The organism is Roseateles sp. (genome assembly GCF_036404855.1).
In the GTDB taxonomy this organism is placed as follows: domain Bacteria; phylum Pseudomonadota; class Gammaproteobacteria; order Burkholderiales; family Burkholderiaceae_C; genus Pelomonas.
Genome location: NZ_DASWYS010000354.1, coordinates 1 through 47,559 on the forward strand (window position 1 = coordinate 1; position 47,559 = coordinate 47,559).

The 47,559-nt window shown below is 67.0% G+C and carries 44 protein-coding genes; 13 read left to right on the forward strand and 31 right to left on the reverse strand.

Going from position 1 to position 47,559, the window contains the following annotated elements; genetic code table 11:
• Positions 1–593: glycoside hydrolase family 19 protein (locus tag VGF12_RS23535; protein ID WP_331178476.1), on the forward strand; the 593-nt coding region annotated here is incomplete at its 5' end.
• A 222-nt stretch (positions 594–815) separates the two neighbouring features.
• Here VGF12_RS23535 and VGF12_RS26245 read toward each other — a convergent pair.
• Positions 816–1,130 carry a helix-turn-helix domain-containing protein gene (locus VGF12_RS26245; RefSeq protein WP_414710191.1) on the reverse strand — a complete coding sequence of 105 codons (315 nt, stop codon included), beginning with the start codon at positions 1,128–1,130 and terminating at the stop codon, positions 816–818.
• An 88-nt stretch (positions 1,131–1,218) separates the two neighbouring features.
• Here VGF12_RS26245 and VGF12_RS23540 point away from each other — a divergent pair, with 88 nt between their 5' ends.
• Genes VGF12_RS23540 through VGF12_RS23550 form a run of 3 tightly spaced genes read left to right on the forward strand, consistent with a single transcriptional unit; the run spans position 1,219 to position 2,544 of the window.
• Positions 1,219–1,824: a hypothetical protein gene (locus VGF12_RS23540; protein ID WP_331178477.1), complete on the forward strand. Its 606-nt coding sequence runs from the start codon at positions 1,219–1,221 to the stop codon at positions 1,822–1,824.
• Positions 1,825–1,830: 6 nt separating this feature from the next.
• A complete protein-coding gene (locus tag VGF12_RS23545; RefSeq protein WP_331178478.1) occupies positions 1,831–2,325 on the forward strand; it encodes an RNA polymerase sigma factor in 495 nt (164 codons plus the stop codon).
• 51 nt (positions 2,326–2,376) lie between these two features.
• Positions 2,377–2,544: a hypothetical protein gene (locus VGF12_RS23550; protein ID WP_331178479.1), complete on the forward strand. Its 168-nt coding sequence runs from the start codon at positions 2,377–2,379 to the stop codon at positions 2,542–2,544.
• A gap of 51 nt (positions 2,545–2,595) precedes the next feature.
• On the opposite strand, the gene VGF12_RS23555 is transcribed toward VGF12_RS23550, so the two are convergent.
• The 11 genes from VGF12_RS23555 to VGF12_RS23605 form a co-directional block, all read right to left on the reverse strand.
• Positions 2,596–2,802, reverse strand: a complete 207-nt coding sequence (locus VGF12_RS23555) for a hypothetical protein (RefSeq protein WP_331178480.1) — start codon at positions 2,800–2,802, stop codon at positions 2,596–2,598.
• Positions 2,803–2,925: 123 nt separating this feature from the next.
• Complete coding sequence (locus VGF12_RS23560; RefSeq protein ID WP_331178516.1) at positions 2,926–3,753, reverse strand: plasmid replication/partition related protein; 828 nt, start codon at positions 3,751–3,753, stop codon at positions 2,926–2,928.
• A gap of 39 nt (positions 3,754–3,792) precedes the next feature.
• Positions 3,793–6,087 (reverse strand): DEAD/DEAH box helicase, encoded by a 2,295-nt coding sequence (locus VGF12_RS23565; RefSeq protein ID WP_331178481.1) that lies wholly within the window; start codon positions 6,085–6,087, stop codon positions 3,793–3,795.
• A gap of 42 nt (positions 6,088–6,129) precedes the next feature.
• Positions 6,130–6,768 carry an RpiB/LacA/LacB family sugar-phosphate isomerase gene (locus VGF12_RS23570; RefSeq protein WP_331178482.1) on the reverse strand — a complete coding sequence of 213 codons (639 nt, stop codon included), beginning with the start codon at positions 6,766–6,768 and terminating at the stop codon, positions 6,130–6,132.
• Positions 6,769–7,025: 257 nt separating this feature from the next.
• Positions 7,026–7,475, reverse strand: coding sequence for a PaaI family thioesterase (locus VGF12_RS23575; protein WP_331178483.1), 450 nt, complete (start codon positions 7,473–7,475; stop codon positions 7,026–7,028).
• A 15-nt stretch (positions 7,476–7,490) separates the two neighbouring features.
• On the reverse strand, positions 7,491–8,282 hold the full coding sequence (locus VGF12_RS23580; RefSeq protein WP_331178484.1) for an SDR family oxidoreductase: 792 nt from the start codon (positions 8,280–8,282) through the stop codon (positions 7,491–7,493).
• A 16-nt stretch (positions 8,283–8,298) separates the two neighbouring features.
• Positions 8,299–10,095, reverse strand: coding sequence for an acyl-CoA dehydrogenase (locus VGF12_RS23585; protein ID WP_331178485.1), 1,797 nt, complete (start codon positions 10,093–10,095; stop codon positions 8,299–8,301).
• Positions 10,096–10,136: 41 nt separating this feature from the next.
• Positions 10,137–10,556, reverse strand: a complete 420-nt coding sequence (locus VGF12_RS23590) for a PaaI family thioesterase (protein ID WP_331178486.1) — start codon at positions 10,554–10,556, stop codon at positions 10,137–10,139.
• Entirely contained in the window at positions 10,553–11,728 is a 1,176-nt protein-coding gene (locus VGF12_RS23595) for an acetyl-CoA C-acyltransferase (RefSeq protein ID WP_331178487.1), read from the reverse strand. Before VGF12_RS23595 ends, VGF12_RS23590 begins: the two co-directional genes overlap by 4 nt.
• Positions 11,729–11,759: 31 nt before the next feature.
• Positions 11,760–13,853 carry a 3-hydroxyacyl-CoA dehydrogenase NAD-binding domain-containing protein gene (locus tag VGF12_RS23600; RefSeq protein ID WP_331178488.1) on the reverse strand — a complete coding sequence of 698 codons (2,094 nt, stop codon included), beginning with the start codon at positions 13,851–13,853 and terminating at the stop codon, positions 11,760–11,762.
• A 118-nt stretch (positions 13,854–13,971) separates the two neighbouring features.
• The gene (locus VGF12_RS23605) at positions 13,972–14,346 is read right to left on the reverse strand and encodes a hypothetical protein (protein WP_331178489.1); all 375 of its coding nucleotides are present in this window, start codon (positions 14,344–14,346) and stop codon (positions 13,972–13,974) included.
• 175 nt (positions 14,347–14,521) lie between these two features.
• Between VGF12_RS23605 and VGF12_RS23610 the strand changes: the two genes are divergently transcribed.
• The 3 genes from VGF12_RS23610 (at position 14,522) to egtD (ending at position 17,128) form a co-directional block, all read left to right on the forward strand.
• Complete coding sequence (locus VGF12_RS23610; RefSeq protein WP_331178490.1) at positions 14,522–14,905, forward strand: VanZ family protein; 384 nt, start codon at positions 14,522–14,524, stop codon at positions 14,903–14,905.
• Between the two features lie 109 nt (positions 14,906–15,014).
• Positions 15,015–16,157, forward strand: a complete 1,143-nt coding sequence (gene egtB, locus VGF12_RS23615) for an ergothioneine biosynthesis protein EgtB (protein WP_331178491.1) — start codon at positions 15,015–15,017, stop codon at positions 16,155–16,157.
• Positions 16,154–17,128: an L-histidine N(alpha)-methyltransferase gene (gene egtD / locus VGF12_RS23620; protein WP_331178492.1), complete on the forward strand. Its 975-nt coding sequence runs from the start codon at positions 16,154–16,156 to the stop codon at positions 17,126–17,128. The genes egtB and egtD overlap by 4 nt, the downstream gene beginning before the upstream one ends.
• Before the next feature lie 33 nt (positions 17,129–17,161).
• Here egtD and VGF12_RS23625 read toward each other — a convergent pair whose 3' ends face one another.
• The 11 genes from VGF12_RS23625 to VGF12_RS23675 all read right to left on the reverse strand — a co-directional run bounded on the left by VGF12_RS23625 (position 17,162) and on the right by VGF12_RS23675 (position 29,010).
• Positions 17,162–17,737 (reverse strand): Rossmann fold nucleotide-binding protein, encoded by a 576-nt coding sequence (locus tag VGF12_RS23625; RefSeq protein ID WP_331178493.1) that lies wholly within the window; start codon positions 17,735–17,737, stop codon positions 17,162–17,164.
• 251 nt (positions 17,738–17,988) lie between these two features.
• The gene (gene urtE, locus VGF12_RS23630) at positions 17,989–18,681 is read right to left on the reverse strand and encodes an urea ABC transporter ATP-binding subunit UrtE (protein ID WP_331178517.1); all 693 of its coding nucleotides are present in this window, start codon (positions 18,679–18,681) and stop codon (positions 17,989–17,991) included.
• A gap of 1 nt (position 18,682) precedes the next feature.
• Complete coding sequence (urtD, locus tag VGF12_RS23635; protein WP_331178494.1) at positions 18,683–19,516, reverse strand: urea ABC transporter ATP-binding protein UrtD; 834 nt, start codon at positions 19,514–19,516, stop codon at positions 18,683–18,685.
• Positions 19,513–20,559 carry an urea ABC transporter permease subunit UrtC gene (gene urtC / locus VGF12_RS23640; RefSeq protein WP_331178495.1) on the reverse strand — a complete coding sequence of 349 codons (1,047 nt, stop codon included), beginning with the start codon at positions 20,557–20,559 and terminating at the stop codon, positions 19,513–19,515. Before urtC ends, urtD begins: the two co-directional genes overlap by 4 nt.
• Positions 20,556–22,097, reverse strand: a complete 1,542-nt coding sequence (gene urtB, locus VGF12_RS23645; RefSeq protein ID WP_331178496.1) for an urea ABC transporter permease subunit UrtB — start codon at positions 22,095–22,097, stop codon at positions 20,556–20,558. Before urtB ends, urtC begins: the two co-directional genes overlap by 4 nt.
• A gap of 130 nt (positions 22,098–22,227) precedes the next feature.
• The gene (urtA, locus tag VGF12_RS23650) at positions 22,228–23,478 is read right to left on the reverse strand and encodes an urea ABC transporter substrate-binding protein (protein WP_331178497.1); all 1,251 of its coding nucleotides are present in this window, start codon (positions 23,476–23,478) and stop codon (positions 22,228–22,230) included.
• Positions 23,479–23,745: 267 nt separating this feature from the next.
• Positions 23,746–24,990, reverse strand: coding sequence for a fumarylacetoacetase (gene fahA / locus VGF12_RS23655; protein WP_331178498.1), 1,245 nt, complete (start codon positions 24,988–24,990; stop codon positions 23,746–23,748).
• Entirely contained in the window at positions 24,987–26,270 is a 1,284-nt protein-coding gene (hmgA, locus tag VGF12_RS23660; protein ID WP_331178499.1) for a homogentisate 1,2-dioxygenase, read from the reverse strand. Before hmgA ends, fahA begins: the two co-directional genes overlap by 4 nt.
• A complete protein-coding gene (locus VGF12_RS23665; protein ID WP_331178500.1) occupies positions 26,263–26,463 on the reverse strand; it encodes a DUF2783 domain-containing protein in 201 nt (66 codons plus the stop codon). The genes hmgA and VGF12_RS23665 overlap by 8 nt, the downstream gene beginning before the upstream one ends.
• The gene (locus VGF12_RS23670; RefSeq protein WP_331178501.1) at positions 26,460–28,037 is read right to left on the reverse strand and encodes an FAD-dependent oxidoreductase; all 1,578 of its coding nucleotides are present in this window, start codon (positions 28,035–28,037) and stop codon (positions 26,460–26,462) included. The genes VGF12_RS23665 and VGF12_RS23670 overlap by 4 nt, the downstream gene beginning before the upstream one ends.
• A gap of 4 nt (positions 28,038–28,041) precedes the next feature.
• Entirely contained in the window at positions 28,042–29,010 is a 969-nt protein-coding gene (locus VGF12_RS23675) for an MBL fold metallo-hydrolase (protein WP_331178502.1), read from the reverse strand.
• 69 nt (positions 29,011–29,079) lie between these two features.
• On the opposite strand from VGF12_RS23675, the gene VGF12_RS23680 reads away from it, so the two are divergent.
• Positions 29,080–29,805 carry an IclR family transcriptional regulator gene (locus VGF12_RS23680; RefSeq protein ID WP_331178503.1) on the forward strand — a complete coding sequence of 242 codons (726 nt, stop codon included), beginning with the start codon at positions 29,080–29,082 and terminating at the stop codon, positions 29,803–29,805.
• A gap of 58 nt (positions 29,806–29,863) precedes the next feature.
• Here the strand turns inward: VGF12_RS23680 and VGF12_RS23685 are convergent, their stop codons facing one another.
• The 4 genes from VGF12_RS23685 to VGF12_RS23700 all read right to left on the reverse strand — a co-directional run bounded on the left by VGF12_RS23685 (position 29,864) and on the right by VGF12_RS23700 (position 36,759).
• The gene (locus VGF12_RS23685) at positions 29,864–31,204 is read right to left on the reverse strand and encodes an aspartyl/asparaginyl beta-hydroxylase domain-containing protein (RefSeq protein WP_331178504.1); all 1,341 of its coding nucleotides are present in this window, start codon (positions 31,202–31,204) and stop codon (positions 29,864–29,866) included.
• Entirely contained in the window at positions 31,201–31,941 is a 741-nt protein-coding gene (locus tag VGF12_RS23690; RefSeq protein ID WP_331178505.1) for a hypothetical protein, read from the reverse strand. The genes VGF12_RS23685 and VGF12_RS23690 overlap by 4 nt, the downstream gene beginning before the upstream one ends.
• 101 nt (positions 31,942–32,042) lie before the next feature.
• Positions 32,043–34,082 carry an alpha/beta hydrolase family protein gene (locus VGF12_RS23695; protein WP_331178506.1) on the reverse strand — a complete coding sequence of 680 codons (2,040 nt, stop codon included), beginning with the start codon at positions 34,080–34,082 and terminating at the stop codon, positions 32,043–32,045.
• Between the two features lie 124 nt (positions 34,083–34,206).
• Positions 34,207–36,759 carry a TonB-dependent receptor gene (locus VGF12_RS23700; protein ID WP_331178507.1) on the reverse strand — a complete coding sequence of 851 codons (2,553 nt, stop codon included), beginning with the start codon at positions 36,757–36,759 and terminating at the stop codon, positions 34,207–34,209.
• A 326-nt stretch (positions 36,760–37,085) separates the two neighbouring features.
• Here VGF12_RS23700 and VGF12_RS23705 point away from each other — a divergent pair, with 326 nt between their 5' ends.
• A complete protein-coding gene (locus tag VGF12_RS23705) occupies positions 37,086–38,159 on the forward strand; it encodes a class I SAM-dependent methyltransferase (RefSeq protein WP_331178508.1) in 1,074 nt (357 codons plus the stop codon).
• Here VGF12_RS23705 and VGF12_RS23710 read toward each other — a convergent pair.
• Entirely contained in the window at positions 38,156–39,097 is a 942-nt protein-coding gene (locus tag VGF12_RS23710; protein ID WP_414710192.1) for a DMT family transporter, read from the reverse strand. The genes VGF12_RS23705 and VGF12_RS23710 overlap by 4 nt on opposite strands.
• 74 nt (positions 39,098–39,171) lie before the next feature.
• Here VGF12_RS23710 and VGF12_RS23715 point away from each other — a divergent pair, with 74 nt between their 5' ends.
• A complete protein-coding gene (locus VGF12_RS23715; protein WP_331178509.1) occupies positions 39,172–40,029 on the forward strand; it encodes a LysR family transcriptional regulator in 858 nt (285 codons plus the stop codon).
• Here VGF12_RS23715 and VGF12_RS23720 read toward each other — a convergent pair.
• From VGF12_RS23720 to VGF12_RS23730, 3 genes are all read right to left on the reverse strand, one after another.
• Positions 40,013–41,224 carry a glycoside hydrolase family 27 protein gene (locus VGF12_RS23720; RefSeq protein WP_331178510.1) on the reverse strand — a complete coding sequence of 404 codons (1,212 nt, stop codon included), beginning with the start codon at positions 41,222–41,224 and terminating at the stop codon, positions 40,013–40,015. The genes VGF12_RS23715 and VGF12_RS23720 overlap by 17 nt on opposite strands.
• Positions 41,225–41,244: 20 nt before the next feature.
• A complete protein-coding gene (locus tag VGF12_RS23725; protein ID WP_331178511.1) occupies positions 41,245–42,663 on the reverse strand; it encodes an MFS transporter in 1,419 nt (472 codons plus the stop codon).
• A gap of 150 nt (positions 42,664–42,813) precedes the next feature.
• Complete coding sequence (locus VGF12_RS23730; protein WP_331178512.1) at positions 42,814–43,857, reverse strand: LacI family DNA-binding transcriptional regulator; 1,044 nt, start codon at positions 43,855–43,857, stop codon at positions 42,814–42,816.
• Positions 43,858–44,014: 157 nt separating this feature from the next.
• On the opposite strand from VGF12_RS23730, the gene VGF12_RS23735 reads away from it, so the two are divergent.
• The 3 genes from VGF12_RS23735 to VGF12_RS23745 all read left to right on the forward strand — a co-directional run.
• Complete coding sequence (locus tag VGF12_RS23735) at positions 44,015–44,941, forward strand: PfkB family carbohydrate kinase (protein WP_331178513.1); 927 nt, start codon at positions 44,015–44,017, stop codon at positions 44,939–44,941.
• Between the two features lie 9 nt (positions 44,942–44,950).
• Positions 44,951–46,336 carry a GH1 family beta-glucosidase gene (locus VGF12_RS23740; RefSeq protein ID WP_331178514.1) on the forward strand — a complete coding sequence of 462 codons (1,386 nt, stop codon included), beginning with the start codon at positions 44,951–44,953 and terminating at the stop codon, positions 46,334–46,336.
• Between the two features lie 66 nt (positions 46,337–46,402).
• On the forward strand, positions 46,403–47,559 hold a 1,157-nt coding region (locus tag VGF12_RS23745; RefSeq protein ID WP_331178515.1), incomplete at its 3' end, for a tryptophan halogenase family protein.

The following is a 47,559-nucleotide window of genomic DNA, read 5'->3' on the forward strand; positions in this document are numbered from 1 at the left end:
AGTCCGACGGGCTGGTGACGCCCGGCGACGCCACGATGGCGCGGCTGCTGGCCGGCCTGCCGCCCGGCCCGACGAAGGAGAAGCTAGGCATCGTGATGCCACGCGCGATGCCAAAGCGCATCGACCTGTACTACGAGCCGATGGTCAAGGGCATGACACGCTACGGCATCGACAGCCCCCTGCAGATCGCCCATTTCATCGCCCAGCTCGCACACGAGTCGGGCTCGCTTCTGTATGCCGAGGAGCTGGCCGACGGCAGTGCCTACAACGGCCGCACCGACCTGGGCAACAGCGAACCGGGCGACGGCCCCCGCTTCAAGGGCCGAGGCCTGATCCAGCTGACCGGCCGCAACAACTACCGCGACTACAGCAAGTTCACAGGCGTCGACTACGTGAGCGATCCCACCCGGCTGGCGCTGGACGCGTTCGCCTGCGTCGACGTTGCCTGCTGGTTCTGGCAGTCGCGCAAGATCGGCCCATTGGCCGAGGCCGACGACGCCCGCGCGGTCACGAAGCGGATCAACGGCGGCTACAACGGGCTCGACGACCGCTTGGAACACCTCGCGCGCGCGAAGGCGCTGCTGGGGATATGAGAGGCCACGCCATCAACGCTGCTCGCCCCTGTGCCTGACCTCGACGTCCAGCACTCAAGAAGGGCGACGCGCTTGCATGCAAACGCGTCCGCAAAGCCCGTCTCTGGCCAAATGAGGCTTGAAGGCGGGTTCATGCAGTAGCGCCCATATTCCCGGCCAATACACCCGCTCGCACTACAGCATCTAGCGGACGACTACCGCCTGAACCGCCAGTGGTGTGGGTTATTCCGTCCCCTGCCGGCTCTGCCTGAGACTCGATTCGATCGCCCCTACCAGCGTGGCGGCAGGAACACTCAGCGCACCAGCACATTTCAGAAGCACTGAGAGCGACGGCTGTCTTTCTCCTCGTTCCAGCTTGCCGTAATAGGAGCGATCAATTCCAGCAGCCAGCGCGAAGGCATCCTGGGCCACACCCCGATCAAGTCGCCAAGACCTGAGGACTGCTCCGCACGCGCTCGCAACTACAGGATCAAAAGAGTCCGCACGGGCTGCGAGACGCGCCCTCGGAGCGTTGGCATTGGATTCGATTGGGGTCACCTGTAAAGCTTCCCAAGCGCTCGATTAGGTGGCCACGGCATATATGCCGTATAGTTCAGCTCGGCAGTTTCAGCTCTTGGAGTGATCTATGCCTCATCGCTTCTGGGACGCCGGCCTTTGGCTGACACGCCCGCTGTGCATTCGCTACTCGGTGGTGCACTTCGGAACGCAGCTCCTTGCATTGCCAGGGGATCAAGCGCCCGCCATGCAGACATGGCGCTGGGCACTCGGGTTCCACGCCGAGGGCGCGTTCGAATTCTGCGGCGCCTGGCACGACGACGGCAACGACACGCCACGGCGCATTGCCGCAGACCTGCTCAACCGCGGCCTCGTCCGCGTTCGGTCCATCTCGGCGGACGAAGCGTTGGCGAACAGCTTGGCGGGCTTTCGACCGGTGGCCTGTCGACCCACGCTGGCCGCCCTCGAGACGTGCGACGCGTTGGGCCGCAGCTCGCGACGCGCCGTCCGGTGGACCAGCAAAGCCACCCAGGCCGCCAGTGAGCACCTTGCCTCCCTCGTCAAGCGCCGCGGTCGGCTTGCCCACGCAGAGGATGCCATCGACCTGATGTCGCTGAGCCTGCAGCGCGTGCAGCGCGACCTCTTCGAGGAATGGTGGAACAGGAGACGTCCCGCCCCCTTCGGCAGGCAAGCCGCTGCTGCGGCTGGCACCCTCTCCCTGTCACGGGCCGCGTGAGACGCCATGGACGCGCGCCTGTTCAAGAACTGGCAGGACATCTTCTCGCAGGTGCAGGGCGCGCTGCGACGGCGCGGGCGCAGTACGCAAGATGCGGATGACCTCGTCCAGGAGGCCTGGGTTCGCCTCGTGCGCTACGAAGACGAGGGGGGCGCTGTCGACAAGCCCGAGGCGTTCATGATGCGCGTGGCGATGAACCTGTCCGTCGACGCGCACCGCTCACGCGTGGCCCATGGCGAGGAAGTCTTGATCGAGGACGTGGTGCTCATCGACACGGCCCCTTCGGTCGAGGAGACCGTGCTGGGCAGGGAGCGGCTGGCCCGGCTGAGCGTCGGCCTCAGCCGCTTGACCGAGAAGACGCGCACGATCTTCTTGAGCCATCGGATCGACGGGCTGACCTATGGCGAAATCGCCCAACGCCACGGAATCAGCGTTGCGACCGTTCACCAGCACGTCGCCAAAGCCACACTGCAGCTGACGTCCTGGATGGAGAGGTGGTAGCCATGTCTGAGCAAGCTTGGAACGTGAGCCGTCCAGATCACGCTTGAGGCCATGTCAGTGCGACTGCACAAGGGCTGGCCAGCGAGGCTGGCGACGGTGACGCGCGGCTTCTTCCTGCTGCGCCGGCCCGAGCGATTGCAGAAGACGGCTCATGGAGAGGACATCGGCATCGCCCCGGCGCAGCAGCACCCTGCCAAGGCGACGCTGCACGCCGCCTGATTGCCAAGTACTGAGCGGGTCGCAAGGCAGAACGAAAGGCCTGCGGCCCGCTCAATCGACCACGATTTCGCCGGTTGCTTCCCGGTGGCGGCCATGAAACACCTGATGGCCCGGACCACGCAGATGCGCGTCCTCCAGCGCCTGCTCGGCGCGCGCATGAATGCTCACGAAGTCGCCGGGCAGCTTCTCCTTCACCCGCAACACCAGCCAGCCTTCCTGCCATCCGGGAGGCACGGGATCCACTCGAAGCGCTTGCATGTTCACTCCTTGGAACGGCGCAGCCATCCCATGAACTGACCCTAAAGCAAAACGACCGCCCCCGTTGTCAGACGACGGCGCGTCGTAGGGCGCCGCCATCGGATACGACTGCGAGCCTGGCGACTACCCTTGGGAGCGGAGGGCCGCCAGTTCCTGGCGCAGCGCCGAGTTCTCGGCCTCCAGCACCGCGACGCGCTGGCGCAAGAACTCCAGAGTGGGCTCCGCGAGCGCCGTGCCGGTCTGTTGCACCACGTCTGCCGCATCGTCGGCCACGGGCGGTTTGCGCTTGGACTCGCGCACACGCTTGGCCGCCTGCTTCAGCTCTTCGGCCCCCGCAGCCGCGGCTGCAGCCTGCTCCTCGGCGGGCAGCGTGGCGACGGCCGCGGCCGCATTGAGGGAGATCGCCCCCGCCTTCACGGCAGCCACCAGTTCGGGTGCGCCACGCTTCTGGATCTTCTCGATCTGCACCACCTGGCTGCTGCTCAACCTGGCGGCCCGGGCCAGCGCCTCGCGTGTCTCCAGCGCGTTGTCGGCGGCGACTGGAGCCGCCGTCGCGACGCCGTCCTGCGGCACCATGGGTTCGGCGGGCGTTGGATCGGGCTCAGGCGCCGCGGCGCTGCGCGCACGCCGCTCAGCCACGATCTCGCGCTTGCGCAGCGCAAGCACCCCGCGCTGGAAGTCCGAGATGCTGCGGCGGCCCAAGTGCTGGTCAATCATCCACAGGTGCACATCCTCCATGGACTTGAAGCGTGGGTTTTGGACCGTCTTGAAGGGCAGGCCGTGCTTGCGGCAGATGCCGTATCGGTTGTGCCCGTCCACCAGCACGTCACCCCACAGAACCAGCGCGTCGCGGCACCCCTCCGCCAGCAGGCTGCGCTCCAGCGCCTCGTGCTCCTCCGGGGTCAAGGGATCGATGTAGGCCTTGAGTTCTTCGTTGACGACGATGTCCATGGCGACCGGGGCAAGCATGCAGGCAAAAGGGGGCGGATTCTAAAGATCGCCGGGCGGGTCGCCCTCCTCCAGCGGCGCGAGCAGCAGGTTCAGCTCGTGCGCACCGAACTTGCTCAAGGCGCCGCCGTCATCGCGGCCGAGCAGACCGTCGGCCAGCGCCTTCTTGCGCGATTGCAGCTCCAGCATGCGTTCCTCGATGCTGCCCTGGGCCACAAGCTGGTAGACGAAGACCGGCTGGTCCTGCCCGATGCGATGGGCTCGCGCGCTGGCCTGGTCCTGCACGGCAGGGTTCCACCACGGGTCCACATGGATGACGGTATCGGCGGCGGTCAGGTTCAGGCCCACGCCGCCGGCCTTGAGGCTGGCGAGCAGGATCGGCTCCTCGCGGGACTGGAAGCGGCGCACGATCTCGCCACGCTGGCCGGCCGGGGTCTGCCCCGTCAGGCGCAGGTGTGGCAGCGACAGCGCATTGAGTTCCACCGAGATCAGGTCCAGCATCTCCGTGAACTGCGAGAACACCAGCAGTCGCCGCCCCTGGGCCACGAAGTCGGGGAGGTGCTCGCGCAGCCATGCCAGCTTGGCGCGCTCGGTATGCGGCGCCATCTCAACCCCCTTCACCAAGCGTGGGTCGCAGCAGACCTGGCGCAGCTTGAGCATGGCGTCCAGCACGCTGATGAGGCTGGTAGGCGTGAACCCGTCACGGGCCAGGATGCGGCGCACCATGTGGTCGGCTGCGACGCGCACGCTCTCGTAGAGCTGCTTCTGCTGACCCACCAGCGTGACGCGCTTGACCAGCTCGGTCAGCGGCGGCAGCTCGGTGGCGACCTCCGTCTTCATGCGACGCAGGATGAAGGGCCGCACGCGCGCGGCCAGCAGCCGCGCGCGTGGGCCGTCGCGGTTGATTTCGATGGGCTTTCGCCAGTGGCGCGCGAAGCTGCGCGAGTCACCCAGGAAGCCGGGCATCAGCAGGTCGAACAGCGACCACAGTTCGCCGAGATGGTTCTCCAGCGGCGTGCCGGTCAGTGCGAGGCGATGACGCGCCTGCAGCCGCCGCAGCGCACGGGCCGCGCGGGCTTGCGCGTTCTTCACCGCCTGGGCCTCGTCAAGGATGAGCAGATGCCAGGGTTGGGCCGACAGCGCGCGAACGTCGCGCCAGACGAGGTTGTAGGTGCTCAGCACGACGTCGGCGTCGGCGAGTGCAACGGCGGCGCGGTCGGCACCGTGCCAGGTCTGCAGCTTCAAGCCCGGCGCGATGCGGGCGGCTTCCTGCTGCCAGTTGAAGAGCAGCGAGGTCGGCACGATGACCAGGGCCGGCCGGTCCAGCCGGCCGGCCTGCTTCTCGGTCCATACATGCGCCAGTGCCTGCGCCGTCTTGCCCAGGCCCATGTCGTCCGCCAGGATGCCGGCGAGGTTGTGCTCGCGCAGGTACTGCAGCCAGGACAGGCCGTGCAGCTGGTAGGGGCGCAGCGCCAGGCCGAGGCCCGGCGGCTGCGGCAGCGCGCAGGGGGTGCCGGCTTCCAGCAGGCGCCGCCCCAGGGCCTTCAAGCCCTCGTCGCCGTGGATCTGCCAACGGCCGCGGGACTCTTCTTCGATGCAGCGGATCCGGTCAGCGTCCCACTCGCCCAGCTTGAGCGGCTTGCCCTTCTCCAGCTCCATCGGCTTCAGCAAATCCAGCAGGGCCAGCATGATGGCCTTGAGCGGGGCGGCCTCGGCGTGATAGCGCCGGCCGCCGGGCGCGCGCAGCGAGACGATGGCGTCATCCTCGATGGCGCCGATGGCGACGGCATCCAGCCAGCGCTTGTCGCGGCGCAGCAGGTTGGCGATCAGCGGCGCCAGGTCGACCCGCTGGCCGTCCACCTGCATGCCGAGGCTGACCAGCCAGGCGCCGGTGCGACGCTCCAGACCCAGGCCTTCGACGCGGCGACTCGGCTTGGGTGCATCATCTTGTGGTTCTTCCGTGAGACCGAGCTGCCAGCCGTTGACGAACTGGCTGTGGTGGGCAAAGCCCGGCTCTGTCGTGATCTGCCAGCCCTGGGCCTGCAGTTCGGGCACCTTTTCGGCCAGGAAGTCGCCGAAGAATTCCTCCTGGACCAGGGTCCAGAGGGAAGCCCCGCCCAACGACGGCGCGGCGCCCCGCCATTGCAGTAGCGCGGGGTCCAGGGCGATGAGGCCCAGCTTCAGCAGCAGCTGCTCGGCATCGGCATCCCGCCGCGCCAGCATGGCCACCGTCACCTGCTCGCCACGCGGGCCCAACGCGCCACGCGGGCGCAGACCCAGCAGACCGTCGCCGCGCGTCAGCGTGTGCAGCGTGAGGTGAGGCGGTGGAACAGACATCACGACAGTCTCGCAGGCCGCGAGACTGTCGCGAGGGTCACGTCAGGCCAGGACGCTCTTGATGTGCGAAGCGATGGCGTCGTCCTGGCAGTTCGTGAAGAACAGCTCCTGGAACTTCTCGCCGGACACGGTGGCCTTCAGCAGGTCCTGATCGACGCTCTTCAGCACCGTCAGCATGTCCTTGCACGAGGCAGCCTTCAGGTCCTTCAGGATGCCGCGGTTCTTGGCCATGATGGCGGCGCGCTCCTTGGGATAGCCTGCGCCGCGCTCGTTCTCCAGCAGCTTGCGGTAGCAGTCCTGCAGGTTCAGCTCGGCGGCCCAGCCGAAGCCCTTGGCGTACGGCATGGACATGGCGTTGCCGTCGTTGATCTGGCCGAACAGGAAAGCGTCGGTCGGGTCGATGACCAGGCCGCAGAACACGCCGGGCATGCTGTTGCAGGCCAGCATGGAGCCCATGCCCGTGCCGCAGCCGGTGATGACGAAGTCGGCGGCCTTGGAGTTCAGCAGGATGCCGGCCAGCAGGCCGTTCATCACATAGGTCAGCGAGGCCTTGTCCTCGGGCGTGTACATGCCGTAGTGATGGACGCTGTGGCCCAGCGGCTCGGCCACGGTCTTGAGCGCGTTGTGCACGATCTCGGACTTGGCGGCCTGGCTGTTCTCGATGATGAGGGCGATCTTCATGGCGGGTGGCTTTCGAAAACTGAAGCGGAATGGGGCGATGCTTGGGCCGCTGCGCCACAGGCCGGAAAGACCTGCACGCGGGCCGTCATGCCAGGCACCGTCCCGGGATCGGGCAAGACGGCGTGGTCCGAATCAGCGACCTGGCCAACCTCGCATCCCTGCAGTGGGATGCTGGCGCGGCCGCTATTGTGCCCGCCAATGGAACGGCGTTTCAGAAATATCGCTCAATCCCGAGAGCGATGCGGGGCTTCACCCGCTCAGTCGCCCTCGCCGCCCAGTGGTTTCAGCTGGCGGCCGGCCGGCAGCGCGCGCAAGTACTTGAAAGTGCCGGTGGCGTGGGCGCAGAGCTTGTCATCTGCGCCAAAGACCGAGCCCTCGCAGAAGGCCATCGTCGTGGAGCGGTGCAGCAGCCGGCCCACCGCGCGCAGTTCGCCCTCGCCGGGGCGCATGAAGCTGGTCTTCATCTCCACGGTGACGACGCCCGGCCCGAGGTCGGTCCCGGTTTCGAGGGTGCGCCGGTTCACGCTGCGTGCTGCGTGGGCCATGGCCACGTCCAGCAGCGTCATGACGACGCCGCCATGCGCCACGCGCCAGGAGTTCAGGTGCTGCTCGGCGATCGTCAGCCTGAGCTCCGCCTCCCCGTCGCCGACTGAATGCAGCGTGAAACCGAGTTGCTCAACGAAGGGGATGTGGACCGGGAACTCCATCGCGCCAGTGTCGCCTCAGTTGCCATGCACGGCACTGACGCCGCCATCCACCGCCAGGATCTGTCCGGTGATGTGCTTGCCGGCCCGGGAGGCAAACAGCAGCGCCGCGCCCTTCAGGTCGTCATCGTCGCCCAGTCGGTTCAGCGGCGCGTGGGAGGCCATCTTTTCGGCTCCCACCGCGGCCAGAAGGCCTTGCGTCATCTTGCTCGGGAAGAAGCCAGGCGCCAGCGCGTTGACGGTGATGCCGTACTGGCCCCACTCGCCGGCCAGCGCGCGCGTGAAGTTCACGGCCGCGCCCTTGCTGGTGTTGTAGGCAATGGTCTTCATCGCGCCCGAGTTGCCGGACAGGCCGGCGATGGACGCGACGTTGATGATGCGGCCCGAACGGCGCGGGATCATGCTGGCCTTGGCCACCGCCTGCGCAAAGACGAACAGGCTGCGGATGTTGAGGTCCATGACCTTGTCCCAGGCTGCAATGGGATGCTCCTCGGCCGGGGCGCCCCAGGTGGCGCCGGCGTTGTTGACGAGGATGTCGATCTGGCCGAGGCGCTCCATCGTCTCGGTGACGACGCGTTGGGCTTCATCTTCCTTGGCCGCGTCGGCCGCGATCCAGCGCGCGTCGATGCCGCGCGCCTGCAGGTGGGCCGCCGCCTCTTCGAGGTCGGCGGCCTTGCGCGAGGTCAGCATGATCTTGGCGCCGGCATCGCCGAGGGCTTCGGCGATCTGCAGGCCCAGGCCGCGCGATCCGCCGGTGACGAGGGCCACTTGGCCGCTGAGGTCGAAGAGGTCTTGGACTTTGGGGGTCATGGGATGTTTCCTGTTTTCAGAACCAATCGGTCTTGATGTCGCGGCACAGCGGCTCACGACGCGCGACGACGTCCAGCCAGGCGCCGATCTTGGGCAGTTCATAGGCGAAGAAGTAGCGGGCCGCAACGCGCTTGCCTTGAGCGAAGTCGCCCTCGCCTTCGACAGCCATCGCCACGTCCAGCCACAGCCAGGCCAGCACGGTGTGGCCGAAGGCCTGCAGATACGGCGTGGCATTGGCCAGTGCGTCCTCGGGCTGGCCCGTACTCCAAGCCTTCTTGGTCGCACCGCCCACCTGCGCCAGTGCGGCGGCCAGCTGGTTGGCTTGCGGTGCCCACTCGGTCTGCATCGCGCGGGCGATCGTGGCCTGCACGCGAGCTGCCGTCGCCGTCAGCGACGCCCCGCCCTGCTGCACCACCTTGCGGCCGAGCAGGTCCAGCGCCTGGATACCGTGCGTGCCCTCATGGATCATGTTCAGGCGGTTGTCGCGCCAGTACTGCTCCACCGGAAAGTCGCGCGTGTAACCGTAGCCGCCCAGCACCTGGATGGCCAGCGAGTTGGCCTCGAGGCACCATTCGCTGGGCCAGCTCTTGGCGATGGGGATCAGCACGTCCAGCACCGCCTGCGCCTCGGCGGCATCGCCACCCGTGTGCAGTTCATCGACTAGTCGGGCGCAATACAGCTCGAGGGCAAGGCCGCCCTCCACATAGCTCTTTTGTGCGAGCAGCATGCGCCGTACGTCGGCATGCTCGATGATCGGCCGCTGCGGACTGGCCGAGTCCTTGCCAGCTGCCGTCATGGGCCGCCCCTGCGGGCGCTGCTTGGCGTAGTCGAGGCTGGCCTCGTAGCCTGCGTAGCCCAGCATCACCGCGCCCAGGCCCACGCCGATGCGGGCCTCGTTCATCATGTGGAACATGCAGCGCAGGCCATCGCCGACCTGGCCAACGAGATAGCCGACGGCCCCCTTGCGGCCCTGTGGCGTCCAGCGACCTTCGCCGAAGTTCAACAGGCAGTTGGTCGTGCCGCGGTAACCCAGCTTGTGGTTGAGACCCGCCAGCGCGACATCGTTGCGCTCACCGGTCAGCTGAGCCTGCTCGTTCACCAGCCACTTGGGCACGATGAACAGCGAGATGCCCCTGGTGCCTGGAACCAGCTTGCCATCCGGCCCCGGCACCTTGGCCAGCACGAGGTGGACGATGTTCTCGGTGATCTCGTGCTCGCCGCCGGAGATCCACATCTTGTTGCCGGTCAGGCGGTAGCGCGGGCCCAGCGGATCGCTCCCGTCGTCCAGCTCGGCGCGCGTCGCCACGTCGGACAGCGACGAGCCGGCCTGAGGCTCGCTCAGGCACATGGTGCCGAACCAGCGGCCGGCGAACTCTGACCGAGCGAAGACGTCGCGCTGCGTGTCGGTGCCGTGGGCCATCAGCAAGCTGGCGTTGCCCGAGGTCAACATCGCGTAGCCCCCCATCGCGACACTGGCTTTGCTGAAGAAGGCGTTGCCGGCCATCTCGATGACGCAAGGCAACTGCATGCCGCCCACGTCGTAGTCCTGCGCCGCGGCCAGCATGCCGGACTCGGCGTAGGCCAGGGTCGCGTCGTGGGTGGCCTGCGGCAGCTGCACACGTTCGCCGTCGAAGTGGGGCTCCTGCGTATCCGCCAGGCGGTTGAAGGGCTCGAACTTCTCGCGGGCGATGCGCTCGCAGGTGTCGAGCACGGCGGCAAAGGTCTCGGTCGAGTGCTCGGCAAAGCGCTCGCGCGTGGTCAGCTCACCGGCCTTGAGCCAGTCGAACAGCAGGAAGTTCAGGGTTTCGCGCATGGTGTCGGCGACGTTGAAAGGAAGCCGCTCGGCGCGGCAGTTCAGTCCTGCACCAGCTTGACGATGGTGCCCTGAGCGACGGCACAAAGCTTCTCGATGCCGTCCTTGACCGCGAACACGTCGCAGCGGCAGACGGCCTGCGTGCGCCCCGCGTTCACGGCCTCGGCGCGGGCGATGAGCAACTCGCCAACGGCCGGGCGCAGATAGTTGATCTTGTACTCGCTGGTCAACGCATCAGACGACATGGCGGTACCACCCGCGAACGTCAGCGCGTTGTCGGCGAGATAGCTGAGCACGCCGCCGTGCGCGAAGCCGTGCTGCTGCAGCAGCTGCGGGTTCATCGCCAGACGCAATTCCACGCGGCCCGGCGCCACCGCGCCGATCTCCACGCCCAGCAGGCGGCTGAACGGCTGCGCAGCGAGGATTTCCGCGCCGCGCCTGACGAACGCCTCGGGGGTCACAGCACCTCGAACACGCCCGCCGCACCCATGCCGCCGCCGATGCACATCGTCACGCAGACGCGCTTGGCACCACGGCGCTTGCCTTCGATGAGGGCATGGCCCGTCAGGCGCTGGCCCGACACGCCATAGGGGTGGCCGACGGCGATGGCGCCGCCGTTCACGTTGAGCTTGTCCATCGGGATGCCCAACGTGTCGGCGCAGTACAGGACCTGCACGGCGAAGGCTTCGTTCAGCTCCCACAGGTCGATGTCGGCGACGGTGAGGCCCAGCTTCTTCAGCACCTTGGGCACAGCGAAGACGGGGCCGATGCCCATCTCGTCGGGCTCGCAGCCGGCCACGGCGAAGCCGAGGAAGCGGCCCAGCGGCTTGAGGTTGTGCGTGGAGGCATATTGCTCGCTGACCAGGGCGCAGGCGCCGGCGCCGTCGCTGAACTGGCTGGCATTGCCGGCCGTCACGAGCCCGCCGGGAACGGCCGAACGCAGGTCCTTGATGCCTTCGTAGGTGGTGCCTTCGCGCAGGCCTTCGTCGGCGCTGACGGTCACTTCCTTGCTCATCAGGCCCATGACCTTGTCGGCCACGCCCATGGTCGCGGTGACGGAGACCATCTCGTCGTTGAACTTGCCGGCGGCCTGGGCGGCGCAGGCCTTTTGCTGGCTGCCGGCACCATAGTGGTCCATGCGATCGCGCGAGATGTTGTAGCGCTTGGCCACGTTCTCGGCAGTCTGCAGCATGTTCCAGTAGATCTCGGGCTTGATCTTCAGCAGCGCCGGGTCGGACAGCATGTGCTTGTTCATCTCCTGCTGCACGCAGGAGATGCTCTCCACGCCGCCGGCGATGTAGACATCGCCTTCGCCCGCAATGATGCGCTGCGCCGCCATCGCGATGGTCTGCAGGCCGCTGGAGCAGAAGCGGTTGATGGTGACGCCGCTCACCGTGACCGGCAGGCCCGCCTTCAGCGCGATCTGACGGGCGATGTTGGCGCCCGTGGCGCCCTCGGGGTTGGCGCAGCCCATCAGCACATCTTCGATGGCAGCGGCTTCGATGCCGGCGCGCTCGACGGCTGCCTGGACGGCCCAGCCGCCCAGCGTCGCGCCGTGGGTCATGTTGAACGCGCCCTTCCAGCTCTTGGTCAGCGGGGTGCGGGCGGTGGAGACGATCAGTGCGTTGCTCATGTCTTGATCCTTGTTCGTGGGGCTGCGGCGATCAGGTGAAGGACTTGCCTTCAGCCACCAGACGCGCCAGCAGCGGCGCCGGCGTCCAGAACGCGCCGTCGTCCATCGGGTTCTTCGCAAAGCGCTTCATCGCCTGCACGACGTTGAAGAGTCCCAGCGTGTCGGCGTAGCACATCGGGCCGCCGCGGAAGATGGGGAAGCCGTAGCCGGTCAGGTAGACCATGTCCACGTCCGACGCGCGCTGGGCAATGCCTTCCTCCAGCAGGTGTGCGGCCTCATTGACGAGCGCGAACACCAGACGGTGCACGATCTCCTCATCGCTGATGTCGCGCTTCTTCGCGCCAATGGCCTCGCGGTGCTTGGCCAGCATCTCCTCGACAACCGGCGACGGGATGGCGTCGCGCTTGCCCGGGAGATAGTCGTACCAGCCGGCGCCTGTCTTCTGGCCAAAGCGCCCCAACTCGCACAGGCGGTCGGCGCTGGCCGAGTACTTCATGCTGGCGCGTTCCACGGCGCGGCGCTTGCGGATGGCCCAGCCGATGTCGTTGCCCGCCAGGTCGCCCATGCGGAAGGGACCCATCGCGAAGCCGAATTTCTCGACGGCCTTGTCGACCTGTTGCGGGCTGCAGCCTTCATCGAGCAGGAAGCCCGCCTGGCGGCTGTACTGCTCGATCATGCGGTTGCCGATGAAGCCATCGCAGACGCCGGACACGACGGCCGTCTTCTTGATCTTCTTGCCAATTGCCATGACCGTGGCAAGCACGTCCTTGGCGGTGGCCTTGCCGCGCACGACTTCCAGCAGCTTCATCACATTGGCCGGGCTGAAAAAGTGCATGCCCACCACGTCCTGCGGGCGCCGGGTGAAGGAAGCGATCTTGTCCACGTCCAGCGTGGAGGTGTTGGACGCCAAGATGGCGCCGGGCTTGGCCACGGCGTCCAGTTGCTTGAACACGGCCTCCTTGACGCCGATCTCCTCGAACACGGCCTCGATGATGAGGTCGCAGTCCTTCAGGTCGTCATAGTTCAGCGTGGTGCTGAGCAGCGCCATGCGCTGGGCGTACTTGTCTTCCTTGAGCTTGCCCTTCTTGACCTGGGCTTCGTAGTTCTTCTTGATCGTGGCCACGCCACGGTCCAGGGCCTCCTGCTTGGTCTCCAGGATGGTGACCGGGATGCCTGCGTTTAGGAAGTTCATCGAGATGCCGCCGCCCATCGTGCCGGCACCGATGACGCCCACCTTGGCGATGGTGCGCAGCGGCGTGTCCTCGGGCACGTCGGCGATCTTGCTGGCAACGCGCTCGGCGAAGAACAGGTGACGCAGGGCCTTGGACTCGGGCGTCAGCATCAGCGCGGCGAAGCCTTCGCGCTCGGCGCGCATGCCGTCGTCGAACTTCAGCTTGACCGCGCCGGCCACGGCCTCCAGGCAGCGCAGCGGCGCCGGGAAGTTCTTGCTCATGCCGCCCACCATATTGCGGGCGAACTGGAAGTAGGCTTCGGCGTTCGGGTGCCTGGCTTTCAGGTCGCGCACCTTGGGTAGCGGGCGCTTTTCGGAGACTTCCTCGGCGAACTTGACGGCCGCGTCCACCACATCCGCGTCGACGATCTTGTCGAACAGCTTCTGGCCCGGAACCATGGCCAGCATCTGCGCTTCCACCGGCTCGCCACTGACGATCATGTTCAGCGCAGGCTCCACGCCCAGCGCCCGCGGCAGGCGCTGCGTGCCGCCGGCACCGGGCAGCAAGCCGAGCTTCACTTCGGGCAGTGCGACCTTGGTGCCCGTCTGCGCCACGCGGTAGTGGCAGCCCAGGGACAGCTCCAGCCCTCCACCCATGCAGACGGAGTGGATGGCCGCGACGACAGGCTTGCTGCAGTTCTCCACCACGGCAATCAGGCTCAGCAGATTGGGTTCGGCCAGTGCCTTGGGCGAGCCGAATTCCTTGATGTCGGCACCGCCCGAGAACGCCTTGCCGGCACCGGTGATGACCAGCGACGTGATGGCCGGGTCGGCCTCGGCACGTTCGACCCCAGCAGCGACGGCCGAGCGGGTGGCAAAACCCAGGCCATTGACCGGCGGGTTGTCGAGGGTGATCACGGCAACGCTGCCGCGGACTTCGTAATGGGCTGTCATGGGCACGACCTCGGTTGGCGGGCCTTGCCGCGTCTCCTGCAGCCGGCCCAGAAATAGAACGACCGTTCGATTCTAGGCAGCGCCACTCCCGCCGGTTTGTCCCGGCAGTGACAACACCTCAGTCCGGCCCGCGCCGCAGCACCACCGTGTCCTTGAAGGCCTGCGGCTTGTCCGTCGGCGACGGGGGCTTCAACAGCGATTCGGCGTACAGCCGGGCCGCTTCGGCCGCGTCCTGCACCGGCGCCGGCGCCTGGCGCGGCGCAGGCCGGATGGCGAGGCGCAGTTCATGGGATTCGCGCTGCAACTGCTCGATCTGGCGGCGCGCCTGCGCGACCTGCTCCAGCACCTGCTGCCGCGACTGCTCGACATGCAACACACGCTGGTGCTCGGACTTCACGCGGCGCGACAGCCACGCGTACGTGGCGGCTGCCGCCAGCAGCGCACCCAGCAGGAAGGCGCCCCCCATCTGCATCATGACCTGACTGCCCGTCATCTTGCTCTCCCTGGCACCGATGCTGGTGCCTGCGGCAACTGTATCGACACCCCCGGCCTGCGCTCACGGGAGCAGGCCGTATCGAGCAGGTTTTGCCCCAGGACGTCATCAATCCGCAGGCCCCTGCGTCCTCGAACCTCGGGAACCGTTGGTCGCCGGCCACAATGCGGCCGCCATGTCCCGCCTGATCCGCTTCGCCACTGCCCCTGGGCAGCGCCCCCTGTGGCGCGTGCTGCTTGCCGTCCTCCTCGTCGCCATCACCTGGCTGGCCCTGGTCCCCGCCCCGCCGCAGGTCGTCAGCACCGGCTGGGACAAGTCCAACCACGCCCTCGCATTCGCATCGCTGGCATTCGCCGGCGTCTGGGCCTGGTGCCCCCGGCCTCGGCAATGGGGATGGCTCGCCGTGGCCCTGCTCGCCTACGGCGGCGCCATCGAGATCGTGCAAAGCATGATGCCCCCGCGCACCGGCGACGCCCTCGACCTGCTGGCCGACGGTTGCGGCATCGTGCTGGGCCTGCTGGCGGCCTGGCCCGTCACGGCCATCGCGCGCCCGCGCTGACTCGGGCTCGGGGAGTCGCGCGGGCGGCTCAGCCTAGGGATACCGTCCTACAGCCAACTGCCCTTCACTGACATACCGTTGGCAGCAGTTTGCGATACGGTCGCTCTCCATGCTGAACGAGTTGCTTCGCGCCACCCGCGCCCACACGTTGGCCCTGGCTGCGCCCCTGTCCGGCGAGGACGCCCAGTTGCAGTCCATGCCCGATGCCAGCCCCGCCAAATGGCATCTGGCCCACACGACGTGGTTCTTCGAAACGCTGGTGCTCGAGCCGCACCTGAACGGCTATGCCATCTTCGATGCGCGCTGGCCCCGCCTGTTCAATTCCTATTACGAAAGCCTGGGGCCGCGCCATGCGCGCCCGCAGCGCGGCCTGCTGAGCCGGCCTTCGCTCGATGAGGTCAGGGCCTACCGCGCCCATGTGGATGCGGCCTTGTCCGACCTGCTGCCCCATGCGCCCCCCGAGGCCCTCGCCCTGATCGAGCTGGGCTGCCACCACGAACAGCAACACCAGGAGCTGCTGCTGACCGACATCCTGCACGCCTTCTCGTGCAACCCGCTGCTGCCGGCCTACGACACGGCGGCACCCCGGCCGGCCGCCCCGCCCGAGCCGTCCTGGCTCAGGCACGCGGGCGGCATCGTTGACATCGGCCACGATGGCGCCAGTTTCGCGTTCGACAACGAAGGGCCGCGGCATCAGACGCTGCTGGCACCGTTCGAGATCAGCAACCGCCTCGTCACCTGCGCCGAGTTCACCGACTTCATCGCCAGCGGCGGCTATCGCGAGCCACTGCTGTGGCTGTCCGACGGCTGGGCCGCCGTGCAGGCTCAGGGCTGGCAGCGGCCGGCCTACTGGCTGGAGGACGGCAGCGTCTTCGGCCTGCATGGCGTGCAGGCCCTGGACCCGGGCGCACCCGTCATGCAGCTCAGCTTCTACGAAGCCTGCGCCTTCGCCGAATGGGCCGGCGCGCGGCTGCCCACCGAATTCGAGTGGGAAGCGGCATGCGGATTGCCGGGCTTCGCCCAGGCCGTCGACCAGGCCTGGCAGTGGACACGCTCCAGCTATGCGCCCTACCCCGGCTTCCGGCCGGCGACGGGCGCGGTCGGCGAATACAACGGCAAGTTCATGGTCGGCCAGCAGGTGCTGCGCGGCGGCAGCCTCGCAACGCCGCCCGGCCATGCCCGGCCGACCTACCGTAATTTCTTCCCGCCGGCCTCACGCTGGCAGTTCAGCGGATTGAGGCTTGCACGATGAAACCAGGAATCGAATGGCGCCAGCCCCGGGCTTCGGCCGACAGCGAGCAGTTCGCGGCCGACCTCCATGCAGCCCTGTCGCGCTCGCCCAAGGCCATTTCGCCCAAGTATTTCTACGACGAGGCGGGATCGCAGCTCTTCGAACGCATCTGCGAGTTGCCCGAGTACTACCCGACACGCACCGAGCTCGCACTGCTCCAGACCCATGCCGCCGACATGGCGGCGCAGATGGGGGCCCAGGTGCAGTTGGTGGAGTACGGCGCCGGTGCGCTGCGCAAGGTGCGCCTGCTGCTGGACGCCATTCCGCGCGACAGCGTGCAGTTCGTGCCGGTGGACATCTCGGGCCCGCATCTGCTGGCGGCCTGCGACGGTCTGGCGGGCGACTACCCCGGCCTGGCCATCCAGCCTTTGGTGGCCGACTTCACCCGTCCGCACACCTTGCCACCCTGCCCCGACGGCAGCCGCCGCGTCGGCTTCTTTCCGGGCTCCAGCATCGGCAACTTCACGCCGGCCGAGGCCGACGCGTTCCTGCGGCTCGCGGCTGGCGAGCTGGCCGGTGGCGGCCTGCTGATCGGCATCGACCTGGAGAAGGATCACGACACGCTGCATGCGGCCTACAACGACGCCGCCGGGGTCACCGCCGCCTTCAACCTGAACGTGCTGGACCGGGCCCGCAAGGAGCTGGACGCCCAGTTCCCGCAGGACGGCTTCGAGCACCTCGCCTTCTACAACCCGGCTTACCGGCGCATCGAAATGCACCTGCGCGCCAGGCAAGCGCTGGAGCTGGCACTGGGCGGCGAGGTCTACACCTTCCACGAGGGGGAGACCCTGCACACCGAGCACTCCCACAAGTACACGGTGTCGGGCTTCCAGGCGATGGCCGCGCGGGCAGGCTTCAAGCCGGGCAAGGTGTGGACGGACGCGAACGGCTGGTTTGCCGTGCTGTGGCTGGAGGCAGGACAGCACGAATGAGCCGCCGGCGCTCCTCATGCGCCCGTCGGCCCTCTACCTCTTGCCCGGGCCGATCTGCGCCCCATCACTCGAGCCTCGACTTGAGGACGGGGAGCGAATGAGCTGCAGCTGGCGCAGCTGACTCTCGAGTTCGTCAATGCTCCTCCACGCCAGGATGGGCGAGTTCTCGCGCTCGTCGGGTGGGTTGGAAGGCAGCGAATCGGACCACCCACCGCAGCCGACCAACGGCAGAAGCGGGCGCTTGTGCAGCCACGCAAGACAGACTTCGGAAATCGTGCCCGCACGACCGCCGATGACGAGGCAAGCATCCCCCGCCAGGGCCATGAGGAGATTTCTTGCGTCGCCCATGCCGCACGGCACGACGACGGTGGCAGGCCAGTCGGGCGGTGGCATCTCACCGGTCGGCACGATGCTGAGCACCGTGCCACCGGCCGCGACGGCACGCTCCGCCGCCACGCGCGTGGCAGGACTGCCGCAACCGCTGACCAGCGTGATGCCATGCCGCGCCAACGCGGCGCCGGCCTCACCGGCCAGCTCGTAGGCGGCGGAGCCCGGTTTGGCGCTGCCAAGCACGCAGACTTGCGGCTGTCGAAGGGACGAGGAAGACACGGCGACTGCCTTTCGGACCAGGGTTTGAACGGGACGGCCTCGATGCCAGGGCCAGGCCCCGCTGACGCGCCAGCTGCGGCTGCTGCACCGAGGCCGCGTGACTTGACGGGATGGCCTGTCCCAACGCGACGATGCGCGATCAGGCGCAGGAGGATGGGCCTGACGCGCCGGCGAGCCGAGCGTCGCGCCGGCGTGCGTGCATCATGCCCGCAAACGGTCGTGCGCCGCCCGTCGGTATTGAGAAGCGCATCTCAGATCGCCAACCGCTCCCGCACGCCGTCTGCGGCCATGTCCGCCCCGCGCCCACGCATCACGATCTCGCCCCGCTGCATCAGCAGGTACTGGTCGGCCAGCGCTTCTGCGAAGTCGTAGAACTGCTCGACCAAGACGACCGACAGGCCCTTGTCGTGAGCCAGGTGCTTGATGACACGACCGATGTCCTGGATGACGTTGGGCTGGATGCCTTCGGTGGGCTCGTCCAGCAGCAGCACCTTCGGTCCGGGCGCGAGCGCCCGGGCAATGGCGAGCTGCTGCTGCTGCCCCCCCGACAGGTCCCCACCACGGCGGCTGCGCATCTTGTCGAGCACCGGGAACAGCTCGAACAGCTCCTTGGGCAACGGCGTGCCGGCCGGCTGGCTGGCCAGGCCCATCTGCAGGTTCTCCATGACCGACAAGCGCCCGAAGATCTCGCGCCCCTGGGGCACATAGCCCAGGCCGGCGCGCACGCGCTGGTGGGTTCGCAGCCTGTTGATGCCCTCGCCGGCAAGCGTCATCGTGCCGGAGGTGGTGGGCACCACACCCATCAGACTCTTCAACAGCGTGGTCTTGCCGACGCCGTTGCGGCCCAGCACGACCGTGATCTCGCCGGGCTTCAGCGCAAAGGAAAGCCCGCGCAAGATGTGCGAGCCGCCGTAATGCTGGTGCAGGTCTTCGACCCTCAGGATGTCATCGGCCAAGGTACACCTCGATCACCTTCTCATCCGACTGAACCTGGGCCATCGTGCCTTCAGCCAAGGTCTGGCCCTCGTGCAGCACGGTCACCGTGCGATGGGTGGCAGCCAGTGTCGCGACAAAGCTCATGTCGTGCTCGACGACGACGAGCGAGTGCTGACCTTCCAGGCTCAGGAAGAGTTCGGCCGTGCGCTCGGTCTCCTCGTCGGTCATGCCGGCGACGGGCTCGTCCAGCAGCAGCAGCTTGGGGTCTTGCGCCAGCAGCATGCCGATCTCCAGCCACTGCTTCTGGCCGTGGCTCAACAGGCCTGCAAAACGGTCGTGTTCCTCAGCAAGATGAACCGTCTTCAGCAGCTCGCCGAGCCGGTCGCGCTGTTCACCGCTCAACCTGGCGCGCATCGCGAAGCGGGCGCGGCGGTCGCCGGCCAGGGCCAGCTCCAGGTTCTCGCTGACCGTCAGGGCCTCGAAGACCGTGGGCTTCTGGAACTTGCGGCCGATGCCGGCGCGGGCGATCTGCTGCTCGTTCATCGTCCGCAGATCAAGGTTGCTGCCGAAGAAGATGCGACCGCTGTCCGGCTTGGTCTTGCCAGTGATGCAGTCCATCGTCGTCGTCTTGCCCGCCCCGTTGGGGCCGATGACGCAGCGCAGCTCGCCCACGCCCACCGTGAACGACAGGCCGCCCAGCGCCTGGAAGCCGTCGAAGGCCACCCTGAGGTCTTCGACATACAGCGCCACGCCCTGGTTGAACACCGGGCCGGACTCGTTGACGACGCGGGTCAGCGCCCGCGAGCGGGCTGCCGCCCCCGCTTCGAGAAGCTCCGGCGTCATTTCTTGAACCTCCTGGCAAGGCCGGCCAGGCCGGTCGGCAGGAACAGCGTGACGGCAATGAACAGCGCGCCCAGCACATAGAGCCAGCCCTCCGGCCACCAGACCGTGAAGACCGACTTGGTGCCATTGACGAAGAACGCGCCCAGCACCGGGCCCAGCAGCGTGCCACGACCACCGACCGCGGCCCAGATGGCCATTTCGATGCTGGCCGCAGGGCTCATCTCGCTCGGGTTGATGATGCCCACCTGCGGCACGTAGAGGATGCCCGCCAGCGCGCACATCAGCGCGGAGATGACGTAGGCGCTGAGCTTGAAAGCGACTGGGTCGTAACCCAGGAATCGCACGCGCCCCTCGGCGTCGCGGATGGCTTGCAGGATGCGCCCCCAGCGACTCTGCGTCAGCGCGCGAGCGATCAGGTAGCAAGCGATCAGCGCAAGGCCGCTGGCCACGCACAGCGCCACCTTCATGCCCGGTGACGTGATGGCCAGACCGGCGATGCGCTTGAAGTCCGTGAAGCCATTGTTGCCGCCGAAGCCCGTCTCGTTGCGGAAGAACAGCAGCATGGCCGCCACCGTCAAGGCCTGCGTGATGATGGAGAAATAGACCCCCTGGATACGCGACCTGAAGGCGAAATAGCCGAACAGGGCAGCCAGCAGGCCCGGCACGGCCAGCGCCAGGATGAGCTGACCGACCAGCGAGTCGCTGAGCGCCCAGTGCCAGGGCAGTTCCTTCCAGTTCAGGAAGACCATGAAGTCCGGCAGGTCCGACTGGTACTGCCCGTCGCGGCCGATCTGGCGCATCAGGTACATGCCCATGCCGTAGCCGCCGAGCGCGAAGAACAGGCCATGGCCCAGCGACAGGATGCCGCCGAAGCCCCAGATCAGGTCCAGCGCCAGCGCACAGATGGCGAAACACAGGAACTTCCCGAGCAGGCCGACGTAGAACTCGCTGAGGTGCAGCGGGTGGCCGGGCGGGAAGGCGAGGTGCAGGAACGGCGCGAGAAGCAGCACGACGGCCACGGCGATGAGGAGGGGCTTCTTCATTCGACTGCCCTGCCCTTCAGTGCGAACAGGCCCTGCGGCTTCTTCTGAATGACAAGGACGAGCAGCATCAACAGCGCAATCTTGGCGAGGACGGCACCCTGCCAGCCCTCCAGCAGTTTGGCCAGCACACCCAGCCCCAGTCCCGCGTAGACGGTGCCCGCGAGCTGCCCGACCCCACCCAGCACGACGACCATGAAGGCGTCGACGATGTAGCTCTGGCCGAGATCGGGACCGACGTTGCCGATCTGGCTCAGCGCACAGCCGGCCAGGCCGGCGATGCCGGAGCCGAGCGCGAAGGCCATCGTGTCGACTCGCGCCGTGTTGACGCCCACGCAGGCCGCCATGCGGCGGTTCTGCGTGACGCCACGCACCATCAGGCCTAGGCGCGTCTTGGCCAGCAGGAGTGCCATGCCGCCCAGCACCAAACCGGCGAAAGCCAAGATGGCGAGGCGGTTGTAGGGCAGCGTGAGGTTGGGCAGCAGCGCCCAGCCGCCCGACAGCCAACCGGGGTTCTCCACCGCCACGTTCTGCGCGCCGAAGAGGCTGCGCACGCCCTGCATCAGCACGAGGCTCAGGCCCCAGGTGGCGAGCAGCGTTTCCAGCGGCCGGCCATAGAGCCAGCGGATGACGGTCCGCTCCATTGCCGCACCGACCAGCGCGGCCGCGAGAAAGCTGACCGGCAGCGCGATCCACAGGTAGTAGTCAAAGGCCGCCGGCGCCCAGGCGCGAAACCCCTGCTGCACGCAGTAGGTCGCATAGGCACCCACCATCAACAGCTCGCCATGGGCCATGTTGATGACACCCATCAGGCCGTACGTGATGGCCAGGCCCAGGGCCACCAGCAGCAGCACCGAGCCCAGGCTAAGCCCCGAGAACAGCAACTGGGCCCGCTCACCCCAGGCGAGCCGGTCGGCGATATCGGCCGCGGCCCGCTGCATGGCGGCCTTGACACCCGGGTCGGCCTCGGTACCGAGCTTGTCGAGCAACAGCGCCCGCGTCGCCGGGTCGGCACTGCCGGCCAACTCGGTTGCCGCGGCACGGCGCTGTATCGGGTCGGGGGATGACAGCTTGGCACCGGCCAACAGCGCATTCAGCTGCGCGCGCAGCCCGGCATCGCTTTCCGCCGCCAGCGCCCGTTCAAACAGCGCGAGCTTGGACGCGTCCGCATCGTCGCGCAACGTCGCCAGCGCCCTGGCCCGCGTGCCGCGGTCCCTGGACATCAGGTCCAGCCCCGCCAGCGCCGCCTCGATCTCGCGGCGCATGCGGTTGTTCAGCATCGGCTCCTCGGCATCCGCCGGCGCGGCCGCGCCTTCGGCAATGACGAGAGCCTGCCCACCCTTGAGCCACACGCGACCGTCCTGCATCGCACGCAGGAACGGTGCGAGGGATTCATCGCCCGCGGCCATCGCCTGCTGCAACGCCGCGACGCGGTCGTCACCGTCGCCCGCGGCGATGCGCGACGCCAGCTCGGGCGACAGCGCCCAGGCCGACAAGCCGCTCAACGAAAGCAGCAATCCAAAGAGAAGTCGTTTGACCATGACGATCCAGACGAACGCAATCCAGCGCCATGCAATGCACGCGCGCTCATTCAGCGGCCGCCGTGGCACTGGCCTTGCCAGGCCACGGGCGGCGCTCCCTGGCGGGAGGCGCTTTCGCGCCTCGCCGGGATCACTTCACCGGCTCGTCCTTCTTGCCCTTGTTCTCGGGGATGTAGGGGCTCCACGGCTGGGCCTTCACCGGGCCGGGCGTCTTCCACACCACGTTGAACTGACCATCGGCCTTCACCTCACCGATGAAGACCGACTTGTGCAGATGGTGGTTCTTCTCGTCCATCTTGGATGTGATGCCCGACGGCGCGGTGAAGGTCTGGCCGGCCATGGCGGCGATGACCTTGTCAGTGTCGGTGCTGCCGGCCTTCTTGACGGCCTGGGCCCACATGTTGATGCCGATGTAGGTGGCCTCCATCGGATCGTTCGTCAGCGGCTTGTCCTTGTGGCCGGCAATGTTCTTGGCCTTGGCGTACGCGCTCCACTTCTTGATGAAGGCGTCGTTGGCCGGTGCCTTGATGGACATGAAGTAGTTCCACGCGGCCAGGTGGCCCTGGAGCGGCTTGGTGTCCACGCCGCGCAGCTCTTCCTCGCCCACGGAGAAGGCCACCACCGGCACGTCCGTGGCCTTCAGGCCCTGGTTGCCCAGCTCCTTGTAGAAAGGCACGTTGGAGTCACCATTGATGGTCGAGACGACGGCCGTCTTCTTGCCCTCGGCGGCGAACTTCTTGATCTTGGCAATGATGGATTGGTAGTCCGCGTGGCCGAAGGGGGTGTAGTCCTCCATGATGTCGGCGTCGGGGATGCCTTTGGAGTGCAGGAAGGCGCGCAGGATCTTGTTGGTCGTGCGTGGGTAGACGTAGTCGGTACCCAGCAGGACGAAGCGCTTGGCGCCGCCGCCGTCCTTGCTCATGAGGTACTCCACGGCAGGGATGGCCTGCTGGTTGGGCGCGGCACCGGTGTAGAACACGTTCTTGCTGAGCTCTTCGCCCTCGTACTGAACCGGGTAGAACAGCAGCGAGTTGGTCTGCTCGAACACCGGCAGCACCGACTTGCGGCTCACCGACGTCCAGCAGCCGAACACCACGGCGACCTTGTCCTGCGAGATCAGCTGCTTGGCCTTCTCTGCGAACAGCGGCCAGTTGGAGGCCGGGTCCACGACGACCGGCTCCAGCTTCTTGCCCAGCAGGCCGCCCTTGGCGTTGATCTCGTCGATGGCCATCAGCACGGTGTCCTTCAACACCGTCTCCGAGATGGCCATGGTGCCCGACAGCGAATGCAGCACACCGACCTTGATGGTGTCAGCAGCAAAGGCGGCGGGGGCGAACAGGCTGGCACCAACGGCCAGCGCGAGTGCGGAACGGCGAAGCATCGGGATTCCTCCGGGTTGGGTGTGAGGGGTCGAGTAGCCGAAAGGCAGGAGCGCAAGCCCCGTGCCAGCCCCTTGCACTTCGTCATACCCCGAAGGCCCGCCCGGGTCGCACGGTTGTGGCGAGTTACAGCCCCGCCAAGGTGCATCCCGCACCGTTGACGCGCCGCAGCATCTGGCCGCCGCACGGAAACGGGCCGCCCATGCCCCGGTTTGATTCAACCCACCAGGCCGCGCAAGACCTGGCCAGGGCCCGATGCATCGCCCGCCTCAGCGGGCGGGAAGGATCACCCCGTCACAGGGCCCAAATCCGATGCGACGAAACCCCGGCTTCTGCGCAAACGCGCGCAGGCCGAGCTGGTCGCCGTCCAGCAAGAAGGTACGTTGCTCGCCCGTTCCGTCAGCGGAGGGCAGCGCGATGGGCTGCTTGCCGCCCTGCGTCAGCTCCAGCAGCGAGCCCGCCTCCTCGGGTGCCGGGCCGCTGATGGTTCCGGTGCCCAGCAGGTCGCCGGGCTGCAGGTTGCAGCCGTTGCTGGCGTGGTGTGTCAGCATCTGCGCCAGCGACCAGTAGGCATGGCGCAGGTTGGAGCGGGACAGCCTCACGGGCTCCGCCATCGAGGGCGTCTTCAGCCAGACCTCCAGCTCGATGTCGTAGCCTGCACTGGCGCGATGGGCGGGCGAATCCAGATAGGGCAGCGGCTGCGGATCGCCCTCCGGCCGCGTGAAGGGGATCCGGAAGGGCTCCAGCGCCTCCATCGTGACGATCCACGGCGAGATCGTCGTGCCGAAGTTCTTCGCCAGGAAGGGACCCAGCGGCTGGTACTCCCAGGGCTGGATATCACGGGCCGACCAGTCGTTCAGCAACGTCAGGCCGAAGGCATGCTCGTCGGCCTCGTCGATGCCGAAGGGCTCACCCAGCGCGTTGCCCGGACCGACGAACAGGCCCAGCTCCAGCTCGCAGTCGATGCGCGCGCTGGGCTTGAAGACCGGTACTTCGGCGTCCGGCGGCTTGACCTGACCCTTGGGACGGCGCAGCGGTGTGCCGCTGACGACGATGGAGGAGCTGCGGCCGTGGTAGCCGATGGGCACCCACTGGTAGTTGGGCAGCAGCGGGTTGTCCGGCCGGAACAGCCTGCCCACGGCGCGGGCGTGGTGGATGCCGGTGTAGAAGTCCGTGTAGTCGCCGATGCGGCAGGGCAGCGAGAACTCGGCTTGGGCCTGCGGCAGCAGTTCGACCTCGGGCGCACCGGCCTTCAGCGTGTCGAACAGGCGATGGCGCAGCGCGCGACGCTCGCTGCCCGGTCGGGCCATCAGTGCGTTCAGGTCGGAAATGCCCCAGGTGCTCAGGTCCAGGATCTGATCCCCGATGCCCACGCCCACGCGCCAGGGCTCCAGAGAACCTTGGCGGCGGAACGAGCAGAACGGCAGGTTCTGCAGCGGGAAATCGGTGGCCGGATCGTTGGCCGAGACGACCCAGGAGCGGGCCGCAGCGTCGTGGGTGTGGTCGATGCTCATGCCTTGAATTCTTCCTTCAATCCTTGCCAGCAGGCGGCATAGGCCGCCTCCAGCGGGGCGTCGCGCAACGCCCAGGCCGTGGGCTTGAGCGGCCAGCGGGTCTCGAACATAAAGGCCAGCGTGGCGTCCAGCTTGTGCGGCTTCAGGTCGGCTTGGCTGGCCTTGTCGAAGGCCTCGGTGTCGGGGCCGTGCGGCACATAGCTGTTGTGAAGGCTGGCACCACCGGGCTTGAAGCCTTCGGGCTTGGCGTCGTACTGTCCCAGCACCAGGCCCATGAACTCGCTCATCACGTTGCGGTGGTACCAGGGCGGACGGAACGTGTCCTCGGCCACCATCCAGCGTGGCGGGAAGATGACGAAGTCCACGTTGGCCCAGCCGGGCGTGTCGCTGGGGCTGGTCAGTACCGTGAAGATGCTGGGGTCTGGGTGGTCGAAGCTGACGGTATTGATCGTCATGAAGCGGGACGTGTCCCAGCGGTAGGGCGTGAGATTGCCATGCCAGGCGACGACGTTGAAGGGGCTGTGGGCCTGCGTCGCGCGCCAGAGCTGGCCGCCGTGGCGCTTGACGATCTCGTACTCGCCGTCCTCCGCCTCGTGCCATGCCACGGGCGCCTCGAAGTCGCGCGGGTTGGCGAGACCGTTGGAGCCGATGGGGCCCAGCTCCGGCAGCCGGAAGGCCGCGCCGAAGTTCTCGCAGACATAGCCACGCGCTGGCGTATCGAGCGGATCGACCTTGAAGGCCAGGCCGCGCGGCAGCAGTGCGATGGAGCCGGGCGCCACCTCAAGCCGCCCCAGCTCGGTCGTCACGAGCAGGCGCCCCTGCTGGGGCACGAGCAACATCTCGGCGTCGGCGTTGACGAGGGCGCGGCGACCCATGGCCTTCGTCGCGACATAGGCCAGCGCGCCCATGCCCTGGATGCCGGGCTCGCCGTTGACGGCATAGCTGCGCAGGCCGTCAACGAAGTCCGCATCGCCTTGCAGCGGCGTCGGCCCCCAGCGCAGCGGGTCGGGCGGACTGCACTCACCAGACGCCGCACCGCTCTTCCACAACGCATGCGCCAGCGGCGCGTAGCCGCCAACGACCACCGACGGTCTGCGGCGGTACATCCAGGTGCGCTGGTTGTCCGCCCGCGGCGCCGTGAAGGCGCTGCCCGACAGCAACTCGGCATACAGGCCCAGCGGCGCGCGCTGCGGGCTGTTGCGGCCGATGGGCAGCGCGCCGGGAACAGCTTCGCTGCTGTGCTGATTGCCGAAGCCGGTCAGGTAGGTCAGTTCAGTCATGGTGTTCGTGAGCCAGTGCGAAGGCCTGTCGCAGCACCTCGCGGTCGCCAATGTGGTTGCACAAGATCAGGGTCAGTCGCGCCATCCAGTCGGCAGCCTGCTCGTCGCTCAGGCCCGCCTGGGCCGCGATCAGCTCCGCGTAGAAGGCATCGGCCTCGCGGCCGAAGTTCGGGGTCAGGGCCAAGTTGCTCACTGCGGTCTCCCATGGGCGCGGGCCAGCGCGGCGCGCACGGCCGCGGCGTCGAAGCGCCGCCAGCGCGCGGCGATGAAAGCATCCGGGCGGATCAGATAGACACTGCCCGGCTCGGCCCCGTAACGCTGCGCGGCCAGGCCGTCCGCGGGCAGCGCCAGTACGTGGCCGTTGAAGTCCACCGCGGCGCCAAACGCCAGCAGCGTGAAGCCGCCGTGCTGGAACTGCTCGCCGAGCCATCCGTCGTCCAGCGGCGCGTCGGGTGCAACGCTGCCCGGCGCGGGGCCGCCGTTCCAGGCATCGATGTCTGGGGTGTTCAGCGCGGATTCCGGGCAGTCGGTCGGCATCGACAGCCGCCCGCTGTTGACCAGCGGCTTCGCGAACTCGGTGTGGGCGGCCAGGTTCAGCGCCGCCTTGCGCAGCCGCAGGCTCAGCGCGCTCTTGGGGCTGATGAAGTCGGTCGCGCGTGTGGAATGGCCGATGTTGTCGTCGGCAGCTGCAATGCGCTCCGCTTCATAGCTGTCCATCAATCTCTCGCCCCCCTCGCCTTCCAACACGGCGGCCAGCTTCCAGCCCAGGTTGTCGACATCCTGGACGCCGCTGTTCGCGCCTCGCGCGCCGAAGGGCGAGACCTGGTGGGCGGCATCCCCTGCAAGCATCACCCGCCCCACGCGGAACCGCTCGGCGCGGCGGCAGCAGAACTGGTAGATGGAGGACCACGCCAGCTCGAACCGGTCCGTGCCGAGCATCTCCGTGACACGCGCCTTGATGCGCTCGGGGTCGCGCTCGGCCTCGACATTGGCCTCGCGGCCGAGCTGGAAATCAATGCGCCACAGCCCGTCGGCCTGCGCGTGCAGGAGCACGGACTGCCCCCGATGGAAGGGAGGATCGAACCAGAACCAGCGCTCAGGACGCGCGGGGTCCAGCCCGCGTGGCCGCGCTCCAGGCGCGAGGCGCACGTCGGCGATGAGGAAGCGGTCCTCGAAGACCTGGCCCTGAAAGCCCAGGCCGAGCAGCGTGCGCGTGGGGCTGCGTGCGCCGTCGCAGGCAACAACCCAGTCGGCGCGCATGTCGAACAGGCCGTCGGGGGTTCGCACATTCAGCGTGACGCCGACCTCATCCTGCTCCAGACCGATCAGCTCGTGCTTGCCGCGCAGTTCGATGCGTTGATCGAGTTGCACGGCGCGCACCAGCCGCGCCTCGACCTGATCCTGCTGCAGATTGACCATGGCCGGCATCTTGTGATGGCTCTCGGGCAGCAGGTCGAAGGCATAGGCCTCACGCTCGCCGTGGAAGACGCGGCCACGCTGCCAGCGCACGCCCTCGCGGGCGACGGCCTCGCCGATGCCGAGACGGTCGAACACCTCCAGCGTCTTCTTGGCCCAGCAGACGGCACGCGAGCCGCTGCCGATCTGGTCGCTGTCGTCGATGACGACGACAGGCACATTGCGCTTCGCAAGGTCCAGCGCAAGCGTCAGCCCGACCGGGCCGGCACCGACGATGACGACGGGCCGACGCTGCGGCTGGCCGGAGCGCTGCTCCAGGCTCTGGTGGTAGGGATAGCGCGGCAGGTCCACGAGATCAGGCTCCTTCCAGGGCCTTCCACATTTCCACGTCGCGCTCCGCCGTCCAGATGCGCGGGTGCGATGTGCCGCCCGCCTCGTCGTAGGCACGCGTGACGTCGAAAGGCATGCAGTGGTCGAAGATGACCCAGTGTCCGTACTTGGGCCGCAGTGCGGCCATCGTGCGCTGGTAGACGGCCTTCAGCTCTTCGCCGGCTTGCACGCCCGACTGCACGGCCGCGTACAACTCGCTGACGAAGGCGCGCGTGCCGTCCAAGCCTGAGGCGACCTGCGCGGCCCCCTTTAGTGCCGGGCCGCGGCCGGGCACGAGGGCGCTGGCGTTGAGGGCCGCAATGGCCCCCAGCGTGGCAGGCCAGTCGGTGAAGTGGGCGTCGCCGCAATAGGGCGTCGCATCGAACTCAACAAGGTCGCCGCTGAACAGGACTTTCTCTTGCGGCAGCCAGGCCACCGTGTCGCCGGCCGTGTGGCCGCGGCCGGGCGAGAACATCTCGACCTTCACGCCGCCCAAGTCCAGCGTCAGGCGCCCCGAGAACGTCAGCGTGGGCCAGGTCAGCCCCGCCGGCACGGACTCGACGTTGCGGAACAGCCGCGGGAAGCGGCCAATCTCGCTGGCCTTGTCCTGCTCGCCTCGCTCCTGGATCAGGGCCAACGTCGCATCGCTGGCAATGATCTGCTCCAGACCTTCGGCCTTGAAGGCCGATGCGCCGAGCACACGCACCGCGTGGTAGTGGCTGAGCAGCACGTACTTGATCGGCACGGCGCTGACCTCGCGGATGCGCCGGATCACGTCAGCCGCCATGACGGGTGTGGCCTGGGTGTCGATCACCATCGCCGCGTCGCGGCCGATGACGATGCCGGTGTTCGGGTCGCCTTCGGCCGTGTAGGCCCAGGCGTGTTCGGACAAGCGCTCGAAGGTGACCTTCTTTTCTTCCAGGTCGGCTTGAGAGGCAAAAGCTTTGGCGGTCATGACGGGCTCCAGGGTCAGGTTTGAAATTTATCCTATTCCAAACGAATTCACCAATATAGAATTTTCAACATGGTCAATACCAAGGGTCCGCGGGGCATTCAGAGCATCGAAGTCGGGGGGCAACTCCTGCTGGCGCTGGCCCATCGCGGCCGTCCGATGGCGCTGAAGGACCTGGCCCGTGAGGCGGGCATGGCGCCGGCCAAGGCCCATCCCTACCTCGTGAGCTTCATCAAGCTGGGGCTGGTGGAACAGGATGGCGGCAGCGGGCCTTACGGCCTCGGGCCACTGGCCATGCAGTTGGGCCTCATCAGCCTGCAGCAGTACGACCCGGTGCGACTGGCCACGCCGGTCATCGAAGAGTTGGCCGTGCAGCTCGGCCACACCGTGGCCATCGCCGTCTGGGGCACGCACGGGCCCACCATCGTGCGCGTCGCGGAGGGACCGACGCCTGTGCATGTCAGCATGCGCCACGGCACGGTCATGAGCCTGGCAGGCACGGCGTCGGGACGGCTGTTCGCGACCTGGCGCGCCGAGGAAGCCGCCGCACTGGGCGTCCCCCTGCCCGACACCACCACGACTGAGACCGTTCGCCGAGACGGCCTGGCAACATCGCGAGATGGCGTCGTCCCGGGCGTCAGCGCGGCCGCCGCCCCCATCTTCGAGGCATCCGGACGGCTGGTGCTGGCGCTGACCGCCATCGGCCCCAGCGCCAGTTTCGACACCGCTCCCGAGGGCGTGCTGGTCGGCACGCTGCGGGATGCCGCCGCACAACTGTCACGCCGGCTGGGTCATTGAAGCTCGTCAGCCCTCGGGTCTCGGCGCGGCCCTGCGGGGCAGTCGCGCCTGGGGTCGCTCATGACGCCGAGGAATACACCGGAGCGTAGTTCTCGAACGCGCCGATCTGTTCGACCAGATGCTTGACAGCGATCCGCTCCACCGGCGTCAGATGGGGATTCCAGCAATCCATCAGCAGCACGACGCGCGTCTGCCCTGAGCGGTTCCAGGCTTCATGCCTGTAGGTGTCATCAAACATGACCAGTTCGCGCTCGCGCCAGGCATGCTCACCGCCGCCATGCACATTGAGCGCGCATTCGGGCGGCACCAGCAGCGGCAGGTGCATCACGAGCCGCGTGTTGGTGACGCCATGGTGCGGCATGATGTGCGTGCCTGGCTGCAGCACCGAGAAGCAAATCTCCGGCGCCTGCGCCTGGACATGGCACAGATCGGCGGACTTCAGAACCGCCGAGGTGGCCGGGCAGCGCTGATGGTTGTCAGCGTAGATCTTGCCGTGGCGATAGAAAAAGAACGCATCCCACGCTGGGTCGGCGCCTGCGCCGCCGAGGTACTCCGCTTTGCTCTGTCCGGGCTGGAACTTGAGAAAGCCCTCAAGCCCGACCTGCGCGTCCAGCACGTCCAGCGCCTCGGTCCGGATCGCCTCATAGCCATCCAGCAGGTTCTGCGCCCAGGGGTGCAAGAAGGGGTCGTGGTACGGGCCCTCGGGTAGGCCCGGGAAATACAGGAACTTGGGCGCTTGATGAGCGCTGCGCGGAGCGTCCTGCGCACGACCCTGATACACGGCCATCGCGTGCTCGACACGCCGCAGGTCGTCCGGGCCGAACTGGTTTCGCAGGTGCGCCAGGCCATCGCTCACGCAGGACTCGGCCGCTAGGTTGACCTGGGCGATGATGTCCTTGATCTGCGGCCGCCAGGCGGGGGGCGTGGTCTCCGTGCTGAGCAGGAAGCCGGCCTTCTGCCCGCGCGTGAGGCCTTGGTAGCGCGCGCTGCTGGCCAGATCGATCCGACCCATGCGCTCCAGGGCTTCGCCCAGGGCCAGCCATCCCACGAAGTCCGTCGGATGGCGCGCGACAAGCCTCTCCAGCGTGGCAACACCTTCAGGCAACCGATCGGCGCGCAACAGGTTCTGGGCCAGCAGCAGGCTGGCACGCACATCGGCCGGATCTGTGTCATGGGCCCGGCGTGCCAGCGACAGCGCCTGAGCCTCGTCGCCTCGCCAATCGGCCAGCTCGGCCAACAGCAGCCAGGCCTCGGCACATTGCGGCTGCTCCGACACCAACGCGCGGAGCTCGAGCTCGGCCGAGACCGTCTGCCGTTGCTCGAGCAGGCCATGGACACGCGCCAACCGGGCCTGCAACGCAGGCTGCCCGTTCGGCGATGGCGCCAGGCGCTGGCTCATTTGCCTGCCTTGATCGCAGCCTCGTCGTCCTCACGGAAGCGTCGGTTGGCGCAGTCGGCGGAATAGCTGGCTTGCACGTCGATGAGCGCATCTGCCTCGTCGGCCAGGGCATCGTTGCGCTTGTTCCATGCGGCCGCCCGATCCTCGCCGCCACGCATCCCGTTGGCCTTGTTGATCAGGTCGTCGTAGATGGCCACTTGTTCCGACCGGGCCTGTTCAAGCCGCTTGGTCTCACGCTCCAGCTCGATGCGCTCCTGCCTCAGCACGTTGCCGCGCCGGTCCGCGTTGCGCATCTCCTTCTTGGTCGCCTCGAAGGTGGCCATCCGCTCGTTCCAGTCGTTGACGAGCTCCGCATTGGCCTTGACGGCGGCATCTGCCTCACGGACGCGCGCGAGTTGCGCATCGACATCCGCACGGATCTTGACGATGGCCGGGTCAGGCTGCGACACCAGCTCGCGGTCCTTCTTCAACTGCTCGGAACGCTGCGCGATGTCGGCCTTGCGAGCATCGATGTCGGCTTTTTGCTTCATGCATGCACGAAGCTCCTCTTTGCTCAGCAGGTTGTCGACCGGCTTGGCGGCGGCAGGTTTGGCCACGGCGGCTTTTGCGGCGGCGGGTTTGGCCGGGGCCTGCGCTGCGGCCGGGCCGGCGAGGCAGACGGCGCAGGCCATGCCGACAGCGCTGGCCAGGAGGTGACGGCGGCGCGCTGCGGAGGTGCGGGGGGGCATGAAATCCATGAGCGGTAGCTCCTACTGCGGAAAAAGAGAAGGCGGCGGGCTGGGATCTGCCGCCGCAGTGATGTGGCCGGGTCAGGCCGTCCTGGGGTCGCCTCGGCCGGTCAGTTGCGCTGGCCCAGATTGCGGGCCAAGAACTTTTCGACGCGGGTCCAGAAGTCGATCTTATTTTCTTCCAGCATCCAGCCGTGGCCTTCGCCCTCGTAGACACGCCATTCAACATCCTTGTTGCCCGCGGCTTGCAACGCGTCGCGCATCTTCACACCGTGCGGCAGTGGCACGCGCATGTCCTCGGAGCCGTAGGCCATCAGCACAGGCTGCTTGATCCGCGCGGCCTGGCGCAGCGGGGAGGTCGCACGCAACTGCTCCGCATCGCTGTCCGGATCGCCGACCATCTTGGGCATGCCGTAGCGCATCCACTTGCTACCCATGAAGTCGCTCCAGCCCACGTCATACATCAAGCCGATGTCAGTCACCCCGACCCAATTGATGCCGGCTTTGTAGAGCTCCGGTTCCTTGGCGAGGCCCATCATGGTGGCGTAGCCGCCATAGCTCGCGCCGGCGATCACGACCCGCTTGGGATCGGCCAGTCCCTGCTGGATGGCCCAGCGGGTTGCATCGGTCACGTCGTCCTGCATGGCCAGGCCCCACTGCTTCCAGCCGGCCTTGAACAGCGTGTCGCCATAACCCGTGCTGCCGCGGAATTCGGGCTGGACCACCAGATAGCCGCGTGAGGCAAGAAACTGGGAATCCGGATGGAAGCCCCACTGCTCGCCGCGAACGAAGGGGCCGCCGTGGACCAACACGACGGTTGGCCATGGCCCCTTGCCCTGCGGACGAGTGACCAGGACCGGGAACTCCTGCCCGTCGCGGGCCTTGATGCGCACGAAATCCTGCTCGGCCATGCGTGCAGAGTCGAGCCAAGGCCGGCTGGCCGCCAGCAGCTGGAGCTTGCGCGTGGCGCGTTCGTACAGGAAGTAGACCGGACTCTGTCGATCGGAGTACGAGGTCACGATCAGATGCTGGGCCTGGCTGCAGTAGTCACAGGCCAGGTAATTGACCGTGCCGTCGAGCTGCTTGTCCACGTCCTGTTGAATCGTCCGCATGGCAGGGTCGAACCAGGCCACGCCGACAGCATCGGTCAGGTAGCGGATACCCAGCGTCTTGCCGGTGCCGGCGTCGATCAGCACCTTGCCTTCGAAGTCATAGCCCTTGAGCGTCAGCAAGGGCTTGTCGAACTGGGCATCGGGCTTGGGACTCAAACGGAACACCGCGGTGGTCCGCGCACCGGTCATGGTGCCTGCATCGATGGCGCTCACGAAGAGCTGCCCGTTGCTGTCGATGGCCAGCGGCGTCCAGCTCTCGGACTGGGGTGCGTACAGATCGAACCGGCTCAGGACCGTCCATTCGTTGCCACCCGGTGCGCGCCACATCACGCGGCCCTTGGTGCCGCTGTCATTGGTGATGGCGAGGCGCGGCTCGCCACGGCGGTCGAGCAGCCACTGCATCACCTTCTCGGGCGCGCCGACAGGTGTGATGTTGCGAACCGCGCGGGTGCGCGTGTCCAGCCGCAAGATGGCAGTTCGCGCCTCCTCGGAGCGGGAGAACACGTCGTAACGGGCGATGAAGACATCGTCGGTGCCATCGTTCGCCGCGCTGTGGAACACGTTCCACTCGGGCAGCAAATTGCGATCAGCGGCGCCCATCGTTCGTTCATCGCTGCGGCGCCTGATCAGCTTGGCGAAATCGCTGCCATCGGCATCCACCGCGAACAGCCCAGGCGCCACCTGATCGCCAACGGGCGCCTGAAGGTCCACCGCACTGAAGTACAAGCGCTTGTCATTGACCCAGCCGAAGTCCGCCACGTCGGCGTCACCGAAGCGCGCAACCCCCACAAATCGGGTTGGATTGGCGATATCTGCCACGCCCAGCGTCATGCGGCCTTGCTCGCCCGGGATCAGCATGGCGATCTTGTGGCCTGACGGAGACAGCTTGGGTGAAGCAGCAGCCGGCGAGCGGAAGAAATCTCGCACGCTGGTCGCTGCACCTTCAGATTTCGCTGCCTGCACGCCCTGCGAAAAGGCGATCAGCAGAGACAGGCAGCCCAAGGCGGCCGATTTCGTCATCCATGAGATCTTGGTCATGATGGGTAGGCGGCCGGGCCGCCCATTCAACGCTCAATAAACAAGAAGCCGCAGCAATTGCTCGCTGCGGCTCTTCTGCGGATGACGGGATGGCTACGCCATCCCGTCAAGGGTCAAAGCCCGATCAGAACTTCTGTTCGAAACGCACGTAAGCCTGGCGGCCGTACATGTCGTACAGGTAGTAGTTGAAGGGCTTCTGGTCATACGGCGAACCAACCAGGGCCGGGTACTTCTTGCCCAGGTTGACGGCACCGATGGTCAGCTTCGCGCCGCTGATGAAGGACGGCTTCCAGGCCACCTGGACGTCGTGCGTCACATAGACCGGAACATTCGGCTCGTTCTCACCGCCGCCATTCTTGCCAATGGCGTTGATGTTCCAGGTCGCATCCACGGAACCCAGCGACCAGTTGGTCGACAGGCCGATGCGATCCTTCGGAGCGCCCCAGGTGCCATTGAAGTCAACACCGTTGGTGACCGCCTTGGTCTGGTGCGACCAGGTCAGCTCGTGGCGGAAGTTGCCGATGCCGGCGTACTTGTGGGTGAAGACGGCATTGAAGTCGACGCCGGCATACTTCAGCTTGCCTTCGTTGGCCGAGCCCGAGACGATCTGCAGGATCGTGCCGCTGGCGTCGCGGCGGATCGACAGGCCGTTCGGGATGGGCAGCGGCGACTTGCCGTTGTCACGGTCCACGATGCTCTGCGCCGACACGAACGAGATGACGTCGTCGATCTCGGTGTTCCAGTAGTCAAGCTTCAGGGTCAGGGCCTTGGTCACGTCCCAGGCTGCGCCCAGGCTGAACTGCTTGGACTTCTCCGACGACAGGGCCGGATTGGAGATGCGCAGGCCGTTGATCTGGAACGATTCGGTCTGGCACTCGGCCGGCGTGTAGCCGCCGTCCGCGGCGCAGTGGCGCGGGTCGATCACGGTATCAGCACTGAAGGCCGGCTTCTGCGTCAGGTCAGGCAGGCTCGGAGCGCGGAAGCCGCGACCGATGGAGCCACGCACCGTCACCTCGCGGGTCGGCGCCCAGCGGATGGACGCCTTCGGCGAGAAGTCGCTGCCGTAGTCGGAATAGCGCTCGTAGCGAGCTGCCAGCGTGGCTTCCAGCGTCTTGCTGAAAGGCAGCAGCAGTTCGGCCGAAGCGGCGTCCACCTTGCGCGAACCCGAAGCCGAGCTGCCCGAGCTGCCCAGCACTTCGCCGGCTTCGCTGAGGGAGTCGTAGATGTCTGCGTAGACTTCCTTGCGGTGCTCGACGCCGAAATAGACCTTGGCCGCGCTGCCACCCATCTTGAACAGCTCGGTGGTCGCGTTGGCGTAGATCTCCGTCTGCGTGAACACGCTGTCACGGCCGGTCGTGGTCGTGATGGACTTCAGGACGGCGTCAGAGTTCGAGAACGGGTCCTGGATGTTGTACTTGCCGCTGTTGATCGCGGCAGTTGCCAGGCCCTTGACGACGAAGCCACGGCCCGTCTCGACCAGCTTGGACGACGTGCGACGCACACCGGCCTCGATGTCGAAGTTGCCAGCCGTGCCTTGCACGCCCAGGGCGATGTCGGTCAGGTTGCCGTCGGTCGACGTGTCGCGATTGCCGGCCGCCGCGAAGCGGTGAGCCAGGAAGACCGGGGCGTTCGGCGTGGTCGAAGTGTTGGCAACGCTGCCAGCATCGATCAGGATCGTGTCCGGCACCGGCGCGTAGCGGCCGAAGCTGGTGTTGTTGGTATTGGACACGTTGACGAACGCGGTCCAATCCTTGGAGATGTTGTACTCGCCGCGGGCAAAGATGGACTTTGCACCGGTGGCGGCCTCATCGGCGGCAACCAGGTTGAAGTCATACACGCAACGGCCGTTGCCCGCCACGTAGAAGCCCTTCTCGGCATTCGTGCAACCCGCGTTGCCGCGCCAGCCGGCTTGACCGATGTTGGCGAAGTAACCGCCCTCGCCGTCCGAAACAGCTTGGTAGAAGGCATTGCCGTACGACGAAGCGCCCTTGGCTGCGCCCCAGGGGTAGTCGCGCACGAAGATGATGTCGCGCTTGGTGTGAGAGACACCGGCCACCAGACGACCCTTGTCGGAGACGAGGCCGATCATCGCGGAAGCTTCCTCGCGATCGCCGCCCTTGGTGGAAGGATTCGTCTTGCCCACCATGTAGTGGATGCCGTCGAAGTCCTTGCGCAGGATGACGTTGATCACACCGCCGATGGCGTCCGAACCGTAAACGGCCGAAGCGCCGTCGGTCAGGATTTCGATGCGCTCGACAGCGGCCATCGGGATCGAGTTCATGTCGGCGGCATCGCCGACGTTCGGTGCCTTGGCCAGGCGACGGCCGTCAACGAGAACCAGGGTGCGGTTGGAGCCCAGGCCGCGCAGGTTGGCGCCAGCGAAGGACTGTGCCGACGAACCCGATTGCGGACGGAACTGGCCGGCGCTGGAGAAGGTGGAGTTGCGGATGAACTCGGCGATGGTGACCGCGCCGCTGTCTTCCAGTTGCGCACGGGTCACCACCGTCACCGGCAGTGCGCCTTCAGCCGCTGCACGCTTGATGCGGGAGCCGGTAACCTCGACGCGCTCCAGCTGTTCTTGCTGTGCATCCTGGGCAAAAGCCGGCGCAGCAGTCAGGGTGACACTGCCGCCAATCGCCAGCAGCGCTGCTGTGCAGACTTTGGACTTCTTGAACATTAAAACTCCTTGGTGGTACAGGGCGGGGACCCTTGAACGCCGGCTTGTCTTCGTGAGACAGGCGGCACAAATTGCTACTAAGCGCGGCGTATTGTGCGGATGCAAGCTATCAGACAGCGAAGGGAGTTCCCCTGTCGCCAGTTAGCTCCGATTCAGAAAGTCATGCATGACCTTCGGCAGACCCCTTTGGATAAATCGTTTAAAGACATTGACTTAGCGTCGATTAACGAAGCAAATTGTCAGGAGCTGCCGGTACATTCGATGCGCTTGGAGGCCGGTGAAGTTCATGGAAGCTTTACGGCGCACCGTCGTCGAACTGCAACACTTTGGGTGAATGCGGCATTGCTGCAACCGCCCTTGTGGGTAATAACCCGAGGTTGCCCTTGCCGCAGAATCCGCTGATGGAAACAGCGCCTGCAACCCGCGAACACACCTGGTCGCGCTATTGGTCCACGGGCGTCATGCACTCCTGCGCCGGCAGCTATGACGCGACTTACTCCGGTGCGATCGGGAGCTTCTGGCGAACCGCCTTCCTGGCACTGCCGCAGGACGCCCGGGTGCTGGACCTGGCCTGCGGCAACGGCCCGCTTGCCCACCTGCTGGTGACGCTCCCCGAAAGGAGCGATCTGCGCTGCGACGCCGTTGATTTGGCCGACATCGCGCCGCCCTGGCTGGCCGACCTGGCGCCTGAACAGCGTGCGCGGGTCTGCTTCCGCGGGCGCTGTGCGGTGGAACAACTGCCCTTCCCCAGCGAGAGCTTCCAGCTTGTCGTGAGCCAATGGGGGCTCGAGTACAGCGACCTCGACCGGTCAGTGCCGGAGCTGTTGCGGGTGCTGGCACCAACTGGCCGCGTGCAGTTGTTGCTGCATCACGAGGATGCGCTGCCCGTTCGCCTCGCCGCACATGAAATCGAGCACATGGACTGGCTCCAGGCAACACGCGGCTTCATGGATGCGGCCACAGCGTTGCTCGCGCCCATGGCCCAGGCGGGCACCGCCGAGGGGCGCGCGCGGCTGGCCGGCGACACAGATGCCACTGCGGTGCGAGAGCGCTTCAACGACCTTCAGGCTGAGCTCCAGGCTCGCATCGACCTGGGCCAATGTCCAGACGTGCTTGCCGAGGTGCGACACCGCGTCAGTCAGGTCATCGGCTTGACCGTCCAGCAAGGCGAGGCAGCAGGCCGCTCGGCAATCACGGCCTTGAGCCAGGATCTGGCCGACGCACGTCTGCGCCTGAAGGAGTTGCGCGATCACGCCATGGATGAAAGCAAGGCTGCTGCGCTGGCGAAGCGCCTGACCGGATCGGCCGATTACGGGCTGACCCCCTTGGTCGATCGCGGGCAGATACTGGGATGGGCGCTGACCGCAGAGGCCGGTCGAGGCTGCGGCAATCTGCCTTAGGACCTGCCCACCAGCGCAATGCCCGCCAACACCAGCATGCTGCCAAGCATGAAGCTGGGCGCCAGCGTCTCGCCCAGCAGCCAGACGCCGAGCACAACGCCAAACAGGGGCGTCAGAAAGGCGAAGGCGCCGAGTCGCGACGCCAGGTAGCGGCGCAACAACCAGCACCAAGTCAGAAAGCTCGCGAAGGACACCACCAGGCTCTGAAAGCCCAGATGAGCCCAGACGACGGCCGTGGGCTCGAACTGCCATTGCCCGGTGAACCAGGCGCCCGGCAACAGCAGCACGAAGGCACCGAGCAACTGATAGAGCAGCGTTTCCGTCGCCGGTGCCGAGGCCAGCTGGGAGCAACGGATGGTGACCGTCGTTGCGCCCATCGCCAGGCCGGCCATCACGGCCAGGAGATCACCCAGCAGCGCCCGCCCCTCGCCGGCGGCGCTGTTCATGCCGTCAAGGAAGGCCAGCGCAATGCCGCCAAAGGCCAGCACGATGCCCGCCCAGCGCCGCCGATCGAGCCGCTCCGCCGGCAGCAGCCAGTGCAAGCCCAGAGCCGTGAACAGCGGCGACGTGTAGAGGAACACGACAACGTGAGCCGCCAGCGTGAGTTGCAGCGCAAGGGCCACCAGCAAGTACTCCATGCTGAACAGCAAGCCCGCGCCGGCGCCGGCCAGCCATCGCCGACGATCGAGGGCCTCGCCACGCCAGCGCATCAGCCCTGCCAGCAGCACCAGCGCGATGCCGGAGCGCAGGGCCACCATCAGCATGGGACTGACCTGCCCCGCCACGGACTTCAACGAGACCTGCTGCAAGCCCCAAAGAAGGCACAGCAACAGCATGATGCTGCCCGCGCGGGCGTCGAGGGGGCCGGCCGTGATGCCGTGCGAGCGTGCAACGGCGGCGGGAAACGCCGCTGCGCCGGGGTGGGCAAGGTACTTCATGGCGCCAATGTGCCGCTCGCCCTTCAATCCGAAAAGCGCACAATACTGAATCACTCCATCCGCTTTTCGAATGCATGCGCGACCTGCAGATCGACTGGCTGAAGTGCTTTGTCGCCACGGTCGACGCCGGCTCGCTGTCCAGCGCCGCCGCCGAGATCCACCGCTCGCAGTCCGCCGTCAGCATGCAGCTCAAGAAGCTGGAAACAGCCATCGGCCACCGCCTGCTCGAACGCAACGCACGCCAGCTCGCGCTGACCCACGAGGGCCGGATGCTGCTGGGCTACGCGCGCCGCATGCTGGACCTGCAGGCCGAGGCCCAGGCCGCACTGCGCGAGGACGACGTCGACGGCCTGGTCCGGTTGGGCGTGCCAGACGACTACGCCAGTAAGTACCTGACGCCGGTGCTCAAACGCTTCGCGCCGCGGCACGGCGGTGTCGAGATCCAGCTGGACTGCGAGCAGTCGACCTCGCTGATCCCGCGTGTGGCCCGCGGCGAGCTGGACCTCGCCCTGGTCTCGCGCGATCACGCGCGACGCGGCACCCTGCTCTTCCATGAACCCATGGTGTGGGTCGGTTCACCGCAATTCGACGTCTGGCGCCGCAACCCGCTGCCCATTGCCGTCTACGAAGCTGCGAGCCTGGGCCGGCGCAGTGCCATCAACGCGCTGGCGCTTCAGGGGCGGCCATACAAGATCGTCTACAACAGCTCCAACCTCGCGGGGCAGATCGCCGCCGTGGAAAGCGGATTGGCGGTGGCCGTGCTGACGCAGTGCAGCGCGCCACCCCATCTGCAGCGACTGGGCACCGAGCATGGTCTGGGGCCGCTGGAGCCGATGGAGGTGGCCGTCTACCGCAGCCAGGCCTCCAAAGGCAACAAGGCGGTGGACCGCCTGCAGCGCATGCTGGTCGAGACGCTCAGGGCGAAGGCGTGACGCGCACCATCAGCACGCCGTGAGGCTGCACGCGGCCGCCGACCTCGCCGGCCACGCCGCGGGTCTTATTTCCTGACCACAGGTCATGCACGTCGGCCTTGAGCCTGGCGGGCAAGTCCAGCTGTTCCCAGGTGACCTTGATGTCAGCGGCTGTCTCACCACGATTGAACAGCACCGCCGCGCGGTCGCCACCAGCCAGCGTGCGCACCCAAACTTCGAGCTTGCCCTGGCGCCAGATGCGCCGGCCCTGGCGGCCCAGCGGATCCTGGTCGACGCGTATGACCTCAGCGTTGGTCAGGATGCGCTTCGTGTCGGCGTCCATCTTCGCCATGTCGTTGCCCGCGATCAGCGGCGCGGCCAGCATCGCCCAGATGGAAAAGTGGCTCTCGTACTCCGCCGTCGTCATGCCGCCATTGCCGACCTCCAGCATGTCGGGGTCGTTCCAGCCGTTGGGTGCGGACTCGCTCCACAAGTCGGCATTCATGTCGATGATGTCCAGCAGGCCATGCGACCACTCCTTCTTGCCCTGCCAAGCGTCCCAGATGTCGCCCGTTGTGCGCCAGAGGTGACCGACCGGGTGGGCCCAGCGGCCCGGCTGGCTGGTGCCCCATTCGCAAATGGACAACACGATGTCGCGGCCCGACTCACGCAGCGCCTTGGCCATGATGGTGTAGGCCGCCTCGGGGTTGCGCGGGCCGGTGTAGCACCAGTCGTACTTCAGGTAGTCCACACCCCACTTCGCGTACTGACGTGCGTCCTGGAATTCGTGGCCGGCGCTACCCGGACGGCCGCCACAGGTCAGCGCACCGGCGTCGGAGTACAGGCCGAACTTCAGGCCCTTGCTGTGCACATAGTCGGCCAATGCCTTCATCCCCGACGGGAAGCGCTCGGGGTCGGGCTGGATGTTGCCGTCGGCATCGCGGCTCTTTTGCCAGCAGTCGTCGATGACGATGTAGGCGTAGCCCGCCGCCTTCATGCCGGACGCCACCATCGCGTCGGCCTGCTGGCGGATCAACTGCTCGCTGACGTTGCAAGCGAACTTGTTCCACGAGTTCCAACCCATGGGTGGCGTGGGTGCGAGATTGGGCTTGGCCGCGTCGAGCTTGAGCGTCTCGTGCGGCGCCGCCAGCGCCGCCGAAGCCGTGACACAGGTGAACGCCGCCAGCAGCGCGCAACGCAGCCAGATTGAGGTCATGTGGATCTCCCGGGAATGGGTCAGACGGTGCCGCGTCGGGCTTCCAGCGTCGCGCGGATTTCGTGCATGCGCTGCTCCGTCAGGAAGTAGCGCGACACGATGAAGAGCGCCACAAGCAGCCCGCAGATGGGAATGCCAGACAGGAAGACGCGAATCAGGAAGATGGCTTGCTCGTCCTGTGCGGGCAGCTTGGCGTCGAATCCGGTGAACATCAGCACCCAGCCTGAGGCGCTGTTGCCCAGGGCCAGCCCGACCTTGGAGATCCAGGAGCCACACGCTGCGAATGAACCCTCGCGGCGCTGGCCGCTGCTCAGCTCGTCGTGGTCGATGACGTCGGCCATGGCCGAGCCGTAGATGGTCCAGAAGCCCGCGCCGATGAACGCCACGCCGCCGCTGGCGAAGAGCTGCAGCCAGGGCAGCGCCGGGTTGTAGAAGAACCAGTCGCCGATGAAGGCGAAGATGCCCAGCACCAGTACCGTCATGAGGGCGTTGCGCTTGCCGTGCCGCTTCGCCACCCAGCCCGCGAAGCTGATGCCGACGAGGCCACTCACGAGGCCAGCCACGCCCATCAGCGAGTTCCACTTCGTGGCCTCAACGACGTTGCCACCGCAGACGTAATAGACCGTCGCGTAGTAGCCGAGCAGGCCCACCATGGCGGTGGCCATGTTGTAGGTCAGCATGGTGCCCAGCATCTGGCGGAAAGGCTTGTTCTTCAGCGTGCGGTAGAGCGTGTCCTTGAAGGGAACGCGCTGCCTGGATTGCGCCACGACCTTCTCGTAGTAGCGCTCGCGCGTCAGCAGGAAGATGGCGATGGACACCAGCACCATGATGGCGCCGAGGATGCTGGTGTAGACCTGGGCACCGAGCAGGATGTCGGGCTTGCCGCTGGCATCGTTGAAGACCGCCAGTGTCGTGAACTGGGCGGCCACGAACATCGCCAGCTCGGGGATCTTCTGGATCGCGTTCTTCACCGACATCACGCGCGTGCGCTCGTGATAGTCCGGCGTCATCTCGGCACCCAGGCTGTTCCAGGGCATGTTGAAGCAGCTCATCACCGGCACGTAGAGGCAGGTCGAGACCAGCATGAATATGAAGTACTCGCCGTCGCTCCAGCCGCGACCGACGGCGAACATCAGCGGCAGGCCTATGCCCGACAGCACGCCGCCGATGAGGATGAAGGGCCGGCGGCGCCCCCAGCGCGAACGTGTGTTGTCCGACAGCCAGCCGAACAGTGCATCGGACACGGCATCGACAAAGATCTTCAGGCCAAGGGCCGTGGAGATCAGGCCCGGCGCCACGCCCAAGAAGACGTTGAAGACGTGGAAGGCCATGGACTGATAGAGCCAGTGCCCCCACATGTCGAGGAACGAGCCCAGGCCGAAACCGATCTTCTGCGAAGCCGGCACGCGGTCGCTCGCCACGGGGACGGGTGCCGCCACGGCAGGTCCCGGGCGAGGCATGGCAGGCACGGCGGCCCCATCGGGATCGGCAAGCACGTCTGTCTCCTTGGCCGCCGGGGTTGGCGACTATTTTTAGTAAACAGACAGATTTTTGTTCGACTGCCAACCGAACAAAAGGCGGTGAAACACCTAGGCCGGCTGGCGCTTGCCCTTGCGAGTCGCAGGCGCCGGGGCCGCCGGGGCGGGCGTCACCATCGAGCTTTCGCGCACGACCAGCTCCACAGGCAGTGAGGCGTCGTTGGGCACGATGTCGCCCTCAATGAGGGCACGGGCGGCGACGTTGCCGAGCGCCTCCTTGTCCATCTTCACCGTGGACAGCGGGGGGCGGTTGCGCGCAGCCTCTTCGATGTCGTCGTAGCCGATGAAACGGATGTCCTCGGGCACGCGCAGGCCGCGTTCCAGGCAGAGCTCGATGGCAAACATCGCCGTGGAGTCGTTGTAGGCGAAGACAGCATCCGGCGGCGACGGCAGCTCAAGCAGGCGGCGCATCGCGTCACGGCCGGCGTCGCGGTACTCCAATGCCGGGTCCAGCGTGACTTCATAGTCCGGGTCAAAGAGGCGCCCCGCCTCGAACAACGCGCGGCGAAAGCCCTTGGCGCGCAGCGAGGTCGAGTAGTGCGCCAGCGGCCCGAAGATGGCGGCGATGCGCTGGGAGTTGCCCTCCAGCAGATGGCGCGTGGCCAGCCACGCACCAAGCTGGTTGTCGTCATTGACGCAGCGTACGCCGGGGTAGAAATGATCCACCAGCACCAGCGGCAATTCGCAGCGGCGGATAGCCTCCATGGCCTCGGGGTCGAAGTAGCCGGCGCCCAGCAGCGCATCCGCCTCATGGCGGCGAACCTGGCCGGCGACGTCGTCGCCCGCCAGCACGGACATCAGGCTCAGCGGAACGCCGGCCTCGCGGCAGGCCGTCTCGGCGCCGTGCAGCACATAGGAATAGAACGGGTTGTTGGCCAGCGAGCCGATGCTGCGGCTGTACAGGAAGAGCATGCGGCGCGGCTTGCCGGTGCGCAACTTGGCAGTGTCATATCCCAGTTGCTGGGCCACGCTCAGCACCTGGGCTCGCGTCTGCTCGGACAACCCCGGCTGGCCCTTCAGTGCGCGCGAGACGGTCCCGATGGACACGCCGGCGGCCTCGGCCAGTTCGCGAATCGTCACTCCCTTGTCGGCCATTGCCCGCGCTCCTGCTGTTGTTTAGCACCCCGCATGGGTGGCGATTGTCTCACCGGCGTCCCGCCGGCCCAGGAGCAGCGGCCATGCAACCGGGCTCGGGGCAAAACCTAGGTTGCCAATTGTTCACTAAACATTTCTTGTTGCATAGAATATTTCCATGTCCCAAACCTCCGTCGTCGTGCTCGGCGAAGCCCTGGTCGACGAATTTCATGACGGCCCGGTCGCGGGCGGCGCGCCCTTCAACGTGGCGCGATCCCTCGCCGGCTTGGGCGCATCCGCCCTTTTCATCAGCCGCATCGGCGCGGACGACACCAACGGGCAGCTGGTGCTGGACAGCGCCCGCCGCTACGGACTGGGCGAGGCTGGCCTGCAGCGCGATGCACGACATGCCACGGGTCGTGTCAGCGTGTACGAGGAGGCAGGCAACCACCGGTTCGAGATCCACGGCGATGCGGCCTGGGATCACATCGACGGCGATGCAGCGCAACGGCAACTCGCCGACACGGGTTCGACACTGATCTACTTCGGCAGCCTGGCCCAGCGCCACCCGACGTCGCGCGCCGCGGTGCGCGCCCTCGTTAAGCGCTTCGCCGGCACGCGTTTGCTCGATCTGAACCTGCGGCCCGGCGACGACGCCCGACTGCTGGCCGCCGAATCGCTGATGCTGGCCGACTGGGTCAAGCTCAACGCCGAAGAACTGGCTCAACTGGCCGCCTGGTTCGACATCGACGGGGTGGCAGATGACGCGGGCCGCATCGCTGCGCTGATGGCCCGCTTCGCCTTGCGGCGTGTGGTGCTGACCTGTGGCGCCAGCGGCTGGCGCTTCCACGGGCCAGGCGGCGAATTGCTGGCCCAGGGCCCGGGCGTCGCTCAGCCGCTCGTCATCGACACGGTCGGCGCCGGCGACGCCTTCACCGCGCTGCTGCTCGCAGGCCTCGCGCTGAATCGCGACCTGAACGCCACGCTGGCCCTGGCCAACCGCTACGCCTCGTTCATCTGCGGGGTGCGTGGACCGCTGCCTGCCGACCCTCTCGCCCTCCAACCCTGGCGCACTGCGCTGCACGCGCTCCCACTCTCCGCCTGAATCAATCCCATGGACCTGACACCCCCTCCCATCCCCCTGGCCGACCTCGTCGCACCGCCCGCGGGCTCGCCGATGCGACAACGCGACTTCATCTTCGGCGCCGGCACCTCGTCCTACCAGATCGAGGGCGCCACGCATGAGGACGGCCGCCTCGAATCCATTTGGGACCGATTCAGCGCCACGCCCGGCAAGGTGCTGCGCGGCGAGAACGGCGCCCTCGCGTGCGACCACTACCACCGCTGGCAGGAAGACCTCGACATCCTGAAGCGCCTCGGCGTGGACGCCTATCGCTTCTCTATCGCCTGGCCGCGTGTGATGGACGAAGCCGGCAAGCCGAACGCCAAGGGCATTGCCTTCTACAAGCGCCTGCTGGACGGCTTGGCCGAACGCGGCATCCGCGCATTCGTGACCCTCTACCACTGGGACCTGCCCCAGCACCTGCAGGACCGCGGCGGCTGGCTGAACCGCGAGACAGCCTACCGCTTCGCCGACTATGCCGACCTGATGAGCCGTGAGCTGGCCGGGCATGGCGATGTGGCCGCCTGGACGACGCACAACGAGCCCTGGTGCTCGGCCTACCTCGGCTACGGTGACGGCCACCACGCACCGGGCCTCGCCAACCCACGCTGGGCCGCGCAGGCCATGCATCATCTGCTGCTGGGCCACGGCCTGGCCCTGCCGGCCCTGCGCGCCAACGCCCCCAAGGCCCAGCACGGCATCGTCGCCAACTGCGCGCCAGGCTATGCGGACAGCGACACGGCCGGGGATCGAGATGCGGCCGCACTGTTCGAGACCTATCAGAACCGCTGGGTGCTGGACCCGCTGCTCAAGGGCGAGTACCCCGCCGATCTGTGGCGCTACTGGAAAGGCTGCGAGCCGCTGGTGCTGCCCGGTGACATGGACCTCATCAGGCAGCCCATCGACTACCTCGGCATCAATTTCTACAGCCGCGCAGTGTTGCGCTCCAAGGGGCCGGACACGATCGACTGGGTGCGCCGCCCCGACGTCGAACGCACGACGATGGACTGGGAGGTCTACCCGCAAGGACTGCAGGATCTCTTTGAGGCCTTCAAGCGCGAGTACGCCAACCTGCCGCCCCTCTACGTCACCGAGAACGGCATGTCCAGCCACGACGTCGCCAGCCACGGCGAGGTTGACGACGCGCAGCGCCAGGCCTACATCAAAGGCCACTTCGCAGCCTGCTCGCGAGCGATGGAGAACGGCGTGGACGTGCGCGGCTACTTCATCTGGTCGCTGCTGGACAACTTCGAATGGGCTTTCGGCTACGAACGCCGCTTCGGCCTTGTGCATGTGGACTTCGAAACCCAGCAGCGCACCCTCAAGCGCAGCGCCCTGGCCTACGCGGACTTCCTGCGCGAGCGCGCTGCGGGATAGCGCCCATGACGAGCTGACGGCAGCTTCCTAGACTCCACCGCGAACAAAGAAGCACGGGGACACCGCATGGAGAACTGGGGCAAGCCGCTGCGCAAGGTGGTGATTGTGGGCGGGGGTGCGGCGGGCTGGATGTCGGCCGCGGCGTTGAGTGCGGTGCTGAAGCCGCCCTACGAAATCCGCCTCGTCGAATCCGAGGAGATCGGCATCATCGGTGTCGGCGAGGCGACCATCCCGCTGATCCGAATGTTCAACGGCCTGGCCAGAATCGACGAGGCCAGTTTCCTAAGGGCCACGCAGGGCACGTTCAAGCTCGGCATCGAGTTCGTCAACTGGGGCCGCCAGGGCGAGCGCTATTTCCATGGCTTCGGTCGGGTCGGCAAGGAGGCGCTGTGGCCGCTGGACTTCACCCAGTACTGGCTGCGCCTGCGTGCCCTGGGTCGTGCGCAGCCGATCGATGCCTACGTCATCTCCTGCATGGCTGCCAAAGCCAACCGTTTCATGCTGCCGCGGCCGGAGATGCAGAACTCGCCGATGGCAGACCTGGGCTATGCCTACCACTTCGATGCGTCCCTCTACGCCCGGCACCTGCGTGCATTGAGCGAGCAGCGTGGCGTGCGCCGCACGGAAGGCAAGGTCGTGCGCGTGCTGCTCAACGAGGAGCCTGGGCCGACGCAGGGCCATGTGCGCGCGGTGCAACTGCAAAGCGGCGACCTGGTGGAGGGCGATCTCTTCCTCGATTGCACGGGCTTCGCCGGCCTGCTGACCGACAAGGCGCTGGGCGTCGGCTTCGAGGACTGGAGCCACTGGCTGCCCTGCGACCGCGCCTGGGCTGTGCCCACCGAGAGCACGAAACCGCTGTTGCCCTACACGCGCGCCACGGCTCACAGCGCCGGCTGGCAGTGGCGCATCCCGCTTCAGCATCGGGTCGGCAACGGTCATGTCTATTCGAGCCGTCACATGAGCGACGACGAGGCCGCGGACGTGCTGCTCCGAAACCTCGACGCGCCTACCCTCGCCGACCCGAGGCTGATCCGCTTCAGGACCGGCATGCGCAAGGAGGCATGGACACGCAACGTCGTGGCCATCGGCATGTCGGCCGGCTTCGTCGAGCCGCTGGAGTCGACGGCCCTGCATCTGGTGCAGATGGGCGTGGCCAAGCTGATCGAGGCCTTCCCGCACCGCGGCTTCGATCCGCTGGAGATCGCCGAGTACAACCGCCAGAG

Coding starts and splice junctions, on each gene's coding strand:
- VGF12_RS23540 (WP_331178477.1), top strand. CDS start 1,219: ATGCCTCATCGCTTCTGGGACGCCGGCCTTTGGCTGACACGCCCGCTG.
- VGF12_RS23545 (WP_331178478.1), top strand. CDS start 1,831: ATGGACGCGCGCCTGTTCAAGAACTGGCAGGACATCTTCTCGCAGGTG.
- VGF12_RS23550 (WP_331178479.1), top strand. CDS start 2,377: ATGTCAGTGCGACTGCACAAGGGCTGGCCAGCGAGGCTGGCGACGGTG.
- VGF12_RS23555 (WP_331178480.1), bottom strand. CDS start 2,802: ATGCAAGCGCTTCGAGTGGATCCCGTGCCTCCCGGATGGCAGGAAGGC.
- VGF12_RS23560 (WP_331178516.1), bottom strand. CDS start 3,753: ATGGACATCGTCGTCAACGAAGAACTCAAGGCCTACATCGATCCCTTG.
- VGF12_RS23565 (WP_331178481.1), bottom strand. CDS start 6,087: ATGTCTGTTCCACCGCCTCACCTCACGCTGCACACGCTGACGCGCGGC.
- VGF12_RS23570 (WP_331178482.1), bottom strand. CDS start 6,768: ATGAAGATCGCCCTCATCATCGAGAACAGCCAGGCCGCCAAGTCCGAG.
- VGF12_RS23575 (WP_331178483.1), bottom strand. CDS start 7,475: ATGGAGTTCCCGGTCCACATCCCCTTCGTTGAGCAACTCGGTTTCACG.
- VGF12_RS23580 (WP_331178484.1), bottom strand. CDS start 8,282: ATGACCCCCAAAGTCCAAGACCTCTTCGACCTCAGCGGCCAAGTGGCC.
- VGF12_RS23585 (WP_331178485.1), bottom strand. CDS start 10,095: ATGCGCGAAACCCTGAACTTCCTGCTGTTCGACTGGCTCAAGGCCGGT.
- VGF12_RS23595 (WP_331178487.1), bottom strand. CDS start 11,728: ATGAGCAACGCACTGATCGTCTCCACCGCCCGCACCCCGCTGACCAAG.
- VGF12_RS23600 (WP_331178488.1), bottom strand. CDS start 13,853: ATGACAGCCCATTACGAAGTCCGCGGCAGCGTTGCCGTGATCACCCTC.
- VGF12_RS23605 (WP_331178489.1), bottom strand. CDS start 14,346: ATGACGGGCAGTCAGGTCATGATGCAGATGGGGGGCGCCTTCCTGCTG.
- VGF12_RS23610 (WP_331178490.1), top strand. CDS start 14,522: ATGTCCCGCCTGATCCGCTTCGCCACTGCCCCTGGGCAGCGCCCCCTG.
- egtB (WP_331178491.1), top strand. CDS start 15,015: ATGCTGAACGAGTTGCTTCGCGCCACCCGCGCCCACACGTTGGCCCTG.
- egtD (WP_331178492.1), top strand. CDS start 16,154: ATGAAACCAGGAATCGAATGGCGCCAGCCCCGGGCTTCGGCCGACAGC.
- urtD (WP_331178494.1), bottom strand. CDS start 19,516: ATGACGCCGGAGCTTCTCGAAGCGGGGGCGGCAGCCCGCTCGCGGGCG.
- urtC (WP_331178495.1), bottom strand. CDS start 20,559: ATGAAGAAGCCCCTCCTCATCGCCGTGGCCGTCGTGCTGCTTCTCGCG.
- urtB (WP_331178496.1), bottom strand. CDS start 22,097: ATGGTCAAACGACTTCTCTTTGGATTGCTGCTTTCGTTGAGCGGCTTG.
- urtA (WP_331178497.1), bottom strand. CDS start 23,478: ATGCTTCGCCGTTCCGCACTCGCGCTGGCCGTTGGTGCCAGCCTGTTC.
- fahA (WP_331178498.1), bottom strand. CDS start 24,990: ATGAGCATCGACCACACCCACGACGCTGCGGCCCGCTCCTGGGTCGTC.
- hmgA (WP_331178499.1), bottom strand. CDS start 26,270: ATGACTGAACTGACCTACCTGACCGGCTTCGGCAATCAGCACAGCAGC.
- VGF12_RS23675 (WP_331178502.1), bottom strand. CDS start 29,010: ATGACCGCCAAAGCTTTTGCCTCTCAAGCCGACCTGGAAGAAAAGAAG.
- VGF12_RS23680 (WP_331178503.1), top strand. CDS start 29,080: ATGGTCAATACCAAGGGTCCGCGGGGCATTCAGAGCATCGAAGTCGGG.
- VGF12_RS23685 (WP_331178504.1), bottom strand. CDS start 31,204: ATGAGCCAGCGCCTGGCGCCATCGCCGAACGGGCAGCCTGCGTTGCAG.
- VGF12_RS23690 (WP_331178505.1), bottom strand. CDS start 31,941: ATGGATTTCATGCCCCCCCGCACCTCCGCAGCGCGCCGCCGTCACCTC.
- VGF12_RS23695 (WP_331178506.1), bottom strand. CDS start 34,082: ATGACCAAGATCTCATGGATGACGAAATCGGCCGCCTTGGGCTGCCTG.
- VGF12_RS23700 (WP_331178507.1), bottom strand. CDS start 36,759: ATGTTCAAGAAGTCCAAAGTCTGCACAGCAGCGCTGCTGGCGATTGGC.
- VGF12_RS23710 (WP_414710192.1), bottom strand. CDS start 39,097: ATGAAGTACCTTGCCCACCCCGGCGCAGCGGCGTTTCCCGCCGCCGTT.
- VGF12_RS23715 (WP_331178509.1), top strand. CDS start 39,172: ATGCGCGACCTGCAGATCGACTGGCTGAAGTGCTTTGTCGCCACGGTC.
- VGF12_RS23720 (WP_331178510.1), bottom strand. CDS start 41,224: ATGACCTCAATCTGGCTGCGTTGCGCGCTGCTGGCGGCGTTCACCTGT.
- VGF12_RS23730 (WP_331178512.1), bottom strand. CDS start 43,857: ATGGCCGACAAGGGAGTGACGATTCGCGAACTGGCCGAGGCCGCCGGC.
- VGF12_RS23735 (WP_331178513.1), top strand. CDS start 44,015: ATGTCCCAAACCTCCGTCGTCGTGCTCGGCGAAGCCCTGGTCGACGAA.
- VGF12_RS23740 (WP_331178514.1), top strand. CDS start 44,951: ATGGACCTGACACCCCCTCCCATCCCCCTGGCCGACCTCGTCGCACCG.